Origin of the sequence: Amycolatopsis sp. NPDC051716, assembly GCF_040681595.1 — a bacterium.
In the GTDB taxonomy this organism is placed as follows: Bacteria; Actinomycetota; Actinomycetes; order Mycobacteriales; family Pseudonocardiaceae; genus Amycolatopsis.
In genome coordinates this window covers 82838-138703 of sequence record NZ_JBFAZA010000025.1, presented here as the reverse complement: position 1 = coordinate 138703, position 55866 = coordinate 82838, and the positions used below count along the sequence as shown (strand labels likewise).

Genomic DNA, 55866 nt, shown 5'->3' with positions numbered 1-55866 from the left:
CCACCGGCAGCCCGGTGAAGGCCGCCAGGTCCTCGGCCGTGATGCGGTACTGCTTGCCGATCCGGACCGCCTTCAGCCGCCCGTCCCGCACGTAGTTCCGGACCGTCCGGACGTGCAGGCCGAGCTTCGCGGCGACCTGTTCGACAGAGAAGACGTCCTGCGCCATGACCCTCCTTGCGTTCCTCAAACTACCCTATCACGCGCACGTTAGGGAAGTTTGAGGAGTAAGCGGTTCGCTCACCCGGGTGACGGGTATTCCGAGGTGTTGTTCCTGTTCAGCCAGATACGTCCACATCGGACAGTCGAAAGGACGGCGCCGACGATGCCGTATCCCCCGCCCCCGGAGCCGTACGGCACGCCGTACGAGCCCGCACCGACCGAAGAGATCGTGGAGCGCACCCACCCGCGCATCCGGGTCGTGCGCACGATCAACGCCCTCATCCACCTCGTCTGCGCGGTGTTCGCGCTGGTCCTGGCCGTGCACATCGTGCTGGTGCTGGGCGGGGCGAACTCGGCGAACGGCTTCGCCCACCTGATCTCGGAGTGGTCGGCGGGCGTGTCGCTCGGCCTGCGGAACCTCTTCACGCCGGACTCGGTGGGCCTGCGGACGTTCCTCAACGACGGCCTCGCCGCCGTTCTCTGGCTCATCATCGGCGCCATCCTGACCGACGTCATCACGCGCATCGGCATCCCCGGCCCGCGGCGGGTCTGGTACCGGCGCAGCTACCGCTGACCGGCACCTGCGAAGAAGGCCTCCCCGGAACTCCGGGGAGGCCTTCTTCGTGGTCTGTCCGTGTCCGTCAGCGCCGAGGTTGTTCGGCACCCGGTTGAACGGGCTCCGGCTCGGGTTGCGGCAGGGCCTGGTCGGCGGGCTCACCGCCGCGGGGTGCGGGAACGCCCTCGGCGGCGATCGCGTCGAAGTGCTCACGGCACCAGCGGCCGTAGCGCCTTGCGTGCACAGTCATCGCGTTCACCTCCTCTCCACGGGCGATTCTCGTCACACCCTCAGCGTCCTCCGCCGCGGTGCCGAACGCCAACAGATTTAAGCGGGACTTAACACACACGATCGAGTGAAAGTCCACAGAGGACTTCCGGTCAGGCCGCGAATTCCTTCACGACCGTCCGGCAGAAGGCCGGGAGGTCGTCCGGGTTGCGGCTGGAAACCAGTCCGTCGTCCACTACAACCTCTTCGTCGACGACCGTGGCACCGGCGTTACGCAGGTCCGTCCGGATGCTCGGGTACGACGTCAGCGTGCGGCCACGCACGACATCCGCCTCGACGAGCGTCCACGGACCGTGGCAGATCACCCCGACCGGCTTGCCGGCGCGCACGAAGTCGCCGACGAACTTGACCGCGGCGGGGTCCGTGCGCAGGTTGTCGGGATTCATCGTGCCGCCGGGCAGCAGCAGCGCGTCGAAGTCGCCGATTTCGACGTCGGCGACCTTCCGGTCCACCGCGAACCGGTCGCCCTTGTCGATGTCACCGTTCATCGCCTGGATTTCACCGGTGTCCAGGGACACCAGCTCCACCGTCGCGCCCTCGTCGAGGACGGCCTGGCGCGGCTTTTCCAGCTCGACCTGTTCGACGCCGTCCGCGGCCAGGATCGCGACCCGGCGTCCTTGCAATGCGTTCGCCATGAGGCTCCCTCGGGTCGGAAAACTGCCTGCACCGGGGTAATTACCCCCTCCCCGACCCGTCAAACCAAGTCTACAAAGGACGGTGGAATCATTCCGCACATTCGATGGCGAGCACCGCGATATCGTCATGTGCCGAGCTGCCGAGCCAGTCGCGCACGGCCTGCCGCAGCTGCCGCACGACCTCGCGAGCCGGCTCCCCGGCCGCCGCGGTGAGCACCGCGCGGAGCCGGTCGTCGCCGAAGAGGTCCGTCTGGTCGTGGCGGTTGCGGGCCTCGGTGATGCCGTCGGTGTAGAGGAGACAGACGTCGCCGCGCTCGAGCCGGACCTCGGCCTCGGCGAACCGGGCCTGCGGCGAGATGCCGACCAGCGTGCCCGGGACCGTGACCTCCTCGACGACGCCCGACCGGCGGACGATCAGCGGCGCCGGGTGGCCGCCGGAGGCCAGCGTCAGGCCGACCCCGCCGTCCGACGGCCGGGCCGTGCCGAGCACGAGGGTGGCGAACCGGCTGCTGCCGCCGGCGATGAGCAGCTCGTTGAGCAGCCTCAGCAGCGTGCGGCCGTCGCGTTCGACCATGGCCAGCGCGGTCAGGGCGTGCCGGACCCGGCCGGTCAGAGCCGCGGCCTCGGGGCCCTTGCCGCAGACGTCGCCGAGCACCAGGAACGCGCTGCCGTCGCCGTGGGGCAGGACGTCGAAGAAGTCGCCGCCGACCGTGAGGACCCCGCCCGCCGGCTCGTACCAGGTCTCGAAGCGGGCTCCGTCGAGAGCGGGCGGGTCGACCGGGCGCAGGGTCGTCTCCAGCCCGCGGGTCGCCTCCTCCTGCCGGGCGTAGCGCTGGGCGTTGGCCAGCGCCGTCCCGGCCGCCACGGCGAACTCGGCCACCGCGCGGGACTGTTCGGCACCGAACCCGGCGTCGCCGCGGCGGCCCAGCAGCAGCGCACCGGTGACCCCGGCGCTCGCGCTCGGCCCCAGCGAAACGACCGAGACGTCGGTGTGCCCGGCGAACCGGTCGGCGACGACCGACGGCAGCGTGGCGACCTCGGGCGCCGGCACCGCGGCCTGCTGGGGCTTCCCGGTGGCCCCGAACGTCGCCGCCAGCACCGGCGCGACCTGGGCCGGCACCCGCCGGATCCGGCCGTGGCCCTGGGCGGCCGGACGCTCGCAGCTCCACCACTCCCACCGGCCGCGGGTGGTCGGCAGCAGCACGAAGACGGTTTCGGCCAGCGCGGACGCGGCCAGCTCGGCGATCACCCGGGCGGTGCCGTGCCGGCCGCGCGCGCCGGCCAGCCGGGGAGCGGCCTCGGCCAGGAAGTCGCCCACCCGCCGCTGCGGGCTCTCCCCGGCGGACACGGTCCAGGCGTGCCACCCACCGGGCACGGCCCGGATCCGGGCCGGGTGGCGGTGGCCGGCCAGGTGGACGTGCCCGCTGGTTTCGGTCACCGCGTCGAGCTGCGGCGCGGCGCCGCCGGTCAGGGCCCGCGCCGCCGGGTTCGCCCAGCGCACCGCACCCGCGGCGTCCTGCAGGAACACCGCGTCGCGGACGTCTTCGAGGACGGCCCGCCCGAAGGCGTCGAAGCCCGGCGGCCCGTCGTCACCGGTCATCGGCGGCAGGGCCGTCGAGGCCGGGGCCGGACGTGACACCATGCACGGACCTCCTGCCTCCGGACTGCTGTCGCACGGCTACCGCGTGAGCGGGCGGGCTGGCTCGAAGTGTAGGGCGAAGCATGGCACGCTGGGTCGACGACCATGGCTGGCGCATGCGTGGTGGAGAGGGTCGGCACACATGACAACGGAATCCCAGAGCGAAGCGGCCGCACTGGAACGGGTGCTGGTCGCGGTGCGGGATCTCGGGGACGGCAACTTCCGCCGGCGGCTCGTCCCGCACGGCGACGGCATCTCGGCGCAGCTCGCCGTCGCGTTCAACGACATCGCCGAGCGCAACCAGCGGCTGGTCAGCGAGCTGCTGCGGGTCCGCGCGGCCGTCGGGCAGGAAGGCCGGCTCAGCGAGCGGCTCGAAGGGCAGGTCGGCCCCGGCGGCTGGACCACCGCCGTCGACGCCGTCAACGGCCTGGTCGAGGACCTCACGCGGCCGGCGATCGAGCTGGAGCGCGTGCTCGGCGGGGTCGCCGACGGCGACCTGTCCCAGCCGATGACGCTGACCCTCGACGGGCGCCCGCTGCAGGGCGCGTACGCCACCCTGGCGAAGACGGTCAACGGCCTCATCGCGCAGCTGTCGCGGTTCGCCGCCGAAGTGACGAGGCTCTCGCGGGAAATCGCGGGTGAGGGACGTCTCGGTGGCCAGGCGGTCGTCCCGGGCGTGTCGGGCACCTGGCGCGACCTGACCGACTCGGTCAACTTCATGGCCGACAACCTCACCGAGCAGGTCCGCAACATCGCCCAGGTCACCACCGCCGTCGCGCGCGGCGACCTGACCCAGAAGATCAACGTCGATGCCCGCGGCGAGATCCTCGAGCTCAAGAACACCATCAACACCATGGTCGACCAGCTCTCGGCGTTCGCCGACGAGGTCACCCGCGTCTCCCGCGAGGTCGGCTCGGACGGCAAGCTCGGCGGCCAGGCGCAGGTGCCGGGCGTCGCCGGGACGTGGCGCGACCTCACCGACTCGGTCAACCTGATGGCCGACAACCTCACCGACCAGGTCCGCGGCATCTCGCAGGTCGCGACCGCGGTGGCCACCGGCGACCTGACGAAGAAGATCGACGTCGACGCCCGCGGCGAGATCCTGCAGCTGAAGAACACGCTGAACACGATGGTCGACCAGCTCTCGGCGTTCGCCGGCGAAGTCACCCGCGTGGCGCGCGAGGTCGGCAGCGAGGGCAAGCTGGGCGGGCAGGCCGAGGTGCCGGGCGCGGCCGGGACCTGGCGCAGCCTCACCGACTCGGTCAACCAGATGGCCGACAAACTCACCGACCAGGTCCGGAACATCTCGCACGTCACCACGGCCGTGGCGAAGGGCGACCTGACGCAGAAGATCACCGTCGACGCCCGCGGCGAGATCCTCGAGCTCAAGACGACCATGAACACGATGGTGGATCAGCTGTCCGCGTTCGCGGACGAAGTCACCCGGGTGGCGCGCGAGGTCGGCACCGAGGGCCAGCTGGGCGGCCAGGCGCAGGTCCCGGGGGTCGCCGGCACCTGGCGTGACCTCACCGGCTCGGTGAACTTCATGGCGAACAACCTGACCACCCAGGTGCGCAACATCGCCCAGGTCGCGACGGCCGTCGCGCGCGGCGACCTGACGCAGAAGATCGCGGTGGACGCCCGCGGCGAGATCCTGGAACTCAAGACGACGCTGAACACGATGGTGGATCAGCTGTCCGCGTTCGCCGACGAAGTCACCCGCGTGGCGCGCGAAGTCGGCACCGAAGGCAAGCTCGGCGGCCAGGCCGCCGTGCCCGGCGTCGCCGGGACCTGGAAGGACCTCACCGACAACGTCAACTCGATGGCGAACAACCTGACCGACCAGGTCCGGAACATCGCCACGGTGACGGCGGCGGTCGCGAAGGGCGACCTGACGCAGAAGATCACCGTCGACGCCCGCGGCGAGATCCTCGAGCTCAAGACCACGCTGAACACGATGGTGGATCAGCTGTCCGCGTTCGCCGACGAAGTCACCCGCGTGGCGCGCGAAGTCGGCACCGAAGGCATCCTCGGCGGCCAAGCGCGCGTCCGCGGCGTCGCGGGCACGTGGAAGGACCTCACGGACAACGTCAACGTCATGGCCGACAACCTGACCGACCAGGTGCGCAACATCGCCACCGTGGCGAGCGCCGTGGCCAACGGCGACCTGTCGAAGAAGATCCGCATCGAGGCCCAGGGCGAGGTCGCGGCGCTGGCCGAGACGCTGAACGGGATGGTCGGGACGCTGCGCGCGTTCGCCGACGAGGTCACCCGCGTCGCCCGCGAAGTCGGCACCGAAGGCATCCTCGGCGGCCAGGCCCGGGTGCCCGGCGTCGCCGGGACGTGGAAGGACCTGACCGAGAACGTCAACTTCATGGCGCACAACCTGACCAGCCAGGTGCGCAACATCTCGCAGGTCACCACCGCGGTCGCGAAGGGCGACCTGACCAAGAAGATCGACGTCGACGCCCGCGGCGAGATCCTCGAGCTCAAGACCACGATGAACACGATGGTCGACCAGCTCTCGGCGTTCGCCTCCGAGGTCACGCGCGTGGCGCGCGAGGTCGGCACCGAGGGCAAGCTGGGCGGCCAAGCCGAGGTCGACGGCGTGTCCGGCACCTGGCAGCGGCTCACCGAAAGCGTGAACCAGCTGGCCGGGAACCTCACGACCCAGGTCCGCGCGATCGCGCAGGTGGCGACCGCGGTGACGGCGGGCGACCTGACCCGGCACATCACGGTCGACGCGTCCGGCGAGGTCGCCGACCTCAAGGACAACATCAACCAGATGATCGCGAACCTCAAGGAGACGACGAGGACCAACCGCGAGCAGGACTGGCTGAAGACGAACCTCGCGCAGCTGTCGGGCCGGATGCAGGGCCACCGCGACCTCGCGTCGGTCGCGGCGCTGATCCTGTCCGAGCTGGCCCCGCTGGTCCGCGCGCAGCAGGGCGCGTTCTTCCTGGCCCGCGACGACGACCGCGACGGCACGGTGCTGGAGTGCATCGCCGCGTACGGGCTCGCGCAGTCCCGCGCGGGGCTGCGGTTCGCGATGGGCGAGTCGCTGATCGGCCAGGCCGCCGTCGACCAGCGCACCGTGCTGGTGCACAACGCGCCGCCGGAGTACGCGCTGATCTCGTCCGGGCTCGGCTCGGCCGCGCCGGTGAACTTGATCGTGCTGCCGGTGCTGTTCCAGGGCGAGGTGCTCGGGGTGCTGGAGCTGGCCTCGGTGAACGAGTTCAGCACGGTCCACCAGGACCTGCTGGAGCAGCTGCGGCACACGATCGGCGTCAACGTGAACACGATCCTGTCGAACTCGCGGACCGAAGCGCTGCTGACGGAGTCGCAGCGACTGGCGCAGGAGCTGCGGGCGCGGTCCGAGCAGCTGCAGGCCCAGCAGGGCGAGCTGCGGCGCTCCAACACCGAGCTGGCCGAGAAGGCGGCGCTGCTGGCCCAGCAGAACCGCGACATCGAGGTCAAGAACAGCGAGATCGAGCAGGCGCGTCAGGAGCTCGAGGAACGCGCCGGGCAGCTGACGGTGGCGTCGCAGTACAAGACCGAGTTCATGGCGAACATGTCGCACGAGCTGCGGACGCCCCTGAACAGCGCGTTGATCCTGGCGAAGCTGCTGTCGGAGAACCCCGAGGGCAACCTGACGGAGAAGCAGATCCAGTTCGCGAAGACGATCTACGCGGCCGGGTCGGACCTGCAGCAGCTGATCAACGACATCCTCGACCTGGCCAAGGTCGAGGCGGGCCGGCTCGACATGCAGATGTCCGACATCACGCTGCCGGAGCTGGTGGACTACGTCGAGTCGCTGTGCCGGCCGCTGACCGCGGACAAGGGCCTGGACTTCGCCGTCCACATCGACCCGCCGGTGCCCGGAAGTGTCCACACGGACGAGCACCGGCTCCAGCAGATCCTCCGGAACCTGCTGTCGAACGCGGCGAAGTTCACCGACGAGGGCGGCGTCCGCCTCCACATCCGCGCGGCGGACCCGGCGGAGGTCGAGCAGGAGGCACTGCGGAACGCGCCGGGCATCATCGCGTTCGCGGTCGAGGACACCGGGATCGGCATCCCGGAGGAGAAGCTGGCGGTCATCTTCGAGGCGTTCCGCCAGGCCGACGGCACGACGAGCCGCAAGTACGGCGGCACGGGCCTCGGGCTGAACATCAGCCAGCAGCTGACCGAGCTCCTGGGCGGCGAGCTGCGCGTGATGAGCGAACCGGGCGTGGGCTCGACGTTCACCCTGTACCTCCCGGCGGCCGCGGCCAGCCTGGTCGACCCGGCCCTGACGGCCCTCTCCTCCCCCCGGCTGCCCCCCGTGCCCAGCACGGTGCTGGTGGCCGCCCCGGACGTGACACCCAAGCGCTTCCACGGCGAGAAGGTCCTGATCGTCGACGACGACCTCCGCAACGTGTTCGCCCTGGCCGCGGTCCTGGAGCAGGCGGGCCTGGAGGTCATCTACGCGGAAACGGGCGTCGACGGCATCCGGGCGCTGGAGCGCAACGAGGACACGGCCCTGGTCCTGATGGACGTGATGATGCCGGAGCTGGACGGCAACGCCACGATCGCGGCCATCAGGGCGGAAGCGGCCAACGCGGACCTGCCGGTGATCGCGGTGACGGCCAAGGCCACGGCGGAAGACCGGGCCCGCACCTTGGCCAGCGGAGCCGACGACTACATCACCAAGCCGGTGGACACGGACAAGCTGCTCGACGTGATCGCGGCATCTTTGGAGGCGGACGCCGCATCAACCCGCGACGCCGCCTCATCGGCCGGCTGAGCCGGCATTTTCGTGGAGCGGGTGACGGGAATCGAACCCGCGTAGCTAGTTTGGAAGACTAGGGCTCTACCATTGAGCTACACCCGCGTGCCCCCGAAGGTACCCGGGTGCGTCGCTAGCTTAGCGTGACCCGCTAGGCTGATCACACACCCCCCTGGGGGTGGACCCGGGATGTGGCGCAGCTTGGTAGCGCATCCGCTTTGGGAGCGGAGGGTCGCAGGTTCAAATCCTGTCATCCCGACCAGGACCGGGTTACTTGCACCACGGACCGCAAGGGACGTTGCAAGCAGTTCGGTCAGGGTTACACCGCTGGTAGGGCCGGTTTCCGCAAGGGAACCGGCCCTACTTGCTGTCTGGGGGTCGTCCAGCCCGGCCGTGCTGGCGCTCAGCTCCTCCGTGACGGGCGCAGGGCCACCAGTGCGCCGGTAGACCGGGGCACCGTCAGGTCGTCCGCTCTCTGGCGCGGCCAGCGTCCGGCGGTAGATTGTGTACGCCGCGTCGAACACGTCGAACGGCTCGCGCAGCTCCTGTCCGGTCACGCGGTCGCCGTCGACGTAGAGCCGCGTGAACATGGCACGGTTCATGATGCTCTTGACCGACTCGTTACCACGCTCATACGCAATGGCGGGGTCGTCCAGCAGCTCAAGCGCGGTCAGGACAATCTGCCGTCCCGTCTCAAGCTGACTGCTGGCCGTGTCCAATTGGCGCGTCAGCTTGTCGCGCTCCTCGCGTATACTGTCAAGCTTTTGGCGTAGCTTTTGCTTCGGCCAGTCGTTCTCGGCAGCCAAGTCGAGGAAGTAGCTTTCTTTCTTGTCCAACTGCTCTAGGCGCTTGGTAAACGAAGCGCGTAGCTCATCGCTGAGCTTGTATTGCTCTTTAACCGCGTTGTCGACGCCGGTGCAGATAGAGTCGCGCACCTCGCGCGGTATGTCTATCGCGTAGACGTAATGCTGTGCTACCGCCTGTTCCATTACCTCAACGGGAATGTACCGCTGGTCGCACACCTTATCTTGTCGTCCCCGGCACAAGAAGTAATAGTAGGTGCCGCCATTACCCCGAGCCGGGATAATCGTAAAGCGGTGCTTGCAACGACCGCACCACACCAAGCCTTTTAGGAAGTGCGGATGCTGGCGCTCCCGAGTGCCACTGCCGGAGTGTGCATCCAAAACGCGCTGTACGCGGTTGAACAGTTCCTCGCTCACCAGTGGCTCATGCCGCCCCTCGTACTCGATGCCCTTATAGATGACGTGCCCCGTGTAATAGGGGTTACGCAAGATGCGATGCAGGGTTTCACGACTGATTGGCTTAGTTCGCCCCGGCGCTCGCAAGCCGAGGTCACTAACGATTTCCTCAAGGTCATCCAGCGTATACCTTCCGGTGCCGAACAACTCGAATGTCTTGAGCACGAGTGGTGCGCGAACCGGGTCAAGGACGATCGAATTAATCTTACGGCCCTCAAACTCAACCCGCGCATTGGTGTAACCAAGCGTCGCCAGGCCGACCGTGCCGCCGTTCTTCACTTTGTTGTGCATCTTAATTGAGATATCTTGGCCATTGAGTTTAACCTGCACCTCGTTCATGATGTCCGTAACGGCCTTCATAGCGTCCGCCATGATGCCGTCGCCGAACTCCTCGCGGGCAGATATCAGCTTAACGCCACGGTTCAGCAGCATGCGTTCGGTAATGCCCGCCTCAAGATAGTTACGGAAGGCCCGCGAACGCATGTAAATGAACACATATTTTACTTCGGGGTGTTCTTTGAGGTAGCGCAGCAGTTCTTGAAACACCTTCCGTTTCGTGATTTCGAGTCGTGAAGCGGACGTAGCAGGCTCAACAAATTCTTTCGCAATCGGCACACGCATGCTTTTGGCTTTGTTGCCGCAGAACTCGCGTTGCGTGTTAATCGAGTTGCCGTCAGGGTCAACGTCGGCCGCTGTATCAAGTTGCCGTTTGGAACTAACCCGCAGCAGCGTTACACCCCAAGCAACCGGCTCGTCTTGTTTGGATTCCACCACCTCGTCTCCTTTCTGTCTAGCAGGCTACCGGCAGTTCAACACCAGAACGGAAGTAACGCGCCACTGATTCATGACCACGCATCGGAAACCGTGGCTCGGTCAAACCGAGGTGCATAAGCCGACGTGACATAGCAGCAGGCGACACACGAAACAGGGCAGCCAACTCGGTTTGGTCCTGAGTAACCGTGGTCCACGCCTTTTTGACCCACGTACGCGGCATAAGGACACAGGCAGCGAAGTAATCGCACATGCTTTCGACGCGTTGGTCGTCGATATTTCCACGCTCGTCGACGTACAGCACGCGCATAAACGGGTGGTCAAGAATGTGCTTTAGCTCATGAGCCAAGGTGAAGCGCCGACGCGTCCCGCTCTCGTCACGGTTGATTGCAATCAGCCATCGCCCTTTAGACCATTCAGTAAGACCCGACAGTCCACCGATTTGTTGGCGCGTTCGCACCACAACTTCGAGTCGCGGCAATTCCGCCACACGGCTTACGTCAACCGGCGCTTTAGTAATTTCCAGCAGCTCTAGCAGCTTGGTCGCTTGGCGTTCGGCCAGGCTTTCCGCCTGATAATCTGCGAGCGGGTAACTAGGCGTCAGCGCGCGCAACTCCCGTACAACGGTGCTTAATGGGTTAGTCATAGGGTTTCTCCTTTCGTTTACTCGTCTTGCTTACGGTTAGCTCGCATCTCGGCAATCAGCTTTTCGGCCGCCGCCGCTTCCTCATCAGTCATGCCGTACGCCCGCCGGAAATACGCGCGCGGTTTGGGCAGCACATTGCTCGGCTTGATACCCACGAAGATAAGTAGCTCGCTCGGGTCAATCTCCAGAACTTCCGCGATGTTTTGGAGGAGTTCCGCACTCGGCCGCGCCGACTCGCCCGATTCAATGCGGGAAATCGCCGATGCATTTACGCCCACCAGCGGGCCAAGTTGGCGTACCGATAAGCCTGCCGCCTCACGCGCCGCGCGCACTACCTGCGCCAACGTCTTTTTTGACCTCGTATTGGCCGGTTCTTCATTTGCCATAGTTGTCGTCACCTCCTTTTCTGTCCTATATTATTGCACAGACCGTTGCGTTCGCGCAACAGTCGAAATGTCGCGGAATTGTCATCATTCCAAGAGGACTTCTGCGACCGTTGGAATAGCGCGTTCCTCAAGGACTGGCACAAATAACTTGCTGGCCGGTTCTGGCAAATGCGCGATTACGTCTCGCAATGCGTCGAGCCGAACAGCAGACGGCACCGTCAACAGCACGCGCGGTACTACGCCACCAGGCCCGAGCTGGCCACGCCGCACGAAATCCAGATACACGCTGAGCTTGCGCCTCAGCGTCGGCACATGCTCAGTGGCCTTATCTACCTCTATCCACCACGAATCCTCGGCAGCGGCCGAATGAACCACCAATACGGCGTCAGGTTTCAGCCAGCCGCCCAGTCCGTCATGCACCCATGCGTCCGGCTCGGCCGCAAAGTGGTCAAGCGTGAGCATTCCGGCCCGCGACGCCTCCACCGCCTGCACATACAGTTCCGCCACCGTCAGCACATGCGAAACGAACCGCTCAGATGGCAGCGACGGCCGCCGCACCCGCTCGGGCATAGTTTCAGCCGCCCACTGCCGATACAGGCGCTGTCCGGCCGAATCAAGGGCGAATACGGCCTCTGAAGAACCGCCGCCCGCCAAACCGCCGACTCGGCGCGGCAGGGAAACAATCACCCGCCAGTCAACTAATCGCTTAAGCACGCGCGCCCGCACTACGGCACGACTTCGCCCAGACAATTCAACAAAGTGTATCCGTTCCAGCTGCGAGCTGGTCAGCAGACGAACACGGCCAAGGTCAAGAAGGATGGCCTGGTCCCGGGGTGACAGACGTTCGGCCAGCCAGTCGAGGTGAGCTTGCCGGACACGGGCCGGACGGGAACCGCCGCTCATCGTGAACCTCCGGGGGTAACACGGAGTGTCCGTGGCGCTAACTCGGCCGGCATGGCCCCGACCAGGGGAAACACCCAACTGAGGTTCCGAGCGACACCAACGCCGACACCAACAGTGACGACAACACGGCTCATGCTGAACCTCCTCGCTGGCGACGACCGAACGCCGGTACGTCGTCGCCGTCCAGCTCGACCCGCGCCGTAAGTCCGGCCTCTACGTCAGCCCGGGTCATGCCGTGCCGCTGGCGGCTCTGCGTGGCCACCGCCGCCGCGTCTGTCAGCGGCTCGCTGAGCGGCAAGCTGGTGCCCGTCACCGGGGCCAGCGTGCGCGCGTCGACACAGGGGCGCATCGCGAACTCAAAGGCTGCCAGTCCGGTCAAGTCGTCGGCTGTCAGCGGACCGAAGCGCTTTTCAAGGAGTTGCGCGTCTTCGTGTTCGACCGCGAAGGCGATTTGGGTACGGACGGTGCCGAGTACGGCGGCTCGCACGGTTTCCGGCAACTGAGCTATATATTGGTTGGCCAACGTAAAGCCGACCTTGAAACCACGGGCTTGCGCCAGCATATCAGCAATAGCCAGCGGCAGGCGCACAATGTCTTGCGCCTCGTCGACATAGGCAAAGCACGGGCGTCGCTTTTCAGGCGAAACTTTGATACGGCCGACCGTAGCTTTCCACAGTTCCGAAATCACGAGCGCGCCGAGCAAATTACCCGTTTCAGTACCTAACTCGCCCTTTGCCAGGTTGACGAGTACCGTTTTCCGCTCACGGAATATGGCGGTGAAGTCGACGCCGTTCGACTGGCCGAGCATGAGGCGAATCGGTACCCGTTGCGTGAATGCCTCTACCTTATTCAGTACCGGGCCGACATACTGGGCCATTTCGTTGTCTGACAGCCGGCCGAAGCGCTGCCAATAGCTGCGCAACTGCTGCGGCAATGCGGGGTGTTCAGTAACATACGTACGGAACTGCGGATTAGTCAGCAGCGGCACGACTTCGCAAATAGTCATAGCGGAACCATCGCGAGCAGGCACATGCACGAGAGCAGTCAAGGCCGAGCGTAATACTTGGTCGGTACGCGGCCCCCAGAACGACGACCAGATTTCGCGGAAGGTATGCAGCACGTTATCAACGGCCAGTTCGCGGGCTTCCTCTGTACCGGCATGGCCTAGCACATTCAGGCCCACCGGAAGACTCCGCTTGCTGGCGTCCAACACAATGACGTTCTCTGCCTGCTTGGGCGTCAGCCGTTCCAGTACGCCGCTAATCAGGTCGCCTTTCGGGTCGACCGCGAAGACGCCGTAACCACTTTGAATGTCACTCACAATAAGGCGAGTCAGGAGCACCGACTTTCCCGAGCCAGACGGACCGACAATATAGCTATGCCGTGTCCGGTCTTCGGGAGTCAAAGCTAACGGACGCTCTGTCATACCGGGATAGTTCGACATGCCGATAATTTGCCCACGTGTCGGCAGGTGCGGCGGCGCGGGTAGTTGGCGCGCACTCCCGAGACTCAGACCAGGCAAGGCCACGTCCGTAATCGGCAGGCCAAGCAGTCCCGCGCCTTCGGTCGTCGAGACAGTCAACGGCCATTTGCCGAGCGGGTAACTGCGCCGGGTAAGCCGTTCAATAACGAGGTCGGAGGGTAAGACACGGCGGCGAATACGGACACCCGGGGCGTTCATGCCGTGCAGCGTGTTCCATACGCGGCCAAAGAGTGCGCGGGCTTGCGCGTCATTCTCGGTTGCCACACCAATGCGCGCCACGCCATACAGCAGCGGGTCTTTAATCTTGACGCGTGCCGCTTGTACGGCTTCGGCGTCCTCTGGCAACGTGCGCTCAAACGCCCAACTTGACGGTGCACCACTACTCGGGGCCGACCGCACGGGCGAAGGCGTCCCGGCACTAACGAGAATCCATTGCAGCCGGATTTCGGTATTCTCACCGATGACCGGTTGCAAGGCGGCTAGTAGCGCAGCATTAGTGATCTCGGCTCGCGCGGGCGCAAGGGGGCGTTCGGGATTAGTCATGGTGGCTTCGGCGGCTAACTGCCAGTTTGGCCGGGTGGTGAGATACTCAGGCGCTTCCGAAATCCGCACGCCATGCAGAGCACCGCGCAAACTGGAAAGCAGCGCGGCCGACTGCTCACGAGACGCCAACACGTAGAAGCTCAGGCCGTCGCGCCGACTGACTACCTCGACACAAATAGGCGGTTTAAGAAAGAGGCTCAGCCACGACGGATGCGTTTGCGCCTGAATGGCCGCCAGCCAAGCCGCTACGTCATTAGCATTCAAGGTGGCCGGCGGTTGGATGCGGTAGGCGACCAATGAGTTTTGCCACTTGCGTGCATCCGAAAAACGCATGCTGACTAACACCGCAAGCGGCACCAGAGCCAAGATGAAGCAGAAAATGAGCGCCGTCATTGCTTACCTTCCCTATCGCTTCCTGATGCCGCTTCCTCATGTAAGGCGGCTAACGCCTGTTCGGCGCGCAACTGTTCGGCCAGTTCCATGACGGCCGCTATCAGCAGTTCGACCACGATTGGGTCACGCTGCTTGCCGCGAACTCGTATTCGCCACTGCTGTTCGGCCATTGCTCACCTCCTCTTACCTTCCACTAAACGGGGCACATGTGTTGCGCAAACGCAACAACCCTACCTATTGTTGTATGTTGCGCGAACGCAACAGTCAAGCGCAATGGCCGCGTCAAATGCACAACGCGGCCCGCGCTTGGGTTACTAACTGTGCGCTGCGAAAAATAAAGTGCCAAGAACATTAGCGGCTTTCACAACACCGAACGGTAGGGCATTACCGCAGACGAAGTGCCCGCGAAAAAGTGCTGTATTATTTCCAGAATCGCCGAGCCGCGAGCCCGTACAATACGGCCACAGCCAAGAAGCCGAGCAGCACGGCCGCGAACGGCCGCAGCGTGTCGGCAATGCTGCTCCCAAAGAAGCCCAACACGATGACAACAACGGCGGCGCGCACGGCAGCCGCCTTGCCGTTCTTCTGCGGGCGCGTCATCGCGACCGGTATTCCTCGTGCGCGGTCGAGTTGCTGAACGCGTCCTCGCTGCCCGTCGTCGGCGACGTCATACAGGTGCAGCGTCGGACCACGACCATGCGCAGCCGTTCCGCGAGCGCGGCCAGCCGTTCGCCCAGCTCCGTCTGTTCGCCGACCGTCACGGCCTGCATGCTCTCGACCGTCTCCAGCCGCGTCAGTGTCTCCGTGAGGAGCTTGGACAGGCGGCGCAGCTTCACCGGCATGTCGCTCGTGATGCCGTCCTTATCGACCTCCGTGTAGTTCTCGTTCATCGCTTGCCCTTCATGTTGTTGCGGATGACGGCCCGCGCGTCGCGGCACCACTGCCACAGACGGCCGGCCAGAAATGCGCCCAGTGCCACCAGCACCACGACGCCGACACTCACCACGGCCGCTCCCATTCGTCGAGTGAATCCGTAATCGGCTCGCCAGTGGCGGCCCGTCGCCGTTCTTGGATAAAGACGTCCATGTGGTCTTCGGCGGCATTGGTCATGGAACGGATGCGCGCCGCGGATTCCATAGCCTCAATCTCCGTCGAGATTTCCGACGGCGGCGTTTCCGCGTTCCACCACTCGACCACCACCACGATGAGCAGCGGCACGCCGAACGCGGCCAGCACGCCGAGCACGTAGGTCATCACGTCCATGGGCGTTGCCCGTATCGTGCGATCTCGTCGATACCGCAGGCGACGACCGCCCGGCGGATAGCCGCGTACTCGTCGGCGACGATCGGGTCCTCGGATGCTGAGCGGGCCTCGTGCCGCCGGAGGCGGTCCACGGCGGTCATCAGCTCGTCGCCGAGCGCGGCCGTGCAGCGGATGCGCGTAGCTGCCTCAATGGCCCGGCCCTGTTCGGCCAGCACCTCGTGTTCCGTCGCCCGCACGATGGCACGGCTCCGCAAGCTGCGCTTCGCGACCGGCGAACCCCGCCACGGTTCGATGTTGGACATGATCAGTTCTCCTCAGTCTCGGAAGAGCTTGTGCGCTTCCGTCACCAGGGAGTTTGAGGTCTTGCAGTGGCTGTTTGGCAGGTCATATCGTGGAGGTTTAGTGGGCAAATATCAGACAAAGTGGACATAAGGGGCTAGTCATGGCGGTAGCTTGGCACTCGCGCCGCAATCTTGAGGGCTGGGTTACGGATGCTTTGCACTATGCCGCCGAAGGGTGGCGACACAGCGTTCAAATCAGTGAATACGGTTGGGGTCATAGAGAAACTCCCAACGACGATCCGTTTGTGGTACCAGAAATTTGTTTTCACCTGCCCACATTTCGAATAATGCTCAGAGCTAGCGATACTCCGGAACGAGCGTTATTCTGGCTACTCATACTTGTAATCGAGGAGCTAAAAGGCTTTGAGTATCGGTGGGCTATGAGCTACTTCGGACTTACTTATGAGACTGCAACAATTTACCCTGACAAAAGGCACAGAGTAGCTGACTCGAAGCTTCAAACGAGCCGAGAGGAAATCCGTGAACTGGTGTACAAGGAAGTTTTTGAGACGCTAGTTGGCTACCTGTGCGAGGGCGCGCCCGACTATGGGCCATCTCCGTTGCCGGAGATCGCGAGTATCGAGCAAGAACTCAAGCAGGTTCTTAAGGATGGCTTGCCCGTTGGCCCTCAGTTTGCCACGGCGGATTTGGTGGGCCTTCTGCCTGACGAGGAAGTATTGGCAGAGTTATTTGACGGGCCACACCCTTTAGGTCCCGCTGCAAGACTCAATACCTTCCTAACTCACGAAATCAACCACTTCACTGTAGATAAATGGCGAGACGCTGCGCGCATTCTTTTTGCCTGTGCTCCTGGCTATAAAGGTTCTACACTGACCCGTCGCCGAGAAGGAGCCGCTCTGACCATACCCGGCAACAGAGCAACAACCACGACCGGCAAGCGTGAAGAATCATCGATGAGCGAGCGCCATTTCAGGGGAGAAATTGAGCCAAAGATTGTTGCGTCTCTAGCGTGGCAACTCTACGCGAAGAAACTGGGTGAGCGTGACGACTATTTACGTTCCTCATAATGGAGCAGCAGTTGTGATACTTGATTGATGGTAATATCACCTTTTTCATGCGCTTCGGGAATCGCACGATAAGCCTCTTTGCGGACGTCTTCGTCAGGGTCCTTGAGTATGCCTGACCAAATTTGCATAGCGACTTCAGCGCGAGCCTGCATCAGGTGTCTAATATAAATCGTAGTCCAATCACGTATTTTAGGCTCATCGGAACTGGCCATAGTCTTGACTACTGCTATCGCCTTATCCGGATCGCCTTTGATGACGCGAACCATTCCAAGTCGAACACCCTCCCAAAGGTCTACGTGTAAGTTGGACTCAGAGCGTGCGTTCTCTTGTTCGACCAGTTCATGTAGCTCGATAATTTCTTCGAGAGACAACCCAGACATGTCTACAATACGAGAGTCATCCTCTAATATTTCATCTGACTCGTGAGGCACAGGCCCTATCGAGTCGGCGGTAGTTACCTCTGTCATACGAAGCCCTAGAGCACCGACCATATCTCGCAACATTGCACGACGATCTTCCGGCATGTCGACCAGGCCGTCTCCCGTAAGGAGTAGTCCAGTTAGCTCGACACTAGGTTCACCAGGCTGAATCTCTACCATAAACTGATAGCAGTTAATAACAAATTTGCCTAAAACGCAATAAGTCAGCTCAGTTCGCCCGCCGCGCCCACTCAGTCTCATAAAGCACGACCTCAGATGGCCGGCTGCTTGTCGCACCAAATTCAATTGCGTAATGGTGTTGTTGCGTCCGGTCGGCCGCCGCATGTATAAGCGGCTCATCTTCAATATTGGCCTCATTAATCACGGCCGGTTCGTCATATGACATCAGGCCGCGGCGCATTGAAACGCGGGCCGTAATCATATGCGCCTCAAAAGTCACGTAGTCCGCCGTGTCGGCGCGGTACGCGTCTAATGGCGCGAGTTCTCCGTCACCGTAGCCGTTCATTTTGCGACCCAAGAGAACGTGCAGCCGTCCGGGTGGCACTATGTCGTATTCCACCTTGACCGCATCTAATCGCTCGCCCAACTTCCCGAGCATGAGTACGCACGCGCCATCCGACGGGGCGGGCAAGTAGCCGGGGCGCTTTTCCGGCCAGCGCAACAGCGTAAAACTGGGCGGATTCGACGCGTAGTATCCGGCTACGGTTGTCAGCGTCTGAGCTACTAAATCATTGACTATCGCTTGCACGTCCGCCGGGTCGTGCGCCCGTGGCAAATACAGCCGTCCCGTCCACAACGGCCCCCGGTCGATTTCCTGGTAATTCATGGCGACTACTCGCCCGCGTCATAGCCTGCGCCGACCAGCAGGCTTTTTAGTTCCGTGGCACTCTCGCGCACATCACGCGGCGCGGTCGCCGACGTTTCAATCTTCGGCAAGGTCTTGAGTAACGTGGTGGCCGTACGCGTCGAGCCGACTTCGTCCACGTAGGGCATAAGCTGCTCTAGCGTCGTCGGCATGTCGGCCCATGCGTGGGCTTCGGTTTGTGCCTCTAGCAGAGACGCTGTGTGGTTGTAGCGGCGGCGGATTTCGTCGGCAGGCGTCAGGTCGACCGATTCCTGAAAGGTGTCGACAGCCCGGTGCCAGTCGCCAATATCGCCGTAAATCATGGCCTCATGCCACGTTATCTCCTGGTCGTTGACCCACCAGGCCCATGCCGGGTCATCATCGCGGACGCCGTCGAGGTACAGCGAGTGCGCTTGGTCAAACGTCCGTTTGGCGTTGTCATCATCACCGCCGAGCGCAAAGGCGCGTGCCTTGCGCGTCAGGAACAAGGCCCGGAGTCGCGGAGATAGCTTGTGTTGGTCGAGCACCATTTGCGACAGGCGCAAGGCTTCACCCGGCCGTTTCAAGTGCCCGGCATGCATAGACATGTTTTGCAGCGTCAGGACTTCCGTACTGCGGTCGCCCGCCATGCGTAGCAAGTTCAAGGCTTCATTGTTGACGCGCCGCACTAGCTCATGTTTGCCCGCGTCGAACAGCAGCCACCCGGCCAACTCCCCCAGCTCGCCGGCCGCTGAATACAAGTCGGCTTCTATGGCCGGGTCGCACTCGACGTTGCCGAGCTTGCGGTGGACGGACTGAAACAGCTTGAGCGCAATGCCTGCACTGTGGTCGCCGCCAAACTGCATATCCATGCGTACCAGTTCCTGAATACGCGCATGCAGGCTTTCGACATACGTAGCGTCCAGCCGACTTTCGCCGTTCGGCACACTGCTGGCGATAACCAAGTCAGACGGCGGGGCGGGCGCTTCCGCACCCGGCAGCGTCAACGGCTGGTTGAGGAGCAGTTCTTCAAGCCGGGCCGGAGTCACCCGCAGGAGTTTCGACAGTTTGGCGCGTCGGTGGGCGCTCGGTTCCGAGCGGCCACTTTCCCAGTTGCGAACAGACGTGGGGTCGATACCGAACTGTTCGGCAAGGGTTTCTTGGGTGAAGCCTGCCGCCTTGCGCGCGCGGACTAGGCCGTGCCGCTTGTTGGCCATCTTCACCCCCCTCCGTCTCCGGTGCCGTTTGCCCAGGTCAAGGGTACCAAGTCCCGGTTTGCTCCCGCTGCTCGCCCGGTTGATTACCTGGTGTAATCGCGGCAGGTCAACCAAGGTCAACAACGGCGTTCGGGGCGGTCGCCGACGTTGAGACCGGACAGCGCGGCGCACGGCTCGACCAGTCCTCCAGTCGTGCCAGTGACTTCACTGGACCCCCGGACGCCGCCAAGGACGACCAGCACCAGGGCAGGAACCATGACGGCGGTACTCGACCAGGCGGAAGCGGCGGCCGTGCCGCTCCCGCGTGCCTACGGCTACATGCGCGTGCCGTGTGATGTGGCGGACGAGCAGGTACACCAGCTCGAACAAGAAGTAGTCGCCTATGCCGAGACGCACGGCCTGTTCTTCGCTGGGTTCTTCTTTGAGTTTAACTGTGGCTCACGCGAAGCCTTTGACGAGTTAGTGGCCGAGCTGGTGCGCGCCGACGTGCACTATGTCGTTGTCCCGAGTCTTCGCCACCTTGCCCATAACGCCATCTTGCAAGAACTCATGCTCGAACAGCTGAGTTTCGCGGCCCGGGCGCGGGTGCTGGCCATGCGACTTCGGACGGTCATTGAATGACCAGCACGGCCGATATCGTCAAGCACCTGCGGGCCGTCAGTCGGGGTACCGAACTACTCGCGTCAGACATTGAACGCGGCAGGCGCTCAGTGAAGACCGAGCTGCAATATGTTGGTGCACTGGCTGAGCTATCGAATGTCCTGCGCGTACATGCGTACATGTACGACGAACAAGAAAACCCGTCTGCACCTGTCGTCGATATCTCTCCCCGACTGGCAGATGCCACGCTCGCCGGGTCTGATGAGTTGGCGCTTTTTACGGGCTTGCTCTATGAGGTGCGGACGTTGGCACACCGGTTCAGCCAGCGGTTCGCCGACTACCAGCGTCAGCCCCGACCAGAACCGCCCCACGACCCGCCGCCGCTCAGCGCCTAGCAGGAGCTATGAACCAAAACACCAAAGAGCTTATTGACGCCCTCAAGGCTGTGACAACGCACGCGGACGGTATCGCAAACGCGCTGATGCTCGACCAGGTATCGCCCGACAAGCAACGCGAATACGCTGGTCTTCTCGAAGAACTAGCGGGCTTGCTACGCGAGCATGCCGACGTGCAGGAAAAGGACGCCAAGGCGTGAGCGAACAGCGCAGCAGCATCGTCGGTCGCATGGACCAAGCCGTGACCAACCTGCGAATGGTCACCGAGCGGTTCAAGCACGGCATGGCGACGAAGCAAGAATTACTTGAGACCAATAGCTTGCTCCTCGTACTGGCCGACGTACTCAAGCTGTATGCCGACAAGATGCCTGACGAAGAATCAGACGGTCGGCATGCCCTCAAAGAACCGCCGCCCTAATGGTCGTCTGGGCGGTCTTCTCGTGTGTGGTTATCGCCGTGCCGACAATAGCGGTGCTTGTCTGGATATACAGCGAACACCGAAGTAGGCGACAGCGTGCGAAGTTCTTGCGGCGCTATCCGGAGCGGTCAGTGTCCGGCACGCGCAGGCGGGCAGAACACGAACTCGCCATCGAAGACACGCACGAAATGCCACGAGTAGCACGCGCGCCGCTCCCGCCCGACCCAATGCAGGACGGCCACTTTTCCGGCTATCTGCCCATGCCACGACGAGTACGCGGCTACGTCCGTAAACCGAGTCCATGTCCGCGCGCCCGTCGTCCAACTCCTGACGAAGAACTTATGCAGCGCATCCTTGAGGGGTTGCGACGGCTTGACGACCAATAACGTTGGGCCATTTCAGCGCCGTAATTTCACATTGCGAAATATGATGTGCTAATATGTGGGCAATGAAGAATTTCATACAGTCATATTCACTCCTCATTGCCGTCACGCCACCGCTGGTTGTGCTGATTGCTTGGGTCATCTTTCGGGCACGCCGCAAGCGGAAATAACCGCCGCGTTGCTCAAGCCTTGATTCTGAAGCAATAGCTCGTCAGGCGGTTCCCGTTGTCTTTCAGCGTGCTGCACATGTAGCCGTTCTTGGCCGTGTAGCGCGGGTAGACGGATGTCGAACTGTGTCGAGAACATCCCGAATGTACGGCCCCGCTGAAGGTTCGGTACCACTTGTAGTTGATGTCGAAAAACTCGGCCGTGATGTTCCAGTTGCAGACAGGCCGAACGAGGTTTGTAAATGTCCCGTAGACCTCATCGACCTTCAGTCCCGAACCGAAGACAATCACGCAATAATTCCCGACTGTCCCGTCCCAGAAAGCAGGCCGCGCCGGACAGTTGCTCGCGCTCGCCGACGCCATGGGCGTAGCGACAACGGCCTGTCCCGCGAACAAGACTCCGGTCATGACTGCGCCAGTGGCCAACATGCGTCGAATGCGGTTTGTCATTAGCTTCCCATCCTCACCATCCTAGAGACTTGCCATAAGACGGAGTCGGTGCAGGTACCGGCACCGTTACGGACAAAAAGATGACAAAGCGGCCGGTCAACTAATGACCGGGCCGCTTTCGTGTGCGTCAGTGTTCTTCTCGATACCTGCGCAATAGCCGCCCAATGCTGCTCAGGCTCACGCCGTACTGCTCAGCCAGTTGCGCCCGTGTGAAGGTCCGGCTCTCAACGCCAGCGACTATCTGCCGTAGTTGCTCCTCGGTTATGAGGTCGACTAGCCGACGCTTCCGCGCTCCGCGTCGCACCGTCCGCACGCTCCGGTCCTCCGAGCGGTCCGACGCCTGCGCGTCGGCGAGGCGTCGAGTCGTCTCCCGCAGGTCGTACAGCAGCCCGTCCCGGTGCAAGTAGCCCCGGAGGAAGTCGACGCGATTCGGGGGTGGGCTCGCGCTGACGCGCTCGCCCCTCCCCCTCTATCTTCGTTGTGTTGCCCGGGGGGCCGAGCCCCCCGGACCCCCCACGGTGCCTTCGCCCCCTGCTGGGCGGTCTGCCGCGGCCTTCGGTGGGTTGGCTATTGCTCGGCTGGCGCCTCGCTCAGCCAGGTTGATAGCGTCTGCGTCAGTGCCTCCGGCTGGTCCTCCGGGGTGTGGTGGCCTGCTTTTTCTGGGCGTCGGACTACCTGCAGGGAAGCGAAGTTCGAAGCGCACCAGTCGATCATTGATGGTGTCAGCATCGTGTCGTAGTCCGGCTTGAACGTCACCAGGAGCTTGGGGATTTCGGGGGACGAGCCCAGCCACCTGTCGAATGCCTCGATGCGGGATACCACCGCCGCCGGCTCGCCGCCCAGGGGCATTGAACGGGTCCATTGCAGGACTGGGCGGTGGTCCTGGAATGCGTACTCGGGCGGTAGGAAGTCGTTGATCATCGACTCGCCGATGCCTGGGGTCTTCAACGCGCGGAACAGGTCGGCGCCCGCGGGTGGGAACTCGTCCCATGACATCGGCTTCAGTACTGCTTCGGTGAACGCCAAGGCCCGGACGCGGGAGGGGTGGCGGGATGCCCAGTCCGCCGCCAGTGCGCCGCCCCAGTCGTGGCCGATCAGGACCACGTCTTCCAGCTCCAGGGCGTCGAACCACTCGTCCAGGTAGCGGGCGTGGTCGTCGAATGTGTAGGCGATGTCCGGGCGCGGGGACTCGCCCATGCCGATCAGGTCCGGGGCCAGTCTGCGGCCCGGCATCGAAGGCATCACCTTGCGCCACAAGTGCGACGACGCCGGGTTGCCGTGCAGGAACACCAATGGCGCACCCGTTCCGGACGAGCGGTAGGCCAGCGTTGTCACTTGAACGCCCCCGCGAAACGCGAAGCCCAGTCCGCGAACGGGCGCGGTGGGCGGCCCAGTACCCGCGAGACGTCCGGGCTCACCCGCTGCTCCTCGGGTGTCGGCTCACCCAGGATGGCCAGCGTCGAGTCCGCCACCTCCGGTGGCATGAAGCGCAGCATCGCCGAGCGGGCCTCCTCGCGCGTCTGCGGGACGAACCGGACCGGCTCTCCCACCGCCTCGGCGATCGCCGCCGCCTGGTCTTGCGGGGACAGCGGGGACGGACCGGTCAGTACGTAGGTCTTGTTCTCGTGGGACGGGGACAGCAATGCCGCTGCCGCCACCGCAGCGATGTCCTCCGGGTCGACCACCGGCAGGGCCACGTCGCCGAAGGGGGCCGTGACCTCGCGCTTGGCGCGTACGCTTTCCGCCCACTGCAACGCGTTCGACGCGAACCCACCCGGGCGCAGGATCGTCCACTTCAGACTCGACGACCGCACCGCCTCCTCGAACAGCGCCGGGTGGCGGCCCGTGCCGACGCCCTGCGAGGACAGCAGCACCACCCGCTCGACGCCCGCCGCCCGCGCTCGCTCGAGCACCGGCTCGAGCGAGCCCCGGAACGCCGGCGGCGTCATCAAGAACACCGCCGCCGCGCCGGCGAAGTCGATCGAAGCCAGCTCTCCTTGCCGCACAACGACTCCCGGGGGCGCCGCCGCGATTCCGCGCGATACCGCCGTCACCTCTTCGCCCGCCGCGGACAGCATCCGCACCAGCGGTTCTCCGACATTTCCCGTCGCTCCCACAACCATGATCATGGGAACGACGCTACATTCCGCGGTATAGTAGGTACCTAGAGGAAAGTATTGGCTGGAGGCGTGAAAGTGACCGAGACCACACCCGAGCTGGCCTGCCCGATCGCGCCGGTGGTCGACATCGTCTTCAGCCGGTGGACGACGCCGATCCTGTGGGCGCTGCACGAGTACGGCCGGCAGCGGTTCGTCGAACTGCAGCGGCGCATCACCACCATCACCCCGAAGGTGCTCACCCAGCGGCTGCGGCAACTGGAGCGCGACGGCCTCGTCGTGCGCACCTACCACGCCGAAGTGCCACCGCGGGTCGAGTACGAGATCAGCGAACTCGGCCGCAGCCTCGGCCCGCTGTTCGCGTCGCTCTCCGAGTGGTCGGGCAACCTCGGGAAGGTCGAAGCGGCCCGGCAGAGCTACGACGAGCGCAGCTCGGCCAGGCACGCCTCGGCCTCGCGCTAGGGCGAAGCGTCCAGGTAGTCGAGGTTCGCCGGGCCGTCGGCCGTCGTCGCGGTCAGGCGGACCGTGTGCGAGCCCGCCGCCAATGACAACGACTTGACCACCATGTTCCACGTCGTCCAGGCGCCGGTCGCCGGGAACGGGACGCCCGCGGCCACCACCGTGCCGTCCACCGAGACGTCCACCGGGCGCGCCGCCGTCGTGCCGTTCGCGTAGCCGAACGTCAGCGCCGACGCCGGTCCCGCCACCTGCCACTCGACGTAGCTGCCGACCGCGTTGGCGCCGTTCGCGAAGCCGGTCCCGGAGAAGCCCGCGTGGTTCGCGTCGATCGTGCCGCCCGCCGAAACCGTGGCCGACTCGGCTTCGTAGCGCGTCGAGCCGCCGGCAGCCTTCGAGACGCGGTACAGCACCGTCGCGTGCGAGGGCACCGACGCGCTGATCGTGCCGGTCGTCGTCCGGGTCGCCTTGCTCCACAGGTCCTTCAGCGTGTACGAGGACGCGCTGCCGATCCCGGTGGCGGCCGCCGTCGTGCCGATCGTCGCCGTCGCGGCCGTTTCGTTGGACAGCGCCACCGCGCGGTCGCCGTTCGCCAGCACCTTGCTGTACACGACGAGGCCCGCGTTCGCGCTCAGCACCGTGGCCTGCTTGCCCAGCGCATCCTGGTCGAGCGCGATGACGTCGGTGTTCTTCAGGATCGCGAAGTTGTCGTCCGACACCTTGCGCAGGTCGCTGCCGATCAGCAGCGGCGCCGCCATCATCGCCCACAGGCTGAAGTGCGTGCGGTACTCCGCCGCGGTCATCCCGCCGTTGCCGACCTCCAGCATGTCGGGGTCGTTCCAGTGGCCGGGGCCGGCGTACTGCGCGAGGCCGCGGTTGGTCTGCGCCTTGCCGATCATGCTCGACCACTTGTCGGAGATGTCACCGGTGGTGCGCCACAGGTTCCCGACCGGCGCGGCCCACGTCCACGGCTGGTTCTGGCCCCATTCGCAGATGGAGTACGCGATCGCGCGGCCGGACTTCGCGAGCGCGTCCCGCATCGCCTTGTACCGCTGCTGCGCGTCGACGCCCTGGTTGTTGCAGTTGTCGTACTTCAGGTAGTCGACCCCCCAGGACGCGAACAGGTTCGCGTCCTGCTGCTCGTGGTTCAGCGCGCCGGGGAAGCCCGCCTTGTTGCAGGTCTTCGTGCCGGCACTGGTGTAGATGCCGAACTTCAGGCCCTTGCCGTGCACGTAGTCGGCGAGTGCCTTGATGCCGCCGGGGAACCGCGCCGGGTCGGGCACCAGGTTCCCCGCCGAGTTGCGGGACGGCAGCGCCCAGCAGTCGTCGATGTTGACGTAGGTGTAGCCGGCGTCCTTCAGGCCCTTGCTGACGAAGATGTCCGCGATGCCTTTGATCATCGCCTCGTTGAAGTCGGCCTTGCACTGCGTGGAGTTCCAGTTGTTGAAGCCCATCGGCGGCGTGCGCAGCAGGCCGTTTTCGAGGGCCGCCGCCGTGGGCGCACCCAGGACGAGGCCGCTGGCCGCGATCGCGAGCGCGGCGGCCGCGCTCGCGATTCGACGAGGTGAGGACATGCGAACTCCCGGTGGTGGAGACATCAGAGGTCTACACCAGTTAGTAAAGAGTCCTGCCTAACCGGGAGTCAAGAGATCATGTATCAGATATGAAATTGGGTTTCCGCTGGCCGGGACGCTAATCCGTCACCTGGCGCGCGGTCGCCATCGCACGCTCGGGCTCCCAGAACGCCCGCACCGACCTGAGCAACCCGTCCTCGCCGACGCGGTAGACGAACACCCCGTCGGTGTCGACGCGGTAGCCGCCCGGCAGGAACGTCGTGATCGTGCCGACGTTGGCCACCTCGTCGCCGCCCGCGTGGGAGTCGCGGATGGTGAATTCGAAGCGCTCTACGTTGGCGATCGTCTTGTCCCAGAACGCGCCGATGCCCTCGCGGCCGTGGTGCCCCTTGCCCGCCTCGTCGATGAACGACGGGCCGACCGGGTCCTCGACCACCGCGTCCGGGGCGAACAGGGCCAGCCAGCCCTCCTTGTCGCCCGCCGTCACGGCCGTCATCGACGCGAACGCCGCGCGCCGCGCGGGCGGCTGCTCCGCCGCCGTGTCCCAGCTGACCTGCACGCCCACGGCACTCACTCCTCGAACTTCGCGATGATCTCGGTCCCGAACTTGCGGATGGCCTCGAGCTTCGGCTCGACCGGCGCGTCGAACCCGACGCCGTCGAAGACCCACGGCATGGTGATGACGTCGGTGACGCCCGCTTCGGCCTGCGCGCGGTAGCCGTCCAGGCCGAAGGCGTCGATGCAGACCGCCTGGTACTCGAACGGGACGTCGGCGCGACCCTGCTCGGCGAGCAGCTCCTTGAGCCGGGCGATGGTGTCGCGCAGCTCCTCGAGCTTCATCATCGCCGACGACCAGCCGTCGGCGACCCGCGCGGCGCGCTTCAGCGCGATCTCGGTGTGGCCGCCGATGTAGAACGGCACCCGGGTCGGCGGCGCCGGGCTCATCTGGATCTTGTCGAAGTCGTAGAACTCGCCGTGGTACTCGACCATGCCGCCGTCGAGGATCAGCCGCAGCACGTCGATGGCCTCGTCGACGCGCTTGCCGCGCCGCTCGAACGGCACGCCGCAGTACTCGAACTCCTGGGGCAGCCAGCCGACGCCGAGCCCGAGGCCGAACCGGCCGCCGGTGAGCACCGCCGCCGAGCCGACCTGGCGGGCCAGCAGCACCGGGTTGCGGGAGCCGAGCTTGAGCACCGACGTGTAGAAGTGGATCCGGCTGGTCACCGCGCCCATCGCCGCGGTCGCGACGAGCGGGTCCACCCAGGGGGTCTCCGCGGTCCAGAACCGGCTGCCGTCGGGGGTGTACGGGTAGTCCGTGTCCACCGTTTCGGCGTAGAAGAGCGAGTCGGGCAGGGCGATGGAGGCGAAGCCGGCCTCTTCGGCGGCCCGGGCGAGCTCGCCCAGCTGATCGAGGGGGTTCATCGCGATCGACAGGGTGAACTTCATGCCCGAACTATAACGTGTTCTAGTTTCTTCGGCCAGCTCCCGAGGTGGGCCCGGTCACGCGCCGGGAACCCACCGCGTAGCGTCCGCGTTGTCCGGTTCAAAGGTGACCACCGGTCACCGAGCCCCGAACTTCTGGGAGTGGTCCATGGGCACCGCGATCTTCTTGATCGTAGTCGTCGTCTTGATCGTCGGTGGCGGCCTCTATTTCTCGCGGCAGCGCGCCGCGGCCCGGCAGCGGGAGCTCGACGACGCCAAGGCCGACGCCCGGCGCCTGCTCGAGCGGCTCGGCGGCCAGGTCCTCAACATCAACGGCACGGACACCGCCTCGCAGCAGGCGATGGCCGACGCCGCCGAGCGCTACAACGCGGCCGGCTCGCAGATGGAGCAGGCCCGCACGATCGAACAGGCCCGGCTGGTCAAGGAGACCGCCATCGAGGGCCTCTACTACGTGCGCGCCGCGCGCGTCGCGATGGGCATGGACCCCGGCCCGCAGCTGCCGGAGGAGGCCGAGCGCGAGCGCGCCGGCAAGGTCACCGAGCGCCGTGACGTCGACGTCGAGGGCCAGCACTACGCCGCCTCACCGGACGCCGGCCAGGACACGCCGTACTACTACCCCGGCGGCCGCGTCGCGGGCCGTCCGGTGCCGCAGGGCTGGTACAGCGAGCCGTGGTGGAAGCCCGCGCTCGTCGCCGGCGCCTGGGGTCTCGGGTCGATGTTCCTGTTCAGCGCGATGTTCTCCGGCATGGGCGGCATCGCGAGCGCCTCGGCGTGGGAGTCGGGCTACGACGCGGGCCAGCAGGACGCGCTCGATTCCGGCGACATGGGCGGAGACGGCGGCGGTGACATGGGTGGCGACGGCGGAGGCGACTTCGGCGGAGACGGCGGCGGCGACTGGGGCGGCGGCGGCTTCGACGGAGGCGGGTTCGACGGCGGAGGCTTCGACGGGGGCGGCTTCGACTTCTGACGCCCTGACACTCGTGAGCGGTTCGTCCGACCGGACGGGCCGCTCACGGCGTTTTCAGGCCGGCTGGCAGCGGGGGCACCAGTAGAGGTTGCGGCCCACCAGTTCCGAGTGCGCCACCGGAGTTCCGCACACCAGGCACGGCTCGCCGGCCCGGCGGTAGACGTAGACCTCGCCGCCGTGGCGGTCCACGCGCGCCGCCCGCCCCATCGCCTCCGGCAGGTGCTCCGGCCGGACCGTGTCGATGCGGCCGACGCGGACGCCGTCGCGCATCAGGGTCACCAGGTCGGCCCACAGGTCGTCCCAGAGGGCCCGATCGAGGGAACGGCCCGGCGTCAGCGGTGCCACCCCGTGGCGGAACAGCACCTCCGCGCGGTAGACGTTGCCGACACCGGCGAGGACGGCCTGGTCCATCAGCAGCGCCGCGATCGACGTCTTGGACCGCGAAACGCGCGCCCAGGCCAGCTCCGGTTTCGCGTCGCGGCGCAGCGGGTCGGGACCGAGCCGGGCCTTGATCGCGTCCGCCTGTGCGACGTCCAGCAGCTCGCAGCGGGTGGGCCCGCGCAGGTCCGTCCAATGTGTCCGGCCGGCCAGCCGCAGCCGGACCTGGCCCACCGGCTCGGGCGCGGGCAGCGGCGACTCGCCGAAGGTGCCGTAGAGGCCCAGGTGGATGTGCACGATCCCGTGCGGGCCGTAGTCGTGGAAGAGGTGCTTGCCGTACGCCTCGGCGCCGGCGAACACCCGACCGTCCAAACGGGACGCTTCGGCGGCGAACCGGCCCTGCGGGCTGCTCACCGCGACCGGCGCGCCGGCGAACCGGCGCTTGTGCAGCCGCGCGAGCCGGTGGAGCGTGTGCCCCTCGGGCATCAGGCCTCCGGCAACGCCGGCGGGGTCCCGGTGCGCTCGTAGTCGAGCAGCTGCTGCACGCGGCGGGCGTGCCGCTCCTCCGGGGAGACCTCCGTCGCCAGGAACGCCTCGACGATCTCGACGGCCTGCTCGGCGGTGTGCATCCGGGCGCCGACGCCGATCAGCTGGGCGTGGTTGTGCTCGCGGCACAACTTCGCTGTCTCGACGCTCCAGGCCAGGCCGGCGCGGGCGCCGGGGACCTTGTTGGCGGCGATCTGCTCGCCGTTGCCCGAGCCGCCGACCACGATGCCGCGGCTGCCCTCGTCGGCCACCACGCGCAGCGCCGTCTCGATGCAGAACGCCGGGTAGTCGTCGTCCGCGTCGTAGACGTGCGGACCGATGTCGGTGACCTCGTGGCCCTGTTTCTCCAGGTGAGCCACCAGGTGGTTCTTCAGCTCGAAGCCGGCATGGTCGGATCCCAAGTAGACACGCACGGCCAGGAGTCTGCCACCACGCCCGGTTTCGGGCATGCTCCGGGGGTGGGGATCTGGGAGCAGACCGGCAGCGACGTCCGGCTCGACTGGGGTGCCGAAGGGGTCGCCGCACTGGGCAGGGAATGCGCGGTGCTGGTGGTCGTCGACGTTCTCTCCTTCAGCACCACCACGGACCTGGTGGTCGGCCGGGGCGGCCGGGTGCTGCCGGTCCGGTGGCGCGACGAACGCGGGATCGCCCGGGCCCGGGCGGCCGGGGCGATGATCGCGGGCGAGAGCGGCTTCACCCTGCGGCCGTCTTCTGTGACGGAAATCCCTCCGGGAACGCTGCTGGCGCTCCCCTCGCCCAACGGCGCGACCCTGTGCGACGCCGCCGCGGCGACCGGCGCGCACGTGCTCGCGGGTTGCTTGCGCAACGCCGCCGCCGTCGCCGCCAAGGCCGCCGGGCTGGGCGGCCCGATCGGGCTGATCGCGGCCGGGGAACGCTGGGGCGTGAACGTTTTCGGCCACAGCGAAACGTTCGGCCCGCTGCGGCCGTGCGTCGAAGACCAGCTGGGCGCCGGGGCGATCGCCGCCGCACTGGCCGGCCACGGCCGTTCGCTGTCCGCTGAAGCCGCGCTCGCCGCGCGGTCCCTCGACGTCACGGCCCTGGCAAGCTGCGTGTCGGGGCGCGAGCTCATCGAAGCCGGCCACGGCGGCGACGTCGCGCTGGCCGCCCAGACCGACGTGAGCGACACCGCTCCCGTCCTGACCGGAGGAGTACTGGCATGACCGGCCGCTGGATCGAGGTCGCCGACGGCGTCCACGCACGCCGCTACGAGGAGCTGGACCTGACCGTCGGCCTGGTCGTCGGCGCCGAGCGCTGCCTGGTCGTCGACACCCGCGGTGACCTCGACCAGGGCGCCGAGCTGGCCGCCGCGGTCCGGGAAATCACGCCGCTGCCGTGGGCCGTGGTCTACACGCACGCGCACTTCGACCACGCCTGGGGCACCGAGGCGTTCCTGCCTTGCGAGGTCTGGGGGCACGAGCGCTGCGCCGCCGAGCTGAGCGCGGACCTCGAGGCCACTCGCGCGAAATGGGTGGCCCACTACCGCGAAGAGGGCAAGCCGGAGATCGCCGACGCGATTTCCCGCACCACCATCACCGCGCCGGACCACCCGTTCACCGGAAGCGTCGAGCTGGACCTCGGCGGCCGCACGGCGGTCCTGCTGCACCCCGGCCGCGCGCACACCGACCACGACGTGGTGGTTCACGTCCCGGACGCGGCGGTCGTCTTCGCCGGCGACGTCGTCGAGCACGCCGAAGCGGGGTTCAGCGAGTACTCGTTCAGCTCCGAAACCGACCTGACCGCCTGGCCGGACGCGTTCGACGCCATCCTCGCGCTCGAACCCCGCGTCGTCGTCCCCGGCCACGGCGACCCGGTGGACGCGGAGTTCGTGCGCTACCACCGCGACGGCCTGCACGAGCTGATCACGCTCAAGGCGGGCGTGGGCCGCGGCGAGACGACCGAGGTGGCCGCCGTGGCCGCGTCCCGCTACCCCGGCGACGTCACCCTGGCCGCGCTGGCGACTCCCTAGTCGAAGTTCAGTTCGCCCGACCGGGTGCGCTTGAGCTCGTAGAAGTCCGGGTAGCTCGACAGCGCCACCGCGCCGTCGAACACCTTCAGCGCGTCTTCGCCGCGCGGGATCGAGGTCAGCACCGGGCCGAAGAACGCCACGCCGTCGATGTGGATCGTCGGGGTGCCGACGTCCATGCCGACCGGGTCCATGCCCTCGTGGTGGCTCTTCTTCAGCGCCTCGTCGTACTCGGCCGAGTGCGCCGCGTCGGCCAGCTCGGCGGGCGCGCCGATGGCGGCCAGTGCCTCCTTGATGACCGCTTCCTGGTCCTTGTTGCCCTGGTTGTGGAAGCGGGTGCCGAACTCGGTGTAGTACTCGCGCAGCAGCTCCTCGCCCTTGAGCTGCGACAACGCCACGGCCACGCGCACCGGGCCCCAGCCCTTGGCCAGCAGTTCCTTGTACTGCTCGGGCAGCTCGTCCCGGCCCTCGTTGAGCACCGACAGGCTCATGATCCGGAAGCGGAGGTCCAGGTTGCGGTGCTTCTCCACCTCCAGGATCCAGCGGGAGGTGATCCACGCGAACGGGCAGATCGGGTCGAAGTAGAAATCGACCTTCGTGGGCTGCTCGGCAGCGGTCATCTGGGTACTCCTGAGTCACGTCTCGGTGTGGGCGGACCCCCACACGACGGGCCAACACCGGGAAACGCGGGGTTGTTCCCTTATCGCCCGCCACCCCGTCCCCATGATTGGATGCGGGGAGTTGAAAACCGATACCAACGACCAGAGGTGCCTGTGCCCGCCCCCAACCTGACCCGCGACCAAGCCAAGCTGCGCGCGGATCTGCTCGACGTCACCGGTTACGACATCGAGCTCGATCTGACCGACGGCCACGGCGGACCCGGGGAGAAGACCTTCGCGTCGACGACGACCGTCCGGTTCTCGAGCGACCGGGCCGGCGAATCGACGTGGGTCGACATCGTCGCCGACCGCGTGCACTCGGCCACCCTGAACGGCGCGGACGTCGACGTCAGCGCGTATGTCGAGGACAAGGGCATCGCGCTGGCCGGGCTGGCCGCGTCCAACGAGCTCACGGTGACCGCCGACTGCCGGTACATGAACACCGGCGAAGGCCTGCACCGGTTCGTCGACCCGGTCGACGACGGCGTCTACCTGTACACGCAGTTCGAGACGGCGGACGCCAAGCGCATGTTCGCCTGCTTCGACCAGCCGGACCTGAAGTCGGTCTACCGGCTCACGGTGATCGCGCCGAAGGACTGGAAGGTCGTCTCCAACGCCATCGTGGAGTCCGCCGAGGAGACGCCGGAAGGCGCCGTCCGCACGGTGTTCAAGGAGTCCGAGCGGATCTCCACCTACCTCGTCGCGCTGGTCGCCGGCCCGTACGCCGAATGGCGTGACGAGTACACCGACGACCACAAGACCATCCCGCTCGGCATCTACTGCCGCGCGTCGCTGGCCGAGCACATGGACGCCGACCGGCTGTTCACCGAGACCAAGCAGGGTTTCGGCTTCTACCACGAGAAGTTCGGCACGCCGTACCCGTTCTCCAAGTACGACCAGCTGTTCGTACCGGAGTTCAACGCGGGCGCGATGGAGAACGCCGGCGCGGTGACGTTCCTGGAGGACTACGTCTTCCGCAGCCGCGTCACCCGCTACGCCTACGAGCGGCGCGCCGAGACGCTGCTGCACGAGATGGCGCACATGTGGTTCGGCGACCTGGTCACCATGCGCTGGTGGGACGACCTGTGGCTGAACGAGTCGTTCGCGACCTTCGCGAGCGTCCTGGCCCAGGCCGAGGCGACCGAGTACAAGAACGCCTGGACCAGCTTCGCGAACATCGAGAAGTCGTGGGCCTACCGCCAGGACCAGCTGCCTTCGACGCACCCGATCGCGGCCGACATCGTCGACCTGCACGCGGTCGAGGTCAACTTCGACGGCATCACCTACGCCAAGGGCGCGAGCGTGCTCAAGCAGCTCGTCGCCTACGTCGGCCTGGACCACTTCCTCGACGGCCTGAAGGTGTACTTCGGCAAGCACGCCTGGGGCAACGCCACGCTGGCCGACCTGCTGGGGGCGCTGGAAGAGGCGTCCGGGCGCGACCTGTCGTGGTGGAGCGCGCAGTGGCTGGAGACGACCGGGCTGAACTCGCTGAGCCCCCGCTACGAGGTCGGCGCGGACGGCAAGTTCACGTCGTTCGCCGTCGTGCAGTCGGGCGCGAAGCCGGGCGCCGGTGAGCTGCGCACGCACCGCGTCGCCGTCGGCATCTACGACGAGGACGGCTCGGGCAAGATCGTCCGGACGCAGCGGGTGGAGCTGGACGTCGACGGCGAGCGCACCGAGGTGCCGGACCTGGTCGGCCTGCCCGCGGGCAAGCTGGTCCTGGTCAACGACGACGACCTGACGTACTGCACGATGCGCCTCGACCCGGCGTCGCTGACCACGCTGATCGACCGCGTCGCCGACATCACCGAGCCGCTGCCGCGCACGCTGTGCTGGTCGGCGGCGTGGGAGATGACCCGCGAAGCCGAGCTGAAGGCCCGCGACTTCGTCACGTTGGTGCAGCGCGGCATCCACACGGAGACCGAGGTCGGCGTGGTCCAGCGGCTGCTGCTGCAGGCCCAGACGGCGCTGAACTCGTACGCGGAGCAGGAGTGGGCGGCCTCGACGGGCTGGCCGGCCTTCACCGCGCGGCTGCTGGAGCTGGTCCGGGCCGCCGAGCCCGGTTCGGACCACCAGCTGGCGTTCGTCAACTCGCTGGCCGGGTCGGTGCTGGACGCCGCCACGCTGGACGTGCTGGCGGGCTGGCTCGACGAGTCGGCCCCGCTGCCGGGTCTCACGGTGGACACGGACCTGCGCTGGCGCCTGCTGCACGCGCTGGTGGCTCACGGAAAGGCGGCCGCGCCGGAGATCGACGCGGAGCTGGCCCGCGACAACACGGCCACGGGCCGCCGCCAGGCGGAGCGCGCCCGCGCATTGCGCCCGACAACGGAGGCCAAGACCGACGCGTGGCAGCGGGCGGTGTACGACGACGAGCTGCCGAACGCGGTCAGCGACTCGTTGATCTCGGGCTTCTCCCACCCGGGCCAGAAGGCCCTGCTGGGGTCGTATGTACCGCGCTATTTCGAGGTGATCGACGAGGTCTGGCAGCGGCGCTCGAGCGAGCGAGCCCAGCCGATCGCAATCGGGCTGTACCCGTCCTGGGCGGTCGCCCCGGAGACGGTGACGGCCTCGGACGAGTGGCTGGCGGGCGAGCACCCGCAAGCCCTGCGGCGGCTGGTCTCGGAGGGGCGCGCGGGCATCGTGCGCGCCCTGGCGGCGCGGGACTTCGACGCGCAGGCCTGATCCCAAGCACCCCAATGTGGCCTTCGGTGCGTCGAACGCACCGAAGGCCACATTGGGTGCGTTCAACGCAACCAAGGCCACATTGGGGCGCTTGAGGCTGGCCCTGGACACGAAAGAGCCCCGCACCTCGATCCGAGGCACGGGGCGCTTTCGAAGAACCTGGGAAGATCAGCGAGGCGCGGGACCGGCCTGGTCCGAAAGCATCCGCAGCGCGTTGACCAGCCCGTTGACCAGTCCGCGAACCAGGTCACCCTCCTTGAACGACGCCACCATGCTCGCCACGGCCAGCTTGGCACCGCGGTCCGGGAGCCGCAGGTACGCGGCCCTCCCTGTGACGATCTCGATCTTCCGCTCGCCCGGGGAGACCGCGATCAGCACCGAGTTCGACGGGTCCGTCGTCGTCGCGTGCAGCTTCTCCGCCGCCGCGCGGCTGTCCTCGCCCAGCTCACCCAGGTACAGGCTGAAGTCCAAGCCGGTCTCGCGGCTCGCGAACGTCAGGGCCTCGTCGAGGCGGGCCAGCTGGCGGGTGTTGAACGGCCCGGACGGCGCCTCCGGCTCGTACATCTTGGCCGCGGACACCCGCCCGGTGGCCATCAGGGCCTCTCCGTAGCCCAGCTCGGACTCGTCGACGCGCTTCGTCAGCTCACCAGTTGCCACGAGCGCCTCCTGCCGCGGTCGGGGCGCCCTCGGGCGCGCTGTTCTCGATACCGGCGTGCCGGTGTCCCGCCCCGTCGGGGTTGGCGCTCCACCACATGGCCGGGTACTCCCAGGCCTGGCCGCTCCGGTGCCGCGCGGCACCGCCGGACCTGCGCCGGAGCGTCAGCAGCCCGGCGAGGCCGTAGATGGCCAGCGGGATCACGGCGAAGACCACGATCGTCTCGACGATGTTCACGGCGCTGAGCGTATCGGATGACCTCCGCGCCCACCGCGCGCGGCGCACTCGACCGTTCGTCGTAAGCCGAGTGCCGTCCGCCGCTTGGCTCGCGGCCACTGGAACGTTGGGGCGAAGACCGTCGGGCCGAAAGGTTGCAACTCAACGTACAGGCGGCCGCACCCGCCGCTGTCGTCTTGTCCGGACCTTGAAATCCTCGTAGCTTTTTCACCTGTACGGGCCTTGCGCCCCGCTCTCCAGCCCCAGCAGGTAACGCACCGGTCCCAGGAGGCCCCGCCATGAACAGCGTCCACACGTCCGCACAGGCGATCACCGAGACCACCCCGTCACAGAGCGACATCGAATTCGCGCCCGGAACGCGTGTGACGGCGGGCACAAGGGTTACCCGGGGTACACGCGTCACTCGCGGTACACGGGTGACGGCCGGAACCCGCGTCACCATGGGCACCCGGGTGACGGCGGGCACGCGCGTCACCCGAGGGACCCGGGTCACGCGCGGCACTCGTGTCACGATGGGCACGCGTGTGACGGCCGGCACGCGGGTCACCTGCGGCACCCGCGTCACGCGAGGCACCCGGGTCACTCGGGGCACGCGCGTCACCATGGGCACCCGCGTCACCTGCCAGAGCGACTTCGCCCTCGCTGCCTGACAGACCTCCAGGGCCACGCGCTACCTGAGCACTTCGCGCAAACACCCGGCTCGCCCCGGCCGCCGCAAGGCAGCCGGGGCGCCGGCTTGTCCGGGCCCGTTTCGTCCGGGCTCCGCTCGCCTGGAGGAGCTAAGCGGCGGAGCCGAGATACGGCCGCCAGAGCGGGTCGGCCTCCTTGGAGTGCGCGAGCAGCCGCCAGTGCGGGCCGTGGGGCGCCCGCGGGACGATGCGCAGCCGCCAGCCGATCTCCGAGAGCAGCCGGTCCGCTTTGCGGTGGTTGCACTTGGCGCAGCAGGCGACGCAGTTGGTCCAGCTGTGGGGGCCGCCCCGGCTGCGCGGGATGACGTGGTCGATCGTCTCGGCCCGCCCCCCGCAGTAGGCGCAGCGGTACCGGTCGCGATGCATGAGTCCCGCACGGGTCAGCGGCACCTGCGCGCGATACGGTACGCGCACGTACGTGCTGAGGCGGATCACCGAGGGCACCGGCAGCGAAACCTTCGCCGAATGCAGCTCGATCCCGCCGGGGTCACCGTGGACCACTTCGGCCTTGCCGCACATCACGAGCACGACCGCGCGCCGCAGCGGCAACGCGGTCAGCGGCTCGAAAGTGGCGTTGAGCAGGAGCACCCGGCGTCGGCCCCAGCTCGGGGCGGCCGGATCCCGGCCTCTACTACGCTGTCCGGGCGGGCGGGTCACTCCCCCTGGGCGGGTCCCCGGCCCGGCCGGGACGGCTCCGCCGGATGCGGAACCCCCCGGATAGGCACGCAGAACCACCTCTGGCGTCTCGTCGGCCGTGGCTTGGCCGGAGACGCCGCGGGGGCTGGGTTGTCGGTCTGGCACTCGACCACCTCCAGGGGCGTAGGCATAGTCGACCACAGAACAGGCCCCCAGCGCACGTGTGTTACAAGACGTGTCACATCCCCGCGACCCAACATCCACTCGGCGTTGGGGCGGCCGACCCGATCGGAAGGATGAACGAACCGCCGTGCTCTCCCTGCTTCCCTCCGCCGACCCGCCTTGCGTGAAGGACCCCAGCACGTTCTGCTACACGGTGTACGACGTCACGAACAACCTGTGGCTGGCGGGCTCGGCGAACTGGCTGATCACCAAGCCGGTCAAGATCCTGATGATCATCGTGATCGCGTTCCTGGTGCGCCTGATCCTGAGAAGGCTGATCAACCGCGTCACGACCCTGCCGAAGACGGGCGGCAAGCTCCCGTCGATGCTGCGCCCGCTGCGCGAGCGTGCCCCGGAGGTGCTCGGCTCGGCCGTCATCGAACGGCGCCGCCAGCGCGCGATGACCATCGGCTCGGTGCTGAAGTCGATGGCGACGTTCCTGGTCTACGGCCTGGCGTTCATCCTCGTGCTGGGCGAACTCGGCATCAACCTGGGCCCGATCATCGCCTCGGCGGGCATCATCGGCGTCGCGATCGGGTTCGGCGCGCAGAACCTGGTCAAGGACTTCCTGTCCGGGATCTTCATGATGGTCGAGGACCAGTACGGCGTCGGCGACGTCGTGGACGTCGGCGAGGCGTCCGGCACGGTCGAGTCCGTCGGCCTCCGGATCACGACGCTGCGTGACGTCAAGGGCACGGTCTGGTACGTCCGCAACGGCGAGGTGCTGCGCGTCGGCAACTCGAGCCAGGGCTTCGCGGTGGCGCTCGTCGACGTCCCCCTCGGCTACACCGCCGACGTCGAGCGCGCGGCGGCCGTGCTCGCGGCCGCGGCCTCCACCGCCACCGAGAGCGACGCGCTGAAGGACAACATCCTCGAGCCGCCGGAGATGCTGGGTGTGGAAAGCGTCACACCGGAAGGCCTCCAGCTGCGCCTGACGGTGAAGGTGCGGCCGGGCAAGCAGTGGGCGGTGCAGCGCGCCTTGCGCGGCCAGCTGCTGGCGGCCCTGGAGGAGGCCGGCTTCGACCCGCCCCTCGGCCGGTTGTTCCCGCCGGCGGCCCCGGCGGGCGGGAAGTAGCGGCCGCGAGCGCCGTTACGCTGGGGAGCGGGTTCGCGACGAACCGGTATTGAGCGGACCGGCCGTCGGGAACCCGCACCCCAAGGGCAAAATGGAAGGCGTGTCTGCAGTGAGCGAACCGGCGAACCTCTACGAAGCGGTCGGCGGCGAACCGACGTTCCGCCGGATCGTCGGGCGGTTCTACGAGGAGGTCGCGCGCGACGAGATCCTCCGCCCCCTCTACCCCGAAGAAGACCTCGGTCCCGCCGAGGAGCGGTTCCGGCTGTTCCTCATGCAGTACTGGGGCGGCCCGCACACCTACTCCGACCAGCGCGGGCACCCGCGGCTGCGGATGCGGCACGCGCCGTTCAAGATCGGGCCGCTGGAGCGGGACGCCTGGCTGCGCTGCATCCGGATCGCCGTCGACGAGGAGAACCTGGACGAGCCGTACCGCGGCCAGCTCTGGGCCTACCTGGAGATGGCCGCGCACAGCATGATGAACAGCTTCGTATGAGAGCAGAAGCCTGGTGGCGCGACGCCGTCTTCTACCAGGTCTACGTACGCTCGTTCGCCGATTCGGACGGTGACGGCGTCGGAGACCTGGAAGGCATCCACTCCAGGCTCGGTTACCTGGAGCTGCTGGGCGTCGACGCGCTGTGGCTGACGCCGTTCTACCGCTCCCCCATGGCCGACCACGGCTACGACATCGCCGACCCGCGGGACGTCGACCCGATGTTCGGCACCCTCGGCGACTTCGACGTGCTGCTGACCGAGGCGCACAAGCGCAACATCAAGGTCACCGTCGACGTCGTGCCGAACCACACCAGCAACCAGCACGCCTGGTTCAAGTCGGCGATGGCCGCCGCGCCGGGCGGACCGGAGCGTGACCGCTACATCTTCCGCGACGGCGTCGGGCCGAAGGGCGAGGACCCGCCGAACAACTGGGTCAGCGCGTTCGGCGGCCCGGCCTGGACCCGGGTGCCGGACGGGCAGTGGTACCTGCACCTGTTCGCGCCGCAGCAGCCGGACCTGAACTGGGCCAACCCGGAGGTCGCCGCCGACCTCGAACGCACCCTGCGGTTCTGGCTCGAACGCGGCGTCGACGGCTTCCGCATCGACGTCGCGCACGGCATGGCCAAACCGCCCGGCCTGCCGGACATGGATCCGCGCGCCGGCGGCCAGGGGCCGAGCCACTACTACGACCCGCGCTGGGACCACGACGGCGTCCACGAGATCCACCAGATGATCCGCAAGGTGCTCGACGAGTTCCCGGACGCGATGGCGGTCGGCGAGATCTGGGTGACCGACGAGGAACGCCTGTCGCGCTACCTGCGGCCCGACGAGCTGCACCTGGCGTTCAACTTCCGGCTGGTGCTGACCCACTTCGACGCCGACGCCATGCGCACGGCCATCGAGCGCTCCCTGACGGTCCCGGCCCGCACGAGCGCCCCGGCGACCTGGACGCTGGGCAACCACGACGTCTGGCGGCAGGTCAGCCGCTACGGCGGCGGTGCGGTGGGCGTGCGGCGAGCGCGGGCCATGGCGCTGGTGGAGCTGGCGTTGCCGGGCACGGTGTACCTGTACAACGGCGAAGAGCTGGGGCTGGCGAACGTCGAGCTGTCCCCTTCGGAAATGGCCGACCCGCGCGCGAAGACCAGCGGGGCCGAGTTCGGGCGGGACGTCTCGCGGGTGCCCCTGCCGTGGGAGGGCGATCTGCCGCCGTTCGGGTTCTCGCGCAACCCGCGCACCTGGCTGCCGATGCCGTCGGAGTGGGCCGGGCTGACGGTCGAGAGGCAGATCGAGGACGCCGACTCGACGCTCTCGCTGTACCGGGCCGCGATCGAGCTGCGGAAGACGCATCCGGCGTTCAGCGGCGACGAACTGGAGTGGTACGGCGCGCCGGCCGGGTGTTTCGCCTTCCGGCGGCGCGGCGGTGGGCTGGTGTGCGCGCTGAACACTTCGGCCTCGCCCATCGCGTTGCCGCCGGGTGAGGTGCTGCTGTCGAGCAGCCCGCTGGTGGACGGGAAACTGCCCGCGGACTCGGCCGTCTGGCTCGTCTAGCCCTGGTCGCCCGGACCGGAACCGTCGTCGAAGGCGCCGCTCGCCAGCCACGCCACCAGCGCCGCGGCCTGGAGGTAGGGCGCCGCCTGGGCAGCCGCCCGGCCCGCCGCACGCGTGCGGCCCCACCTCTCAGGTCTTTCGGCGCGCTCCGGCGCCCGCTCGCCCGCCGGACGGTCGCGCCGCCACTGCGTTTCCCCGTCGGTGCGCACCGACTCCAGGAAGTCCGCGGTCGGGTCTTCGTCCGGGGTCATGCCTCCAGCGTGCCACCGCCCCGCGAGGAACGGTGGCCGCCGTAAGAACTCCGTCAGAACAAGTCAGAACAGGAGCGGCAGCAGCGCGTGCCGGCGCCGGACGATCGCGCCGTACCGGGCGTCCAGGCGCAGCCACGAGTCCGTCGCCGTCACGCGGACGACGTCACCCTCGACGTCCGAATCCACGAAACCCATGCCGGACATCGCGAACAGGCAGCGCATCTGCACCTTGACCTCGACCGAACCGCCGCTCACGGTCAGGACCGCCTGGTCCATCAGCGACGCCGGTGGCGTGCCGTGCGGGCCGGCGTTGTCCCTGGCCAGGGTCACGCCGCGGTCCGCCAGCTCCGACACCACCCGCGCCGGGAGCTCGTCGATCAGCGGCCAGCGGCCCGACGGGGGCAGCTCGCCGTGCCACAGCAGGTCGCGGGCCGGGCCCGGGTCCATCCGGGGTCCGCCCGCGACGGTCAGCGCCGCGAGCAGCTCGTTGCCGGACACCGTGACGTCGCCGGGGGTGACGTCACCGGCCACCGCGCGGGTGGCCAGGCACTCGAACGGCGTCGCCGTCCAGGCCTCGACCACGCCGTCGCCGCGCTGCCGCAGCCGGACGGCCGTCTGGCCGTCCAGCCGGACCGCACGGGCGACGAACGCCCCGAGGGTCTCCCGGTCGGCCGCGTCCGGCACGAACAACTCAGGCATCCGCGAACCCCTGCTTCAGAAACTCCGACTCGGCCGGGGTGAGCCTACGCGGCCGCAACTCGACGGTGTCGTACGGCGCCAGCAGCGTCTCGGCCGTGACCGCCACCGGGTCGTCCGCGGACGGCCCGGTGCGGACGCGGTAGGCCAGGGTGAAGCTCGCCGCGCGCAGCTCGGTCAGGTCGATCTCGATCCGCAGCTGCTGCCCGGACACCACGATCGGCGCCTTGTAGGCCACTTCCAGCCGCACCACGACGATGCCCTTGGGCAGCTGTTCGAGCCCGGCCTTGGCGGCCCCTTCGAACAGCAGCGGGATGCGCGCCTCTTCGAGCAGCGTCACCAGCTTCGCGTGGTTGATGTGGCCGTAGACGTCCATGTCCGTCCAGCGCGGGCGGACGTGCGAAACGTAGGTCACCGTACCGTGCTCCGGATCTGGCGGGCCGCCACCGAAAGCGTCGCCAGGTCGTGCCGGCCGGACTTGGTGATCTCGTCGAGCGCGACGCGCGCCCGCTGCAGCCGGGACGCGTTCGTCTTCTCCCACTGCGCGATCTTGGCGTCCCCGGACGAGCCGGGATCGCTGTGCCGCAACGCGTCCAGCGTGATCGCGCGCAGCGAGCTGTAGACGTCGTCGCGCAGGGACAGCCGGGCGAGCGCGTGCCAGCGGTTGCCGCGTTCGAGCTTGCTGATCTCGGTGAGCATCTGGTCGATGTCCAGGTGCGCCGAGAGCGCGTAGTACAGCTCCGCCGTCTCGGCCGGGCTGTGCGTGGCGTCCACGCCGATCTGCTGCTCGGCGAGCTCGGCCACCTCGGTGACGTCGAGCAGGCCGTAGGTGTGCAGCAGCAGCGAAACCCGGCGCGCCAGCCCCTCCGGCACGTCCGCGGCGATCAGCTCGTTCACGTGCTTCTCCACCGACTCGGCCTCGCGGCCGCGCAGCAGGTCGCCGAGCTTCGGCACGAGCTTGCCCAGCACCCGGCCGAAGCGCTTGATCTCCGAGAGCGGGGCCAGCGGCTGCGGCCGGTTGGTGAGGAACCAGCGCGCGGCCCGGTCGAGCAGCCGCCGCGTCTCCAGCACCATCGCGTCGGCGACGTCGGTGTGCACGACGTTGTCGAGCGCGTCGATCTCCTGCCACAGCGCGGGCAGGTCGAACACCTGCGTCACCACGGCGTACGCGCGCACCGCGTCCGTCGCCGTCGCGTTCATCTCCTCCATCAGCCGGTAGACGAACGAGATGCCGCCGCCGTCGACCACTTCGTTGGCGATCAGCGTGGTGATGATCTGCCGGCGCAGCGGGTGTTCACCGATCGCGGAGCCGAACCGCTCGCGCAGCGGCTTCGGGAAGTACTCGGGCAGCCGGGCCGCGAACACCTTCGAGTCGGGCAGGTCGCTGGCCAGCAGCTCGTCCTTCAGCTCCAGCTTGACGTGCGCGAGCAGGGTCGCCAGCTCCGGCGAGGTGAGGCCCTTGCCCGCCTTCTCCAGCTCGCGGAACTCCGAATTGCTCGGCAGCGCTTCGAGCTTGCGGTCGAAGGCGCCCGCGGACACCAGCGCCTGCACCTGGCGCGCGTGCACCGACAGCATCGGCGCGGCGTGCGCCCGGCTGACGCCGAGGACGGCGTTCTGCCGGTAGTTGTCCTCGAGGACCAGCGCGCCGACCTCGTCGGTCATCTCCTCGAGCAGCTCGTTGCGCTGTTCGCGCTCGAGCTTGCCGGTCTGGACGAGGTGGTCGAGCAGGATCTTGATGTTGACCTCGTGGTCGGAGCAGTCGACGCCGGCCGAGTTGTCGAGCGCGTCGGTGTTGATCTTGCCGCCTTCGCCGCCCGGCCCGCCGCGGCGGGCGAACTCGATCCGGCCCAGCTGCGTGAGGCCGAGGTTGCCGCCTTCGCCGAAGACCTGGACGCGCAGCTGGTGGCCGTCGACGCGGATGGCGTCGTTGGCCTTGTCACCGGCTGCCTGGTGGGATTCGCTCTCCGCCTTGACGTAGGTGCCGATGCCGCCGTTCCACAGCAGCTCGACCGGGGCCAGCAGGATCGCCTGGATGAGGTCCATCGGCGCCAGCGCGGTGACGCCCTCCTCGAGGCCCAGCGCCGTGCGGACCTGCGGGCTGATCGGGATCGACTTCGCCGTGCGCGGGTAGATCCCGCCGCCTTCGCTGATCAGCGAGCGGTCGTAGTCGTCCCACGAGCTGCGCGGCAGGTCGAACAGCCGGCGCCGCTCGGCGAACGACGTCGCGGCATCGGGATTCGGGTCGAGGAAGACGTGCATGTGGTTGAACGCCGCCACCAGGCGGATGTGCTCGGAGAGCAGCATGCCGTTGCCGAAGACGTCACCCATCATGTCGCCGATGCCGACCACGGTGAAGTCCTCGGTCTGGGTGTCCTTGCCCAGCTCGCGGAAGTGCCGCTTGACGCTCTCCCAAGCGCCCTTCGCCGTGATGCCCATGGCCTTGTGGTCGTAGCCGACCGAGCCGCCGGAGGCGAACGCGTCGCCCAGCCAGAAGCCGTACTGCGCGGACATCTCGTTCGCGATGTCGGAGAACTTCGCGGTGCCCTTGTCGGCCGCGACGACCAGGTAGGAGTCGTCGGCGTCGTGCCGGACGACCCCCGGGGCGGGCACGGTCTTGCCCTCGATGCGGTTGTCGGTCAGGTCGAGCAGGCCGGAGATGAACATGCGGTAGCAGGCGATGCCCTCGGTGAGCTGGGCGTCGCGGTCGATGCTCGCGTCCCCGCTCGGGGCCGGCGGGCGCTTGACGACGAAGCCGCCCTTCGCGCCCACCGGCACGATCACCGCGTTCTTCACCGCCTGCGCCTTGACCAGGCCGAGGATCTCGGTGCGGAAGTCTTCGCGCCGGTCCGACCAGCGCAGGCCACCGCGCGCGACCGGGCCGAAGCGCAGGTGCACGCCCTCGACGCGCGGGGAGTACACGAAGATCTCGAACTTCGGCCGCGGCTCGGGCAGGTCGGGCACGCCGGCCGGGTCGAGCTTGATCGACAGGTATTCGCGGGGAGTCCCGTCGGTGCCGGTGACGTGGTAGTTCGTCCGCAGCGTGGCCCGGATGACGGCCATCAGGCGCCGCAGGATCCGGTCCTCGTCGAGGCTGGTGACCTCGTCGATCATCGCGTTCAGCTCGCTCGCCAGCGCGTCGGTGGCGGCCTCGCGATCGGCGTCGGACAGTTCGGGCGCGAACCGGGCCTCGAACAGCCGCAGCAGCTTGGTCGCGACCGGCGTGTGGTTCAGCAGCGTGTTCTGGATGTAGTCCTGGGAAAACGCGCTGCCGGCCTGGCGCAGGTACCGCGAGTAGGCGCGCAGCACGGCGACCTGGCGCCAGGTGAGGCCGGCACGCAGGACGAGGCCGTTGAGGCCGTCGACCTCGGCGTCGCCCCGCCAGGCGGCCTCGAAGGCGTCCTGGAAGCGGCCGCGCAGCTCTTCGACGGCGTGCTCGTCGGACTCGTCGAGCATCTTCTGGTCGACGCGCAGGCCGAAGTCGTAGATCCAGCACGCGCCGCCGTCCTCGCGGTGCAGCTCGTACGGCCGTTCGTCGACCACCTCGACGCCCATGGCCTGCAGCACCGGGAGCACCTTCGAGAGCGTGACGCCCTCGCCACGCAGGTAGAGCTTGAAGCGCCGCTCACCCGGCCCGGCGTCGGCGGGCTGGTAGAACGACAGCGCGAGGTCGCCTTCGTCGGTGAGCGAGTCGAGCGAGCGGAGGTCGGCCAGCGCCTCTTCGGCGGTGAAGTCCTCCTTGTAGCCCTCGGGGAAGACGCTCGCGAAGCGCTGGCCCTGCTCGGTGGCCGATTCCTCGCCGACGATCCCCACCGCGACGCCGCCGTCGGCGCGCTCACGGCGTTCGTCGAGGACCGCCTCGACCATCCGGTCGTCCCAGGTGCGGACGGCGTCGTTCAGCCGGTCCTGGATGTTGAGCGTGTCCGGCTCGAGGCGGCGGGCCGGGTCGGTGTGCACGACGAAGTGGACCTGCGCCAGGACCGTCTCGCCGATCCGCGCGCTGTACTCGAGCTGGGTGCCTTCGAGCTCTTCGAGCAGGACTTCCTGCATCGCCAGCCGCGAGCGGGTCGTGTAGCGGTCGCGCGGGAGGTAGACGAGGCAGGAGTAGAAGCGGCCGTACGGGTCGCGGCGCAGGAACAGCCGCAGCCGGCGGCGGTCCGAGAGCGTGATCGCGCCGGTCGTCGTCGAGTACAGCGAGTCGGTGTCGGCGGAGAACAGGTCGGCGCGCGGCCAGTTCTGCAGGATCTCCAGCATCCGCTGGCCGGAGAACGACTCGATCGGGAAGCCCGCGCGGTGGATGACCTCGCGGACCCGCTTGCACACGACGGGGATGTCGAGGACGTTCTCGTGCAGCGCGGTGGTGGTGAACATGCCGAGGAAGCGGTGCTCGCCGGTGACGGTGCCTTCGGCGTCGAAGGTCTTCACGCCGACGTAGTACGGGTAGACCGGCCGGTGCACGGTCGAGGGCGCGCTGGCCTGGGTCAGCACGAGCAGCGTGGGCGCGAGCGCGGTGGCGGCGGTGTCCGGGCCGGCGGTGAGGCCGCGGGCGGCGAGGCTGTCCTGGCGCAGCACGCCGAGGCCGGAGGCCAGCACCGCGCGCAGGGCGGGTGCCGTGTGCTCTTCGGTGTCGGGGTGCGGGTTGTCGATCAGTTCGTAGCGGCGGTAGCCGAGGAAGGTGAAGTGGCCGTCGGCCAGCCAGCGCAGCAGGCGGGCGCCCTCGGCGACCTCGTCCCGGGGCAGCTGGGGCGGGGCCGTCTCCAGTTCGCTCGCCAGCTGGCACGCGGTCTGGGCCATCTTCTCGGCGTCCTCGACGACCTCGCGGACGTCACCCAGCACGCTGGAGAGCCGGTTGTCGAGCTCGCGGGCCCGGTTGCGATCGGTGACGAAGTCGATCTCGATGTACATCCACGACTCGGCGGCCGAGTTCGCGGGCGGCTCGGCCGGGTCCGCTTCGGGGTGAACCTCCTGCAGCTCACCGGTGAGGTCACGGGTGACCACCACGATCGGGTGAACGATCCGCTGCACCTGGACGCCGTCCCGGGCGAACTCGGCGGCGATCGAGTCGACCAGGTAGGGCATGTCATCGGTGACGACCTGCACCACGGTGGCTTCGCGAGCCCACCCGTCTTCGGCGACGGTCGGGTTCAGCAGCCGCACGGCCGGGCGGCCGGGCATCCGGTGCTTGGCCAGCTGCAGGTGCGAACGGACGGCGCCGACCAGGTTGACCGGCTCGTCGCCGACGATCTCTTCGGGCGGGATGTGCCGGTAGTAGAGCCGGATGAGCTCACCGATCTCCGGCGCCAGCCCGGCCGCGGCGTCGATCAGGTCGTCCCTGATCTGCTCCGGGCTGGCCGGGGAGCGCGAAGCGCCGAATTCGGGTTCGGCGTCGGCTCCGGTTCCGGGAAGGGACGAGACTCCGGTCGAGCTCATTTGAGGCAACTCTCCAGTTTGCGTGAGGTGGCACCGCGCCGGTTCCGCGTTGAGCCGGCCACCCCACACTAATGCGCGCGATCCGGGATCACATGAAGACCCGGAGGTTCCCGGAGCCCCGAAAACCCTTCCGGGGCTTGGGATTCGCGTGATCGGTCAAGCTACTGACGGGTTGTCTTCCCGGCTCCGGCGCGGCGCTGACCAGCCGCGGTCGGCGGACGTCACCCGGCGTGGAGCCAACGTGATCGGTTCAGTTGATCGGGCGTGCTGCCGTTCGGCGAACGCTGTCGGCCGGTCGGCGACGCCGGAGTGCGACGGATCCCACTGCGGTCACGGCGGGGCAGGTCGGCGACGGATCGGGGTGGCTCGGCGACCGGAACCTGGCCGGGGTGAACTGGCTGCTGTGCGGTCCCGTGGTCGTCGGCCGCGGCAAAACTGTCGGTGGCTGCCGGTAGCGTGGAAAACGGGGGCAGCGCCCAACGGCTCAGGCCGCGGCTCCCGATCGGCCGAGCCGGGGCGGTCCGGCGTTACGAGTCCTTCAGCAGGTCAGTCGCGCGAGCCGTGGCCGCGGGAGTCCGGCACCTCGGCGCCGTGGCCGTTGCGACCGTGGCCGTTGCGGCGGCCCGCGTTCTGGGAGTCGAGCTGCTTGACCAGCGCCGCCGCGCTGGCCGTGCCCGCCTGGTGCTCGGCGAGGGCGCGGGCGAGCAGGTCGGCGAGGCCGGCGTCCGGTGGGGGCTCGTCCTCCGCGATCGCGCGGGCGTAGCTCTCCGGGAACGGGGCCGTCGCCGGGGTCCAGTGGCCGAAGTCCTCCATCGGTTCCAGCGACGGTGGCATCCGCAGCCGCGGCAACCACGGCTCGGCTTCGTCGCGGTAGTCCGGCACGGACGGTGGTTCGTCCTCCGGCCGCGGCGGCGGAGCGAGCTCCGGCTCCGGACGCGCCGGTTCCTCGGCGCGCGGCCGATCGGCGTCTTCCGCCCGGCGACGGCCCCCGGCGCTCCCGGAGGCCGAGATGCCCAGGCGGTCCAGCACCGAACGCGCGGCCTCCGAACCGTGCTCGGCGTCGTGACGCGTCGACGGTGGCGGCTCCTGCCGCCGCCCCTCGGACCCCCACGGCTCCCGCTCGGCGGCGGGCTCGGGCGCGAGCGGCAACGCCGGCGTGACGCGCGTGGGCGCCGACTCCCGTTCGGCCGCGGTCTCCCGCAGCCGCGCTTCGGCCAGCGCGGCCCAGGAGAACTTGGTCTTGCCGAGTTCGGCGGGTGCCGCCTCGGGTGCCGGCTCGACGACCTCCCCGGCGGACCGCACGTCGGTCGGCTCGGGCCGCGCCTCGGCCGGCTCCGATGCGAAGTCCGGCTCACGCCGCACCTCACCGGGCTCCGGCCGCGACTCCGGCTCGCGGCCGGCCGGCTCGGACCGGTACTCCGGCCCCCGAGACTCGACAAGCTCGGACCGGTAGTCCGACCCAGGCGCCGGCCGGACCTCCGGCTCCGGCCGCAGCGCCGAAGGCTCCGACGCGAAGTCCGGCTCCCGGCCACGCTCGGCCAACCGCGGCTCAACGGGCTCGGGCCGCCGCCTACGCCCCGCCGACTCACCAGGCTCCGGCCGGTGCTCCGACCCCAGCCCAGCTCCACGCTCCGCCGAATCACCGAACTCCGGCCCCGACCGCTGCGCAGCTCCCCGCTCCGCCGGCCGGCCGGGCTCCGATCGGTGCTCGGACCCCAGCCCAACGCCACGACCCGCCGACTCACCAAACTCCGGGCGGCGCTCCGACCCCAGCCCAGCACCACGCTCGGCCGACTCGCCGAACTCCGGCCCGTACCCCGGCTCCTGCCCAGCTCCTCGCCCCGCCGACTCACCAAACTCCGGCCCGTGCCCCGACCGCTGCCCAACGCCACGACCCGCCGACTCGCCAAGCTCCGGCCGATACCCCGACCCCAGCCCAACTCCACGACCCGCCGACTGGCCGGGCTCCGATCGGTGCTCCGTCCCTGGTCCGACGCCACGCCCCGCCGACTCGCCAAGCTCCGGTCGGTACCCCGGCTCCTGCCCAGCTCCTCGCCCCGCCGACTCACCAAGCTCCGATCGGTGCTCCGACCCCAGCCCAGCACCACGCCCCGCCGACTCACCGAACTCCGGCCCGTGCCCCGAACCCAGCCCAGCCGCACGCGGTTCGGCAAGCTCGGGCGCCGACCTCGTCTCGACGGGTCCCGGTCGAACCACCGGCCGCGGCTCACCAGGCTCCGGCCGCTCCGCTCCTCGGCCCGGCCGCGAGGCGACCGGCTCCCGCGTCGCACCCGGCTCACCGGGCCGGCGCTCCGGCGCCCGCACCTCGATCGGCTCCGGCCGCACCCGGGATCCCGGCTCATCCCGCACCGCCGGCATCAACGTCGTCTCCGCCGCATCGGCGGTCACCCGCGGCCGTCCGAACGACCACGCCGGCGTCCGGGGCTCAGGCTGAGGAACCGGCTGGGGAACCGGCTCGGCCGCGACGACCGGGACCGGCCGCGACGGCACCGCCTTCAGCACCTCGTCCAGATCCACCGAGGCCGGCTGCCCCGTGCCGAACTCGCCGGCCAGCACGCTGCACGCCTGCCGCCGGGCCCGGGCGTGCAGCTGCTCCGCCGCCCGCGAGCGGTACAGGCACGCGATGGCCTCCTCCGCCTGCCCGAACCGCTCCTGCAGCTGCGCCAGCTCCAGCCACAACCGGGCGGTGATCGCCGACAGCCCGTGCCGGTCCGTGCTCGCCACGGCTTCGCGGACCAGCTCGATCGCCGCTTCGCCGGACCCCGCGGGCAAGTGGACGCGCGTCGCGACGGCCAGCCGCAGCCAGCCCATCGGTGCGACGCCCGCCGCGCGCACCGGCTCGGCCAGCACCGGCTCCGCGATCTCGTACGCCATTTCGGCGTCGCCGCGGTCGAGCAGCGTGCTGACCAGCAGCAGCACCAGCCGGATGCGGACGAGACCGCCGTCGTCGGCCGGGTTGTCGAGCTTCTCCAAAAAACCGAGCCCGGTCCGGGCGGCGTCGGCCGCCGCCGTCAAGTCGCCGTGGCGCCGCCGGTGGGCGGCCGTGCCGACGCGCAGCAGCGCCCGCACCAGCAGCTGGGTGTCCGCACCCAGCGAGTCGTCGCCGACGACGAGCTTGTCCGCCTCCACGAGCACGCGGTCCAGCTCCGACTTGCGTCCGAGCTGGCCGAGGCAACCCACCAGGTGGCACAACGCGGCCGCGCGGTGCACCGGTGAGACCACCGGATCGGTGAGCACCGGCCGCAACGCGGCGAGGCCGGTCAGCGGCACGCCCAGGCTGCGGGCGCAGACGGCGAGGTCGATGCGCAGGCGCGCGGCGATGTCGCCGTAGCCCGCGTGCTCGGCCGCGCGCAACGCCGCGACCGCGCGCCCGACGGTCCCCGGGCGGTCGCCGACCCGGACGCGCGCGGACACGACCAGGCTCTCGGCCCGGATCCACTGCTCGTCGGCGCTCGCGGCCTCGGCCAGCGCGGCCGCGCGCTCGCCGAGGACCAGCGCGAGCTCGGGCGCCCGCAGGTGCAGGGCGTCCGCCCGCTCGATCAGCCGGCCGACTGCGGAGAGGGTTCCCCCGGCATTGGCGGAGCGCCCGCTCTCAGTGCGCGAGAACGGGCCCGTCCGGTGCTGTTTGCTGGCTTCCACGGGGAAACCCGCCCCCTCAGTCGCGCTTCAGCTTGCGATGGGTGACGCGGTGCGGCCGGGCCGCTTCGGCGCCGAGCCGCTCGACCTTGTTCTTCTCGTACCCCTCGAAGTTGCCCTCGAACCAGAACCACTGCGCGGGGTTCTCGTCGGTGCCTTCCCAGGCCAGGATGTGCGTCGCGACCCGGTCCAGGAACCACCGGTCGTGGGAAATCACGACGGCGCAGCCGGGGAACTGCTCCAGCGCGTTCTCCAGCGAGCCCAGCGTCTCGACGTCCAGGTCGTTCGTCGGCTCGTCGAGCAGGATCAGGTTCCCGCCCTGCTTGAGCGTCAGCGCCAGGTTGAGCCGGTTGCGCTCACCACCGGAGAGCACGCCCGCCGGCTTCTGCTGGTCCGGGCCCTTGAAGCCGAACGCGCTGACGTACGCCCGCGACGGCATTTCGGTCTGCCCGACGTGGATGTAGTCCAGCTCGTCGGAGACGACCTGCCAGACGGTCTTCTTCGGGTCGATCCCGCCGCGGTTCTGGTCCACATAGGACAGTTTGACCGTCTCGCCGATCTTGACCTCGCCGCCGTCCGGCTCCTCGAGCCTGACGATGGTCTTGAACAGCGTGGTCTTGCCGACGCCGTTCGGGCCGATCACGCCGACGATGCCGTTGCGCGGCAGGTCGAACGACAGCCCGTCGATGAGGACGCGCTCGTCGAAGCCCTTGCGCAGCTTCTCGACCTCGACCACGACGTTGCCCAGCCGCGGGCCCGGCGGGATCTGGATCTCTTCGAAGTCGAGCTTGCGGTGCTTGTCCGCCTCCGCCGCCATCTCCTCGTAGCGGTCGAGGCGCGAGCGGGACTTGGTCTGCCGCGCCTTCGCGTTGGACCGCACCCACTCGAGCTCGGTCTTCAGGCGCTTCGCGAGCTTCTGGTCCTTCTTGCCCTGGACCTCGAGGCGCTCGCGCTTCTTCTCCAGGTACGTCGAGTAGTTGCCCTCGTAGCCGACGACGCGGCCGCGGTCGATCTCCATGATCCACTGGGCCACGTTGTCCAGGAAGTACCGGTCGTGGGTGACGGCGAGGACGGCGCCGGCGTAGCGGGAGAGGAACTGCTCCAGCCACAGGACACTTTCGGCGTCCAGGTGGTTGGTGGGCTCGTCGAGCAGCAGCAGGTCGGGCGCCGACAGCAGCAGCTTGCACAGCGCGACCCGGCGGCGCTCACCACCGGAGAGGTGGGAGACGCCTTCGTCCGGCGGCGGGCAGCGCAGCGCGTCCATCGCCTGCTCGACGGTCGAGTCGAGCTCCCAGGCGTCGGCGTGGTCCAGCTCCTCCTGGAGCTGGCCCATCTCCTCCATCAGCTCTTCGGTGTACTCGGTCTCCATGAGCTTGAGGACCTCGTTGTACCGGTCGAGCTTGACCTTGACTTCGCCGAGGCCCTCCTCGACGTTCTGCCGGACGGTCTTCTCCTCGTTGAGCACCGGCTCCTGCATGAGGATGCCGACGGAGGCGCCGGGCTGGAGGAACGCTTCGCCGTTGCTGGCCTGCTCGATCCCCGCCATGATCTTGAGAACGGTGGACTTACCGGCACCGTTCGGCCCCACCACGCCGATCTTGGCGCCGGGGTAGAACGCGGTGCTGACGTCGTCGAGGATGACCTTGTCCCCGACGGTCTTGCGCACCTTCTTCATGGTGTAGATGAACTCGGCCATACCCACGATCGTAGAGCGCGCTTGATCGCGGCTCGACGCCGGTCACCACCGCACTACCGAAAGTCAGCCCGAGATCACGGCGAGACTACCGAAACGGCCGTTTTCCCGGCAGCCGGACAGCGGCTCAAGCTCAACCGGACGTCGAGACTCAGTCGGCCCGCTTGCCCTCGGCGAGGTTCTTCAGCATCGCGTTGTAGGCGTTCAGCTCTTCGTCGCCCGTCACCGCTTCGCGCCGGTCACGCCGCTTCGCCTCGCGCTCGTCCTGACGCGACCACTGCACCAGCAGCGCGATCAGCACCAGCAGCACCGGGACCTCGCCGGCCGCCCAGGCGATGCCGCCGCCGAGCCGCTGGTCGGCGAGCAGGTCGGTGACCCACGGCAGGTGCAGCTGGCCGTAGAAGACCTGCCCGATGACCGTCTGCTTGCTCATCAGGATCACGCCGAAGAACGCGTGGAACGGCATCGCGGCGAACATCATCCCGAGCCGGCCGAGGTACGGGATCCGCCGCGGCGCCGGGTCGACGCCGATCACCGGCCAGTAGAAGACGTACCCGGCGAGCAGGAAGTGCCCGTTCATCGCCAGGTGCGCCCAGTGGTAGTTCAGGGCGGTGTCGAACAGGCCGGAGAAGTAGAGCGCGTAGAACGAGCCGACGAACAGCAGCAGCGCGACCACCGGGTGGGTCAGGAACCGCGACACCGGCGAATGGACGAAGGCGACGAGCCACTCGCGCGGCCCGGGCGGGGTGTCCTTGCCCGCGGCCGGCAGGGCACGCAGCGCGAGCGTCACCGGCCCGCCGAGCACGAACAGCACCGGCGCCACCATCGACAGCAGCATGTGGTTGCCCATGTGCACGCTGAACATCGCGGGCGCGTACCGGCCGACGCCCGACGACGTCGCGATCAGCAGCACCACGCAGCCGGCGATCCAGGCGACCGTGCGGCCCACCGGCCAGGTGTCGCCGCGGCGCAGCAGCCGCCGGACCCCGGCGAGGTACAGGCCGCCCAGCACCAGTGCGAGCGTTCCGTACACCAGGTCGAAGCGGGTGTCGAAGAGCAGCCGCCACACCGTCGGCGCGCCGTCGAGGTTGTAGCCGATCAGCAGCTCGGTGGTGGACGGCTGGGTGATCGCGTCCGCCGGCGGCGGTGTCCTGGCCAGCCCGGAGGCGATGCCGATGGTGACGAACATGATCAGGATCTCGACCGAGGCCAGGCGCAGCAGCTGGGCGCCGCCCTTGCCGTCGACGAGGTTCGCGACACCCTTTTCGCGCTGCTGGTGACCGAACACCCCGAGCAGCAGCAGTGCCACCGTCTTGGCCACCACGAGCAGGCCGTAGTCGGTGGTGAACAGGTCGTTCAGGCCGATCCGGACCAGCGCGTTGACCGCGCCGGAGAGCGCCATCACGATCCAGCAGACCAGGGCCAGCTTGGAGAACCGCTGCGCGGCCAGGCTCAGGTGGCCCCCGCGCCGGTAACCCAGCGCCAGCAGGGCGACCAGGCCGCCAACCCACAACGCCGCGGCGACCAGGTGGAACAGCAGGCTGTTGGTGGCGACGTCGTGCGAGCCGCCGCTGGCGGAGTGCCCGGTGACGGCGACCGGGACCAGCCCGCCGACGGCGGCGAAGAACAGCACCGCCGTCCAGCCCCAGGACAGCGCGAGCCGGCAGCCGAGCGCGATGAGGATCGCGATCAGCGCCGTCCACAGCCACGCCTTCGGCTGTTCGATGGCGCCGACGAGGTCGAGCAGCGTCTGCGGGTCCAGGACGTCACCGAAGGGCTTTCCGGCGGTGTCGGCGGCGGTGAAGGCGACCGAGAGCAGGGCCGCGGCGAACCACACCCAGGCGGCGATCCCCGCCGCGCGCAGGGCGCCGTAGCCCTCGGGCCCGAGCGTCCCGGACTTCTGCGGCGGCACCAGGAAGGCGGCCAGCAGCAGCGACCCGACGCAGATCACCGACGCGGATTCGGACACCACGCGCATGACGGTGATGCCGTACTTGGTGACCAGCCCCGGATCGGGCAGGCCGGCGATGGCGTAACCGGCCCCGCCGGTGAGCGCGATCAGGCCGATCGCGACCACGGCGGCCAGCAGGACACCGACCACGAGCAGGGGCAGCACGCTGGCCCGGCGCTGGGTGGGGACGTCGGATTTCGTCGCGGACACGCCCCTGAGCGTATGCCCAGCCCCGGTCAGGCCCGTGTGACGGGCAGGATGGGAGCCGTGAAGATGATCCTGCTGCGGCACGCCGAGTCGCTCGGCAACGTCGACGAGCTCGCCTACACGCGGATCCCCGACCACGCGCTGCCGCTGACCGCCGAGGGAGAGCAGGAGGCCCGCGCGGTGGCGCCGGAGATCGCGCGGCTGCTCGACGGCTCGCGGCCCGCGGTGTACGTCAGCCCGTACCTGCGCACCCGGGAGACGTTGCGGCTGCTGGACATCCACGCGTCGTGCGAGCGGCTGGTCCAGGAGCCGCGGCTGCGCGAGCAGGACTGGGGCAACCTGCAGGACCCGGCCGAGCAGGAGGTCCAGAAGGCGCGGCGCCACGAGTTCGGGCACTTCTTCTACCGGCTGCCGTTCGGCGAGTCGGGCGCGGACGTCGACGACCGCGTCGCGGCGTTCCTCTCGGACCTGCGGGTGCGCGAGGAAAGTCACCCGGAGACGGTCCTGATCGTCTCCCACGGGCTCACGCTGCGGCTGCTGTGCCGGCGGCTCTTCGGCTGGAGCATCGAGCTGTTCGAGTCCCTGTCCAACCCGGCGACCTGCGAGTACCGCGTCCTAGAAGAGCAGGACGGCAAGTGGGCGCTGGACCGCCCGTTCGCCCAGTGGCGGGACTCACCCGACGGGGAAACCCAGCTTTAGCGGCGCGGTCAGCACGACGCGGGTGCCGTGGCCGGGCGCCGAGTCGATGCGCGCGGCGCCCTCGATCTCGGCCATCCGCGCGTGGATCGAGTTCTCGATGCCGAACCCCACGTGGCTCGCGGCGAGGTCGAAGCCGGTGCCGTGATCGCGCACGGACACCGTGACGACGTCTTCGCGCTCTTCGAGGCACACCACGGCCTTCGCCGTTCTCGCGTGCTTCAAGGTGTTTCGCAGGGCTTCGCGGGTGGCGTCGTGAAGAGCGTTGACGACGGCTTCGGGGACGTCCGTGGGCTTCGCGAGGACCACGAGGTCGACACGGAGACCGTCGGCCGTCATCTCGACCGCCAGCGCGCCGAGGCGGTGTTCGAGCCCGCCCGGCTCGGCGGGCGCGTCGCCGTCGAGGCTCAGCCGCAGCCGCAGGGCCTGCGCGCGGGCGGTGCGGCGGACCTGGTCGAGGCTGCCTCGCGGGTCGAGCGCGTCCCCGGGCGCGGGCAGCGCGAGGGACTCCATCACCTGCAGGACGGTGTCGTGGACGTCGCGGCGGTGCCGCTCCCGCTCGGCAGCGCGGCCACGCTGCTCGCCCAGCCCGAGCGCGAACCGCATCGACCCGGCGACCAGCAGCACGATGGCCAGGGCCGTCGCGGCGGCCGCGACCAGGGCCAGCAGGATCCACGTCGCGGGGGCCGAGGTGCCCGACACCGCGGCCATGCCGTAGCGCAGGAGCACGGCGCCGAGGACGGCGACCGCCCCGGACGGCGCGCCGCGCAGCAGGGTCCAGACCATGACCGTGCCCATGATGTTGGGCCAGGTCAGGGTGAGCAGGCCGGGCGCGAACGCCGCCGCCGCCAGGCTCGTGACGAGGGTGTACGCGGTGTCGGCGGCGAGAACCGGCCGGATGCCGGTCGCGCGGCGGAAGACCCAGGCCACCTCCAGGAGGTTGGGCACGACGAAGAACACGACGGTGAGCCAGAGCG

Annotated in this window: 53 protein-coding genes, 2 tRNA genes and 1 pseudogene (2 of these 56 only partly in view); 18 read left to right on the top strand and 38 right to left on the bottom strand. The window is 68.1% G+C overall.

The genetic code is table 11. The annotated features are described in order from the left end of the window. Positions 1–166, bottom strand: the 5' end (the start) of a protein-coding gene (locus AB0M30_RS30535; protein ID WP_364590563.1) for a helix-turn-helix domain-containing protein. 260 nt of this gene lie to the left of the window's left edge; only the first 166 of its 426 coding nucleotides appear in the window; its start codon is at positions 164–166; its stop codon lies off the left edge, out of view. 156 nt (positions 167–322) lie between these two features. Here AB0M30_RS30535 and AB0M30_RS30530 point away from each other — a divergent pair, with 156 nt between their 5' ends. Continuing rightward, complete coding sequence (locus tag AB0M30_RS30530; RefSeq protein WP_364590560.1) at positions 323–733, top strand: hypothetical protein; 411 nt, start codon at positions 323–325, stop codon at positions 731–733. A 67-nt stretch (positions 734–800) separates the two neighbouring features. Here AB0M30_RS30530 and AB0M30_RS30525 read toward each other — a convergent pair whose 3' ends face one another. The 3 genes from AB0M30_RS30525 to AB0M30_RS30515 all read right to left on the bottom strand — a co-directional run bounded on the left by AB0M30_RS30525 (position 801) and on the right by AB0M30_RS30515 (position 3280). Continuing rightward, positions 801–965, bottom strand: a complete 165-nt coding sequence (locus tag AB0M30_RS30525; protein WP_285985239.1) for a hypothetical protein — start codon at positions 963–965, stop codon at positions 801–803. 130 nt (positions 966–1095) lie between these two features. Then, positions 1096–1638, bottom strand: a complete 543-nt coding sequence (locus tag AB0M30_RS30520) for a type 1 glutamine amidotransferase domain-containing protein (protein WP_364590556.1) — start codon at positions 1636–1638, stop codon at positions 1096–1098. Between the two features lie 88 nt (positions 1639–1726). Further along, positions 1727–3280, bottom strand: coding sequence for a SpoIIE family protein phosphatase (locus AB0M30_RS30515; RefSeq protein WP_364590553.1), 1554 nt, complete (start codon positions 3278–3280; stop codon positions 1727–1729). Between the two features lie 139 nt (positions 3281–3419). On the opposite strand from AB0M30_RS30515, the gene AB0M30_RS30510 reads away from it, so the two are divergent. Continuing rightward, entirely contained in the window at positions 3420–8060 is a 4641-nt protein-coding gene (locus AB0M30_RS30510; protein WP_364590550.1) for a HAMP domain-containing protein, read from the top strand. A gap of 13 nt (positions 8061–8073) precedes the next feature. Here the strand turns inward: AB0M30_RS30510 and AB0M30_RS30505 are convergent. Continuing rightward, a tRNA-Gly gene (locus tag AB0M30_RS30505) sits at positions 8074–8147 on the bottom strand. Between the two features lie 80 nt (positions 8148–8227). Here AB0M30_RS30505 and AB0M30_RS30500 point away from each other — a divergent pair. Beyond that, positions 8228–8304 (top strand) — tRNA-Pro (locus AB0M30_RS30500). A gap of 715 nt (positions 8305–9019) precedes the next feature. On the opposite strand, the pseudogene AB0M30_RS30495 reads toward AB0M30_RS30500, so the two are convergent. From AB0M30_RS30495 to AB0M30_RS30450, 10 genes and pseudogenes are all read right to left on the bottom strand, one after another. Beyond that, positions 9020–10072, bottom strand: a pseudogene (locus AB0M30_RS30495) (recombinase family protein); the annotation flags it as partial. A gap of 19 nt (positions 10073–10091) precedes the next feature. Next, positions 10092–10718, bottom strand: coding sequence for an ImmA/IrrE family metallo-endopeptidase (locus AB0M30_RS30490; protein WP_364590547.1), 627 nt, complete (start codon positions 10716–10718; stop codon positions 10092–10094). Positions 10719–10735: 17 nt separating this feature from the next. After that, the gene (locus AB0M30_RS30485; protein WP_364590544.1) at positions 10736–11104 is read right to left on the bottom strand and encodes a helix-turn-helix transcriptional regulator; all 369 of its coding nucleotides are present in this window, start codon (positions 11102–11104) and stop codon (positions 10736–10738) included. Positions 11105–11188: 84 nt separating this feature from the next. Beyond that, positions 11189–12007, bottom strand: coding sequence for a replication-relaxation family protein (locus tag AB0M30_RS30480; protein WP_364590541.1), 819 nt, complete (start codon positions 12005–12007; stop codon positions 11189–11191). A 130-nt stretch (positions 12008–12137) separates the two neighbouring features. After that, complete coding sequence (locus AB0M30_RS30475) at positions 12138–14426, bottom strand: type IV secretory system conjugative DNA transfer family protein (RefSeq protein WP_364590538.1); 2289 nt, start codon at positions 14424–14426, stop codon at positions 12138–12140. Further along, positions 14423–14596, bottom strand: coding sequence for a hypothetical protein (locus AB0M30_RS30470; protein WP_364590535.1), 174 nt, complete (start codon positions 14594–14596; stop codon positions 14423–14425). Before AB0M30_RS30470 ends, AB0M30_RS30475 begins: the two co-directional genes overlap by 4 nt. A gap of 250 nt (positions 14597–14846) precedes the next feature. Continuing rightward, positions 14847–15026, bottom strand: coding sequence for a hypothetical protein (locus AB0M30_RS30465; RefSeq protein ID WP_364590532.1), 180 nt, complete (start codon positions 15024–15026; stop codon positions 14847–14849). After that, on the bottom strand, positions 15023–15316 hold the full coding sequence (locus AB0M30_RS30460) for a hypothetical protein (protein ID WP_364590529.1): 294 nt from the start codon (positions 15314–15316) through the stop codon (positions 15023–15025). The genes AB0M30_RS30465 and AB0M30_RS30460 overlap by 4 nt, the downstream gene beginning before the upstream one ends. Before the next feature lie 109 nt (positions 15317–15425). Continuing rightward, on the bottom strand, positions 15426–15689 hold the full coding sequence (locus AB0M30_RS30455) for a hypothetical protein (protein ID WP_364590526.1): 264 nt from the start codon (positions 15687–15689) through the stop codon (positions 15426–15428). Next, positions 15680–15991, bottom strand: coding sequence for a hypothetical protein (locus AB0M30_RS30450; RefSeq protein ID WP_364590524.1), 312 nt, complete (start codon positions 15989–15991; stop codon positions 15680–15682). The genes AB0M30_RS30455 and AB0M30_RS30450 overlap by 10 nt, the downstream gene beginning before the upstream one ends. 140 nt (positions 15992–16131) lie before the next feature. On the opposite strand from AB0M30_RS30450, the gene AB0M30_RS30445 reads away from it, so the two are divergent. Then, positions 16132–17058 carry a hypothetical protein gene (locus AB0M30_RS30445; protein ID WP_364590521.1) on the top strand — a complete coding sequence of 309 codons (927 nt, stop codon included), beginning with the start codon at positions 16132–16134 and terminating at the stop codon, positions 17056–17058. On the opposite strand, the gene AB0M30_RS30440 is transcribed toward AB0M30_RS30445, so the two are convergent. The 3 genes from AB0M30_RS30440 to AB0M30_RS30430 are packed head-to-tail and all read right to left on the bottom strand — an operon-like array spanning position 17040 to position 19538. Beyond that, a complete protein-coding gene (locus AB0M30_RS30440; RefSeq protein ID WP_364590518.1) occupies positions 17040–17738 on the bottom strand; it encodes a hypothetical protein in 699 nt (232 codons plus the stop codon). The two genes, AB0M30_RS30445 and AB0M30_RS30440, sit on opposite strands and share 19 nt — an antisense overlap. Next, a complete protein-coding gene (locus AB0M30_RS30435) occupies positions 17707–18324 on the bottom strand; it encodes a hypothetical protein (RefSeq protein WP_364590515.1) in 618 nt (205 codons plus the stop codon). The genes AB0M30_RS30440 and AB0M30_RS30435 overlap by 32 nt, the downstream gene beginning before the upstream one ends. Before the next feature lie 5 nt (positions 18325–18329). After that, positions 18330–19538, bottom strand: a complete 1209-nt coding sequence (locus AB0M30_RS30430) for a helix-turn-helix transcriptional regulator (RefSeq protein WP_364590512.1) — start codon at positions 19536–19538, stop codon at positions 18330–18332. Between the two features lie 255 nt (positions 19539–19793). Between AB0M30_RS30430 and AB0M30_RS30425 the strand changes: the two genes are divergently transcribed. Genes AB0M30_RS30425 through AB0M30_RS30410 form a run of 4 tightly spaced genes read left to right on the top strand, consistent with a single transcriptional unit; the run spans position 19794 to position 20951 of the window. Next, positions 19794–20159, top strand: a complete 366-nt coding sequence (locus AB0M30_RS30425) for a hypothetical protein (protein ID WP_364590510.1) — start codon at positions 19794–19796, stop codon at positions 20157–20159. Next, positions 20156–20533 carry a hypothetical protein gene (locus AB0M30_RS30420; RefSeq protein ID WP_364590507.1) on the top strand — a complete coding sequence of 126 codons (378 nt, stop codon included), beginning with the start codon at positions 20156–20158 and terminating at the stop codon, positions 20531–20533. The genes AB0M30_RS30425 and AB0M30_RS30420 overlap by 4 nt, the downstream gene beginning before the upstream one ends. A gap of 8 nt (positions 20534–20541) precedes the next feature. Further along, positions 20542–20733: a hypothetical protein gene (locus AB0M30_RS30415; protein ID WP_364590504.1), complete on the top strand. Its 192-nt coding sequence runs from the start codon at positions 20542–20544 to the stop codon at positions 20731–20733. Further along, positions 20730–20951: a hypothetical protein gene (locus AB0M30_RS30410; protein WP_364590501.1), complete on the top strand. Its 222-nt coding sequence runs from the start codon at positions 20730–20732 to the stop codon at positions 20949–20951. The genes AB0M30_RS30415 and AB0M30_RS30410 overlap by 4 nt, the downstream gene beginning before the upstream one ends. A 565-nt stretch (positions 20952–21516) precedes the next feature. Here AB0M30_RS30410 and AB0M30_RS30405 read toward each other — a convergent pair. From AB0M30_RS30405 to AB0M30_RS30395, 3 genes are all read right to left on the bottom strand, one after another. Next, positions 21517–21909, bottom strand: a complete 393-nt coding sequence (locus tag AB0M30_RS30405; RefSeq protein WP_364590499.1) for a hypothetical protein — start codon at positions 21907–21909, stop codon at positions 21517–21519. A 609-nt stretch (positions 21910–22518) separates the two neighbouring features. Next, a complete protein-coding gene (locus AB0M30_RS30400; RefSeq protein WP_364590497.1) occupies positions 22519–23286 on the bottom strand; it encodes an alpha/beta fold hydrolase in 768 nt (255 codons plus the stop codon). Then, positions 23283–24080: an NAD(P)H-binding protein gene (locus AB0M30_RS30395; RefSeq protein WP_364590495.1), complete on the bottom strand. Its 798-nt coding sequence runs from the start codon at positions 24078–24080 to the stop codon at positions 23283–23285. Before AB0M30_RS30395 ends, AB0M30_RS30400 begins: the two co-directional genes overlap by 4 nt. Before the next feature lie 66 nt (positions 24081–24146). Between AB0M30_RS30395 and AB0M30_RS30390 the strand changes: the two genes are divergently transcribed. After that, positions 24147–24530, top strand: a complete 384-nt coding sequence (locus tag AB0M30_RS30390; protein ID WP_364590493.1) for a helix-turn-helix domain-containing protein — start codon at positions 24147–24149, stop codon at positions 24528–24530. On the opposite strand, the gene AB0M30_RS30385 is transcribed toward AB0M30_RS30390, so the two are convergent. The 3 genes from AB0M30_RS30385 to AB0M30_RS30375 all read right to left on the bottom strand — a co-directional run bounded on the left by AB0M30_RS30385 (position 24527) and on the right by AB0M30_RS30375 (position 27544). Then, positions 24527–26098: a carbohydrate-binding protein gene (locus tag AB0M30_RS30385; RefSeq protein ID WP_364590490.1), complete on the bottom strand. Its 1572-nt coding sequence runs from the start codon at positions 26096–26098 to the stop codon at positions 24527–24529. The two genes, AB0M30_RS30390 and AB0M30_RS30385, sit on opposite strands and share 4 nt — an antisense overlap. A 118-nt stretch (positions 26099–26216) precedes the next feature. Beyond that, positions 26217–26663, bottom strand: coding sequence for a nuclear transport factor 2 family protein (locus AB0M30_RS30380; protein WP_364590488.1), 447 nt, complete (start codon positions 26661–26663; stop codon positions 26217–26219). Positions 26664–26668: 5 nt separating this feature from the next. Next, positions 26669–27544, bottom strand: a complete 876-nt coding sequence (locus tag AB0M30_RS30375; RefSeq protein WP_364590485.1) for a TIGR03619 family F420-dependent LLM class oxidoreductase — start codon at positions 27542–27544, stop codon at positions 26669–26671. Positions 27545–27689: 145 nt separating this feature from the next. Here AB0M30_RS30375 and AB0M30_RS30370 point away from each other — a divergent pair, with 145 nt between their 5' ends. Next, positions 27690–28508, top strand: a complete 819-nt coding sequence (locus AB0M30_RS30370; RefSeq protein ID WP_364590482.1) for a hypothetical protein — start codon at positions 27690–27692, stop codon at positions 28506–28508. Positions 28509–28562: 54 nt separating this feature from the next. Here the strand turns inward: AB0M30_RS30370 and AB0M30_RS30365 are convergent, their stop codons facing one another. Both AB0M30_RS30365 and AB0M30_RS30360 read right to left on the bottom strand, forming a co-directional pair. Further along, on the bottom strand, positions 28563–29372 hold the full coding sequence (locus AB0M30_RS30365) for a DNA-formamidopyrimidine glycosylase family protein (protein WP_364590479.1): 810 nt from the start codon (positions 29370–29372) through the stop codon (positions 28563–28565). Then, positions 29372–29845 (bottom strand): ribose-5-phosphate isomerase, encoded by a 474-nt coding sequence (locus AB0M30_RS30360; protein WP_364590476.1) that lies wholly within the window; start codon positions 29843–29845, stop codon positions 29372–29374. Before AB0M30_RS30360 ends, AB0M30_RS30365 begins: the two co-directional genes overlap by 1 nt. A gap of 51 nt (positions 29846–29896) precedes the next feature. On the opposite strand from AB0M30_RS30360, the gene AB0M30_RS30355 reads away from it, so the two are divergent. Then, the gene (locus AB0M30_RS30355; RefSeq protein WP_364590621.1) at positions 29897–30613 is read left to right on the top strand and encodes a 2-phosphosulfolactate phosphatase; all 717 of its coding nucleotides are present in this window, start codon (positions 29897–29899) and stop codon (positions 30611–30613) included. Further along, complete coding sequence (locus tag AB0M30_RS30350) at positions 30610–31419, top strand: MBL fold metallo-hydrolase (protein ID WP_364590473.1); 810 nt, start codon at positions 30610–30612, stop codon at positions 31417–31419. Before AB0M30_RS30355 ends, AB0M30_RS30350 begins: the two co-directional genes overlap by 4 nt. On the opposite strand, the gene AB0M30_RS30345 is transcribed toward AB0M30_RS30350, so the two are convergent. Further along, the gene (locus AB0M30_RS30345; protein ID WP_103343343.1) at positions 31416–32036 is read right to left on the bottom strand and encodes a DsbA family protein; all 621 of its coding nucleotides are present in this window, start codon (positions 32034–32036) and stop codon (positions 31416–31418) included. The genes AB0M30_RS30350 and AB0M30_RS30345 overlap by 4 nt on opposite strands. Positions 32037–32189: 153 nt before the next feature. Between AB0M30_RS30345 and pepN the strand changes: the two genes are divergently transcribed. Then, positions 32190–34757 (top strand): aminopeptidase N, encoded by a 2568-nt coding sequence (pepN, locus tag AB0M30_RS30340; protein WP_364590618.1) that lies wholly within the window; start codon positions 32190–32192, stop codon positions 34755–34757. 168 nt (positions 34758–34925) lie between these two features. Here pepN and AB0M30_RS30335 read toward each other — a convergent pair whose 3' ends face one another. Together AB0M30_RS30335 and AB0M30_RS30330 are read right to left on the bottom strand one after the other, a co-directional pair. Continuing rightward, positions 34926–35414: a DUF5130 family protein gene (locus AB0M30_RS30335; protein WP_360183686.1), complete on the bottom strand. Its 489-nt coding sequence runs from the start codon at positions 35412–35414 to the stop codon at positions 34926–34928. Continuing rightward, positions 35401–35649 carry a hypothetical protein gene (locus tag AB0M30_RS30330; protein WP_364590469.1) on the bottom strand — a complete coding sequence of 83 codons (249 nt, stop codon included), beginning with the start codon at positions 35647–35649 and terminating at the stop codon, positions 35401–35403. The genes AB0M30_RS30335 and AB0M30_RS30330 overlap by 14 nt, the downstream gene beginning before the upstream one ends. A gap of 278 nt (positions 35650–35927) precedes the next feature. Between AB0M30_RS30330 and AB0M30_RS30325 the strand changes: the two genes are divergently transcribed. Beyond that, entirely contained in the window at positions 35928–36299 is a 372-nt protein-coding gene (locus tag AB0M30_RS30325; protein ID WP_364590466.1) for a hypothetical protein, read from the top strand. A 129-nt stretch (positions 36300–36428) separates the two neighbouring features. On the opposite strand, the gene AB0M30_RS30320 is transcribed toward AB0M30_RS30325, so the two are convergent. Beyond that, positions 36429–36926 (bottom strand): HNH endonuclease, encoded by a 498-nt coding sequence (locus AB0M30_RS30320; protein WP_013228590.1) that lies wholly within the window; start codon positions 36924–36926, stop codon positions 36429–36431. A 394-nt stretch (positions 36927–37320) separates the two neighbouring features. Here AB0M30_RS30320 and AB0M30_RS30315 point away from each other — a divergent pair, with 394 nt between their 5' ends. The 3 genes from AB0M30_RS30315 (at position 37321) to AB0M30_RS30305 (ending at position 40311) form a co-directional block, all read left to right on the top strand. Then, positions 37321–38271, top strand: coding sequence for a mechanosensitive ion channel domain-containing protein (locus AB0M30_RS30315; RefSeq protein ID WP_364590463.1), 951 nt, complete (start codon positions 37321–37323; stop codon positions 38269–38271). A gap of 91 nt (positions 38272–38362) precedes the next feature. Next, the gene (locus AB0M30_RS30310; protein WP_364590615.1) at positions 38363–38764 is read left to right on the top strand and encodes a globin; all 402 of its coding nucleotides are present in this window, start codon (positions 38363–38365) and stop codon (positions 38762–38764) included. After that, positions 38761–40311, top strand: a complete 1551-nt coding sequence (locus AB0M30_RS30305) for a glycoside hydrolase family 13 protein (RefSeq protein ID WP_364590460.1) — start codon at positions 38761–38763, stop codon at positions 40309–40311. Before AB0M30_RS30310 ends, AB0M30_RS30305 begins: the two co-directional genes overlap by 4 nt. On the opposite strand, the gene AB0M30_RS30300 is transcribed toward AB0M30_RS30305, so the two are convergent. The 7 genes from AB0M30_RS30300 to AB0M30_RS30270 all read right to left on the bottom strand — a co-directional run bounded on the left by AB0M30_RS30300 (position 40308) and on the right by AB0M30_RS30270 (position 54196). Beyond that, a complete protein-coding gene (locus AB0M30_RS30300; protein WP_364590457.1) occupies positions 40308–40562 on the bottom strand; it encodes a hypothetical protein in 255 nt (84 codons plus the stop codon). The two genes, AB0M30_RS30305 and AB0M30_RS30300, sit on opposite strands and share 4 nt — an antisense overlap. A gap of 63 nt (positions 40563–40625) precedes the next feature. Next, entirely contained in the window at positions 40626–41261 is a 636-nt protein-coding gene (locus AB0M30_RS30295) for a hypothetical protein (protein ID WP_364590454.1), read from the bottom strand. Continuing rightward, positions 41254–41673, bottom strand: a complete 420-nt coding sequence (locus tag AB0M30_RS30290; RefSeq protein ID WP_364590451.1) for an acyl-CoA thioesterase — start codon at positions 41671–41673, stop codon at positions 41254–41256. The genes AB0M30_RS30295 and AB0M30_RS30290 overlap by 8 nt, the downstream gene beginning before the upstream one ends. Next, a complete protein-coding gene (locus AB0M30_RS30285) occupies positions 41670–46685 on the bottom strand; it encodes an NAD-glutamate dehydrogenase (RefSeq protein WP_364590448.1) in 5016 nt (1671 codons plus the stop codon). Before AB0M30_RS30285 ends, AB0M30_RS30290 begins: the two co-directional genes overlap by 4 nt. A gap of 546 nt (positions 46686–47231) precedes the next feature. Next, positions 47232–50345 carry a hypothetical protein gene (locus tag AB0M30_RS30280; RefSeq protein ID WP_364590445.1) on the bottom strand — a complete coding sequence of 1038 codons (3114 nt, stop codon included), beginning with the start codon at positions 50343–50345 and terminating at the stop codon, positions 47232–47234. Between the two features lie 16 nt (positions 50346–50361). Then, positions 50362–52038: an energy-dependent translational throttle protein EttA gene (ettA, locus tag AB0M30_RS30275; RefSeq protein WP_364590443.1), complete on the bottom strand. Its 1677-nt coding sequence runs from the start codon at positions 52036–52038 to the stop codon at positions 50362–50364. A gap of 148 nt (positions 52039–52186) precedes the next feature. After that, complete coding sequence (locus AB0M30_RS30270; protein WP_364590440.1) at positions 52187–54196, bottom strand: cytochrome c oxidase assembly protein; 2010 nt, start codon at positions 54194–54196, stop codon at positions 52187–52189. Between the two features lie 57 nt (positions 54197–54253). Between AB0M30_RS30270 and AB0M30_RS30265 the strand changes: the two genes are divergently transcribed. Then, positions 54254–54892, top strand: a complete 639-nt coding sequence (locus AB0M30_RS30265; protein ID WP_364590437.1) for a histidine phosphatase family protein — start codon at positions 54254–54256, stop codon at positions 54890–54892. Here AB0M30_RS30265 and AB0M30_RS30260 read toward each other — a convergent pair. Further along, positions 54866–55866: the 3' portion of an ATP-binding protein gene (locus AB0M30_RS30260; protein ID WP_364590434.1), read on the bottom strand. It continues 172 nt past the right edge of the window; 1001 of the gene's 1173 nt are visible here — the last part of the coding sequence; its start codon lies beyond the right edge, outside the window — the gene reads right to left on this strand; the stop codon is at positions 54866–54868. The genes AB0M30_RS30265 and AB0M30_RS30260 overlap by 27 nt on opposite strands.

Bases quoted from the DNA above. Each gene is read 5' to 3' on its own strand.
- AB0M30_RS30445 (WP_364590521.1), top strand. From the start codon at position 16,132: ATGGCGGTAGCTTGGCACTCGCGCCGCAATCTTGAGGGCTGGGTTACG.
- AB0M30_RS30485 (WP_364590544.1), bottom strand. From the start codon at position 11,104: ATGGCAAATGAAGAACCGGCCAATACGAGGTCAAAAAAGACGTTGGCG.
- AB0M30_RS30370 (WP_364590482.1), top strand. From the start codon at position 27,690: ATGGGCACCGCGATCTTCTTGATCGTAGTCGTCGTCTTGATCGTCGGT.
- AB0M30_RS30475 (WP_364590538.1), bottom strand. From the start codon at position 14,426: ATGACGGCGCTCATTTTCTGCTTCATCTTGGCTCTGGTGCCGCTTGCG.
- AB0M30_RS30350 (WP_364590473.1), top strand. From the start codon at position 30,610: ATGACCGGCCGCTGGATCGAGGTCGCCGACGGCGTCCACGCACGCCGC.
- AB0M30_RS30450 (WP_364590524.1), bottom strand. From the start codon at position 15,991: ATGTCCAACATCGAACCGTGGCGGGGTTCGCCGGTCGCGAAGCGCAGC.
- AB0M30_RS30285 (WP_364590448.1), bottom strand. From the start codon at position 46,685: ATGAGCTCGACCGGAGTCTCGTCCCTTCCCGGAACCGGAGCCGACGCC.
- AB0M30_RS30525 (WP_285985239.1), bottom strand. From the start codon at position 965: ATGACTGTGCACGCAAGGCGCTACGGCCGCTGGTGCCGTGAGCACTTC.
- AB0M30_RS30455 (WP_364590526.1), bottom strand. From the start codon at position 15,689: ATGGACGTGATGACCTACGTGCTCGGCGTGCTGGCCGCGTTCGGCGTG.
- AB0M30_RS30430 (WP_364590512.1), bottom strand. From the start codon at position 19,538: ATGGCCAACAAGCGGCACGGCCTAGTCCGCGCGCGCAAGGCGGCAGGC.
- AB0M30_RS30375 (WP_364590485.1), bottom strand. From the start codon at position 27,544: ATGAAGTTCACCCTGTCGATCGCGATGAACCCCCTCGATCAGCTGGGC.
- AB0M30_RS30305 (WP_364590460.1), top strand. From the start codon at position 38,761: ATGAGAGCAGAAGCCTGGTGGCGCGACGCCGTCTTCTACCAGGTCTAC.
- AB0M30_RS30470 (WP_364590535.1), bottom strand. From the start codon at position 14,596: ATGGCCGAACAGCAGTGGCGAATACGAGTTCGCGGCAAGCAGCGTGAC.
- AB0M30_RS30425 (WP_364590510.1), top strand. From the start codon at position 19,794: ATGACGGCGGTACTCGACCAGGCGGAAGCGGCGGCCGTGCCGCTCCCG.
- ettA (WP_364590443.1), bottom strand. From the start codon at position 52,038: ATGGCCGAGTTCATCTACACCATGAAGAAGGTGCGCAAGACCGTCGGG.
- AB0M30_RS30510 (WP_364590550.1), top strand. From the start codon at position 3,420: ATGACAACGGAATCCCAGAGCGAAGCGGCCGCACTGGAACGGGTGCTG.
- AB0M30_RS30415 (WP_364590504.1), top strand. From the start codon at position 20,542: ATGAACCAAAACACCAAAGAGCTTATTGACGCCCTCAAGGCTGTGACA.
- AB0M30_RS30300 (WP_364590457.1), bottom strand. From the start codon at position 40,562: ATGACCCCGGACGAAGACCCGACCGCGGACTTCCTGGAGTCGGTGCGC.
- AB0M30_RS30310 (WP_364590615.1), top strand. From the start codon at position 38,363: ATGGAAGGCGTGTCTGCAGTGAGCGAACCGGCGAACCTCTACGAAGCG.
- AB0M30_RS30440 (WP_364590518.1), bottom strand. From the start codon at position 17,738: ATGAGACTGAGTGGGCGCGGCGGGCGAACTGAGCTGACTTATTGCGTT.
- AB0M30_RS30420 (WP_364590507.1), top strand. From the start codon at position 20,156: ATGACCAGCACGGCCGATATCGTCAAGCACCTGCGGGCCGTCAGTCGG.
- AB0M30_RS30480 (WP_364590541.1), bottom strand. From the start codon at position 12,007: ATGAGCGGCGGTTCCCGTCCGGCCCGTGTCCGGCAAGCTCACCTCGAC.
- AB0M30_RS30530 (WP_364590560.1), top strand. From the start codon at position 323: ATGCCGTATCCCCCGCCCCCGGAGCCGTACGGCACGCCGTACGAGCCC.
- AB0M30_RS30325 (WP_364590466.1), top strand. From the start codon at position 35,928: ATGAACAGCGTCCACACGTCCGCACAGGCGATCACCGAGACCACCCCG.
- AB0M30_RS30515 (WP_364590553.1), bottom strand. From the start codon at position 3,280: ATGGTGTCACGTCCGGCCCCGGCCTCGACGGCCCTGCCGCCGATGACC.
- AB0M30_RS30345 (WP_103343343.1), bottom strand. From the start codon at position 32,036: ATGACCGCTGCCGAGCAGCCCACGAAGGTCGATTTCTACTTCGACCCG.
- AB0M30_RS30435 (WP_364590515.1), bottom strand. From the start codon at position 18,324: ATGAATTACCAGGAAATCGACCGGGGGCCGTTGTGGACGGGACGGCTG.
- AB0M30_RS30490 (WP_364590547.1), bottom strand. From the start codon at position 10,718: ATGACTAACCCATTAAGCACCGTTGTACGGGAGTTGCGCGCGCTGACG.
- AB0M30_RS30395 (WP_364590495.1), bottom strand. From the start codon at position 24,080: ATGATCATGGTTGTGGGAGCGACGGGAAATGTCGGAGAACCGCTGGTG.
- AB0M30_RS30460 (WP_364590529.1), bottom strand. From the start codon at position 15,316: ATGAACGAGAACTACACGGAGGTCGATAAGGACGGCATCACGAGCGAC.
- AB0M30_RS30385 (WP_364590490.1), bottom strand. From the start codon at position 26,098: ATGTCCTCACCTCGTCGAATCGCGAGCGCGGCCGCCGCGCTCGCGATC.
- AB0M30_RS30465 (WP_364590532.1), bottom strand. From the start codon at position 15,026: ATGACGCGCCCGCAGAAGAACGGCAAGGCGGCTGCCGTGCGCGCCGCC.
- AB0M30_RS30365 (WP_364590479.1), bottom strand. From the start codon at position 29,372: ATGCCCGAGGGGCACACGCTCCACCGGCTCGCGCGGCTGCACAAGCGC.
- AB0M30_RS30520 (WP_364590556.1), bottom strand. From the start codon at position 1,638: ATGGCGAACGCATTGCAAGGACGCCGGGTCGCGATCCTGGCCGCGGAC.
- AB0M30_RS30405 (WP_364590499.1), bottom strand. From the start codon at position 21,909: ATGACCGGAGTCTTGTTCGCGGGACAGGCCGTTGTCGCTACGCCCATG.
- AB0M30_RS30295 (WP_364590454.1), bottom strand. From the start codon at position 41,261: ATGCCTGAGTTGTTCGTGCCGGACGCGGCCGACCGGGAGACCCTCGGG.